Here is a 55,789-nt window from a genome sequence, read left to right on the forward strand (position 1 = left end):
GCGAGCGCGCCAGCTGTTGAGGGCGCGCGCTCGCCCACCCCAACCATGGCCTCAGAGCCAGCCATGCACTAACATTGAACCCGGATCACCCAATCGGGTCAGGCCAATCCTTCCACGCGCATGGCGAGAACAACCAAATCAAGCCAAGCGCCTGCGAGCGCTCAAATTCCCGGATCACCAGACCAGGGCTTGCGCTCTACTCTCAGAAAAATGCACGCCGTCTAGCGAAAACTCATCGCATCTATCCCCCGTCTAGGCGCTGCTGTCGGCGCCTGGCTTCGCGGCCCCCTTCGCCGCTTACTTTGGGATACGCGCCAGCCCCAACCTCCCCTCAAAAAAACTTCAAGAAAGTCGGTGGGCGGAAAGTGGGGGCGCGGAACCGCGCTTAGACCTCGCGGCCCGACAATCTCTTGCTCATGTGCACGATGATCCCGACGCCCACGTCTTCCTCGCGGTCGATGCCATAGCCGAGCCGCTGATAGAGCCGGATGTTCGGCGTGAAGCGCTGGTTGGTGTAGAGGCGTATCCGCGCGTGACCAGCGGCCCGTGCGATGTCCTCGGCCCAGGCCATCAGACGCCGACCGACTCCCTGCCCCTGAGCGGTCGGAGCGACCGCAACATTCTCGATGAGGGTCTGGCCGTCCTCGCGGACAGTCTGGATCAGACCGAGCAGCACGCCGTCGAGATAAATCAGGTCGAAGCGGTCGCGGAGGATCGCCGCCTCATAGTCGGCGGTCATTGGCCTGGGTTCGCGGCCGATCAGCGGAACCCACCTGGCGTAGGCCGCGCGCGTGAGATCGCGGATGGCGCCGATATCCGCGATGTTCGCGATCCTGATGTCCGTGATCGGCATGCCCCGTCCTACGCCGAGATATGGCCTGCAACCAACCCTGTCGGCGCGGAAGGAGCGGGCGTCGGGGCAGGACGCCCGCTCCGACGCGCCCGGGGGAGGCGCGCTACGATCGGCCTAGAACGGCCGAACGTCCGTGATCGTCTGGCCGCTAAGCTGGAAGCGAACCTTGGCGCCGGGCTTCATCTTCCCAAGCACGGCCTTGTCGGCGACCTTGAACGGCATGGTCATGGCCGGCCAGTTCAGCGCCTTGATGGGGTCGTGGGCGATGGTCACCGAGCCAGCCTTGGCGTCGATCTTCTTCACGACGCCGACGCCTTCGACCGAACCCGCCGCCGGAGCCGCGGCGTGGCCGGCGTGCTCGTCATGATCGGGATGAGCGGCGGCCGCCGAAGCAGTGGACGCGGCGAGGGCTGCAAGCGCAAGGGCGATGGACTTCATGTAAATCTCCTAGCTTCAGGAATGGGGTTCAGAACCAGGCGCGGACGCCGACGACGAAGCTCGTCGCCTGGCGGTCCTCGCCCGCAGCCCGCGCGATGTCGGCCGTCCGACCGAACTTCCGTTCGTGCACGACGCCGACATAGGGTCCGAATTCGCGGCGGAACTCGTAGCGAAGGCGCAGGCCGAGCTCGGCGCTGGTCAGGCCCGAGCCGACGCCAAGCTCGCGCACGTCCTGGGCCGACAGTTCGATTTCCGCCCGCGGCTCCAGGATCAGCTTCTGGGTCAGGCGCAGGTCGTAGGCGCCTTCGAAGCGGGCCGACAGGTCGCCCTTGTTCGAAAGGAAGGCTGCGCCCTCCAGCTCGAACCAGTAGGGCGCGACGCCCTCGAAGCCGATGGTCGCGTAGGTGCGCGAGGGGCCCGGCTCGAAGTCGTGCCGAACGCCGGCCTGCAGGTCGAAATAGGGGCCGATGGCGCGCGAATAGAGCGCCTGAACCTCCGCCGAATGGAGGTCGCCGCCCCGCTCGCCCTCCCCTTCGCTTTTCATGACGAAGCGGTTGAGGTCGCCGCCGTACCACGCCTCGCCGGACCAGGCATAGGCGTCGTCGTCAGGCCGGATCTCAGCAGTACTCAACATCACCTTCCAGGCAGGCGATCCGCCGTGCTCCTTGGCCAGCTGGTCGCGCGCCGCCTGCATCGCCTCTCGGCTGTAGAAGCGCTCGGCGGCGCGATCCGTCGGAATCGGCGGCGGTGGAGCGTCGCCGACTGGACCGCCCGCAGGCGCGGCCTGCATGGCATGCCCGGCGTGTGGATCGGCCGCCGGAGGCGCGGGCATGACATGGCCGGCATGAGGATCGGCGGCGGCTGGAGTGGCCGGCGGCATGGCATGTCCCGCATGGGGATCGGCGGCGGGTGCAGCGGGCATGGCATGGCCGGCGTGCGGGTCAGGCGCTGGCTGCGCATGCTGGCTGTGGTCGATCTGGGCGTAAGCCGGCGCGGCCAGGAACAGCGGCGCCACCGCGCCGATCAGGAGACGGCGGCTCATGCGGCGTCTCCTTCCAGCGGACGGACGGTGACGACGTTAAACATGCCGGCGTGCATGTGGTACAGCAGGTGGCAGTGGAACGCCCAGTCGCCGCGCTCGTCGGCGGTCAGGTCGAAAGCCACCTTCCCGCCCGGCAGGACGTTGACCGTGTGCTTGCGCGGATGATGACCAGGATTGCCCGTCACCACCTCATAGAAATGGCCGTGCAGGTGGATCGGGTGGGCCATCATGGAGTCGTTGACCAGCACCACGCGCACCCGCTCGTTGAAGCGGAAGGGAATCGGAGCCTTGATGTGGCTGTAGCTGACCCCGTCGAACGCCCACATGAAGCGTTCCATGTTGCCGGTCAGGTGGATTTCCAGCTCGCGTGACGGCGGCCGCGGATCCGGATTGGGATCGAGCGAGACAAGGTCGCGATAGGTCAGCACCCTGTGACCGACATTTTCCAGCCCCTGCCCCGGATCGCCCGTGCGGTCGACCGGCATCGGCGAGATCATCTGCACGCCGGGGCCGAGCGCCACGCTCGGCGCATTGCGCCCATCCCGCATGGACATGCCGGAATGGTCCATCTCCATGCCGCCCATGCCGGCCATGGCCGAATGATCCATGCCCATGTCGCGCATATTCAGCAGCGGCCGCTCGCGCAGCGGCGGAACCTCGGCGGTCATGCCCAGGCGCGGCGCCAAGGTGGCGCGCCCCATGCCTGAGCGGTCGGCGGCCTCGGCCACCAGGGTGTAGGCCCGGTCGTCCGTCGGCTGGACGATGACGTCGTAAGTCTCGGCCGGCGCGATCTGGAACTCGTCGATCTCGACCGGCCGCACGTTCTGGCCGTCGGCCTGCACGACGCTGAGCTTCAGGCCCGGGATACGGACATTGAAGATGGTCATTGCGCCGGCGTTGACGAAGCGCAGTCGTACCCGCTCGCCGGGCGTGAACAGGCCCGTCCAGTTGTCCTTCGGCCCATGGCCGTTGACGAGGAAAGTGTAGGTCGAGCCGGTGACGTCAAGCACGTCGGTCGGGTCCATCAGCATGGCCGACCATTCCTTGCGATCCTTGAAGGACTGATCCTTGCCGGCCATCAGGCCCGCGACGGTCTGTTTCTGGTGGTTGAAGTAGCCGGCGTGAGCCTTCAGCTTCCGGAAGATCTCGTGCGGATGCATGAAGCTGTAGTCGGACAGTACGACTACGTGCTCGCGGTCGTACTGGACCGGATCCTCACCGGCCGGGTCGATCACGATGGGGCCGTAGTGGCCCATCTGCTCCTGCAGCCCCGAATGGCTGTGGTACCAGTAGGTGCCGTTCTGCCGGACCTTGAACTCGTAGGTGAAGGTCTCGCCCGGCTTGATGCCGGGGAAGCTGACGCCGGGCACGCCGTCCATCTGGAACGGCAGCAACAGCCCGTGCCAGTGGATCGAGGTGTCCTCGTCCAGGTTGTTGGTGACCGCGATGCGGACGTTCTGGCCCTCCTTCAGGCGGACCAGCGGGGCAGGCACGGTGCCGTTGACGGTCACGGCATGGCCGGCGCGGCCATCCACCTTGAACGGCGTGTGGCCAATGGTCAGGGCGATGGTCTCGCCCGACACGGTCGGCAGGGTCGAGAGCCCCGGCGTGCCGGTACGGGCCCAGGCCGGCCAAAGCCCGGCCAGCGCGCTGGCGCCGCCGAAGGCGCCTGCGCCGGCGAGCAGCTGGCGGCGGTCGAGCTTCGTCATTGCGGCGTGTCCTGAATCTTTGAGGTCTGGCCCCGAGAAACGCCGCGGCCGCGGGTGCGTACTGTGTCGATCATGGGAGAGTTCTGGAGGTTCCCATCGTTGGAGGGTCAACAGGCAAGATCACCTCCTCTACGCGCGAGAGGCGAACTTCCCTCATCTCAGCTTGCGGCTTCAGGGGCGCCGAGCAGTTCCGCCAGGCGTTTTCGCGCCCGATAGACCCGGGTTTCCACGGTCTTCGCCGAGACCCCGAGCGCTTCGCCCGCCGCCTGGTGCGACAAGTCCTCGAAGGCCGTCAGGATCAACGGCTCCTTCAGCTTCGGCGGCAGGGCGGCGATGGCGCGGTCTAGGGCCGTACGGCGCTGCTCGGCGATAAGGGCCGCCTCGGCTCCTGGCGCCGGATCCGGCGCGAAGGCGATCAGATCCTCGCTGCCCGGACGCGCGCCAAAGACCAGGCGGCGCACCGTCTCGCGGCGGCCGCGGTCACGGCATTTGTTGAGAGCGATCGTACGGATCCAACCGCCGAATGGCCGGGAAACGTCATAGCGCGCCAGGTTGCGCCATGCGGCGACGAAACTCTCCTGCACCGCCTCATAGGCGCTGTCCGTGTCGCCCACATAGCGGCGAACGAAGCGGTATAGCCCTTCCTTGTGGCGGCGCATCAGCAGGGTGAAGGCGTGATCCTCCCCCGCCCGCGCCCGCCGGACCAGCTCGCCGTCCGAAACCTCGTCGGGAGGGATCACTTGGCGTCTTCGGTAAGGGCCTCCGACACGCGTCTGTCGAAGATCGCGGCCTGTTCTGGGGTCAGGATCGACCGCATGTGGACGATGTGAATCACGGTCTCTTTCTGGAGCTCGCCCATCACGTCGTGGAAGTGCTCGATCGCCGTCCGCACCTCGGGGGAGTACTTGTGCTGAGCGTCGATGGCGGCGGCGAGCTCGGCGTTGGCCAGGCGAAGCTCGGCCTCGCGGGCGCTGCGGGTGATCGAAAATTCGCGCTCCAGCGTCTGGAGCTTGCCCTTCTGCTCGGCGGTCAGGTTCAGGCGTTCGTGGACGAACTCGTGGAGCGAAGGCTCGCGCTGGGCTTGCAGCACGTAGGTCGCCCCGCCCCACGCTCCCAGCCCGGCGGCGATCGCAGCGAGCAGGACGGTCAGGATCGCGCCGCGAAGGCCGCTCATCGACGCGCGTCCAGCAGGGTTGAGGGCGCCAACTGGCTGTTGAGGGCGAAGACCTCGGTTTCGCGCGGGGCCGCAACCTGCGAGACCGCCGTCGCGCCGCCGATCGCCACACCCGCCATCAGGGCCAGCACGACCATCGCCGCCCGCATCGGCACGAAGCCGAAGGCCGGGCTGCGCTCCATGCGCGCGCCGCCGATCCGGCGCCAGACGGCCGGTTCGAGCTGGCTCAGGTCATGGTCGACAGGCGCAGCCCTCAGGTCCTGCAGCGCGTCATCCAAAGGTCGGGTCATCGATCACTCCGGGTTTCCCCGCCCCCTATACGCAGCATGGCGACCCATCCCTCAGATTCTTCTCGCCTTCCGAGTATGAGCGCGCGCCGCGCGCGCATCCACCCCCTCGCCACGGCGGCTCCATCAGCGGTTCACGGACGGGTTCCACCCTACGGCTCGCCATGTCCGACAGCGTGCTCGCAAGCCCGTCTCCGATCGATAATGCCGAGGCTCTGCTGCTCGGTCGCAGGCGAAGGTCGGGGGTTCCGGCCCTGGGCGCGGTCGTGCTCAGCTCGGGCGGGATCGTCTGGTCCGGCGTGAACGGCGTGAGGCGGCGCACCCAAGAAGTCCCGGCGACCCTGTCCGACGTCTGGCACATCGGCTCGAACGCCAAGGCCATGACGGCAGCCGTCTATGCGCGTCTGGTTCAGGCCGATCTCGCCGCCTGGAGCACGCCGCTGCCGACGCTGTTCCCCGACATCGAAGTCCACCGGACCTGGGCAAGGGTCACCGCCGCGGACCTGCTCCACCACCGCTCGGGGCTGCGCGACCGCGGCCTGGCGGACGCGCGCTGGATCAGGGCCGCCCGGCTCTCGCCCGCATCCGCCGCCGAGCAGCGGATGATCCTCGCCCTCAGCGCGCTGACCGTTCCACCCAAGGGTCAGGTCGGCCGCTTCTCCTACGCCAACGCCAACTACGTCCTGATCGGAGCAGCGGTGGAACGGCTGCTGGCCCAGACCTGGGAGTCGGCCATCGCCGCCTGGCTGTTCAAGCCGCTCGGCATGAGTTCGGCCGGCTTCGGCGCGCCGCGGGGCGATCAACCATGGGGTCATGTCGGCAGCTTGATGGGATTGCAGGTCGGAAAACCTGTCGATCCCGCGCGCCCCGACGCCGACAATCCGGCCTTCATGGGCCCCGCCGGCGCCGTCCACATGAGCCTGCTGGATCATGCCCGGTTCGTCCGCCTGTTCCTGACCGACGGCGCCGGTTTCCTCACCCGCCCCAGCATCACCGCCCTGACCACACCGCCGACCGGAGAGCCCAATGACTACGCCTTCGGCTGGGGTGTGATGTCCAACCGCGCCTGGGCCCGCGGGCCGGTCCTGGCGCACGAGGGCTCGAACACCCTGTGGCACGCCGTGGCCATCGTCGCGCCATCGCGCGACCTGGCCGTGCTGACCGTCTGCAACGCCGGCGGACCGGGCGGCCGCGCCGCGCAAGGGCTGGCGCTCGATCTCGTCAGGCGCTACGCACCGGAGCCTTGAAGAACCCTGGCGGCAGACTTCGCACAATCTCCATAGACGCCCGGTTCTGATCGACCATGGACAACGCGCTTATCCTGATCATCGAAGACGAGCCCGAGATCGCCGAGATCCTGGATGCCTATCTGGGGCGCGACGGCTTTCGAACGGTTCGCGCGGCCGACGGCCTGACCGGCCTGCAGCATCACCGGATGCTGCGCCCGGACCTCGTGGTGCTGGACGTCAAGCTGCCCAAGGCCGACGGATTCGAGGTGCTGGCCGAGATCCGTCGCCGCGGCGACACGCCGGTGATCATGGCGACCGCCCTGGCCGAGGACCTGGACAAGCTTTCGGCCCTGCGGATCGGCGCCGACGACTATGTGGTCAAGCCGTTCAACCCGCTCGAGCTGGTCGCTCGCGCCCGCGCCGTCCTGCGGCGAAGTCAGGGCCGCGCCGACGCCCAGCTCCTGCGCCTCGGCCCGCTGGAGATCGACCCCCAGGCTTATGCCGCCAGCGTGGTCTTTGAGCACGAGACCAAGCCGCTGGACCTCACCCTGACGGAATTCCGCCTGCTCGAGCACATGGCCCGGGCGCCGCGCAAGGTGTTCAGCCGCGCGGAGCTGCTGGACGCCTGCCTGCCTGACGGCGACGCCCTGGAGCGAACGGTCGACAGCCACGTCTCCAACCTGCGACGCAAGCTCGAAGCCGCCGGAGCGCCCGATCTTCTGGAAGGCGTGCGGGGCGTCGGCTACCGGCTTTCCGGCCTGTCATGACCGGCCTGGGCCGTCTGCCGCGCCGTCCCTGGCGGCTGAGCGCCCAGCTCATTGCGGCGATGACGGTCGTCGTTTCTCTGTCGGTCCTCATCATGATCGGCGGGATGACCCTATTCTACCTGCTGTTCGAGAAGATCTTCCGGTTGCAGCTGCCGCCCGACGCGCTCGCCGCCTATCACGCCATCGACGAGAACCGGCTGCCGCGGCAGACCGACCTGCAATCGCTGCTCGACGCCTCCAAGGTGCTGGAGGCCCAGCTCGGCCTGATGGAGCTGGGCGCGCTCGCCGTCTGCGGGGCCGTGGCCCTGACCGCAGGCGTGGCCGCCGCCCTCTGGTTCGCCCGGCGCATCAGCGAGCCGTTGCACCGTGTGGCCGCCACCGCCCGGCGGGTGGCCGGCGGCGACCTCAGCGCCCGCGTCGTGAGCTTCGACCAGAGCGGCGGCGCCGGCGAGACGCACCAGCTCATCGCCGACTTCAACCTGATGGCCGAGGAGATGCAGCGGGCCGAGCGCGACATGCGCGAAAGCGTGGCCGCCATCGCCCACGAACTGCGCACGCCGCTGACGGTCCTGCGCGGCCGCCTGCAAGGCATGTCGGACGGCGTCTTCCGACCGGACAGCAAGGGCCTTGCGGGCCTGATCCTCCAGGTCGATTCCCTGGCCCAGATCGTCGACGACCTGCGCACCCTCAGCCTGGCCATGTCGGGTCGCCTGCTGCTGCAGCCGCACAATCTCGACCTGGCGGTGGAGATCGATGCGGCGGTGGACGCCCTGGCGCCGGAAATGGCGGCCGCCGGCCTGACCATCGAACGCGACCTGCGCCCGGCCCAGGTGACCGCCGACCCGGCCCGCCTGCGCCAGGTGCTGCTGGTGATGCTGGAGAACGCCAAGCGCTATGCGATCAGCGGCGGCGTGGCCCTGGTCGAGACCCGCCGCGAGAAGGGCGCGGTCTTCCTGCGCGTCCTCGACCGAGGCCCCGGGCTGCGCCCCGGGGATGAGGAGCGCGTGTTCGAACGCTTCTGGCGGGCCGACGAGTCGCGGTCGCGGGACGCCGGCGGCACTGGCCTGGGTCTGGCCGTCGTCAAGGCGATCGCCGAGGCGCACGGCGGCGCGGCGCGGGCCTGGGCGCGGCCTGGCGGGGGCGCCTGCTTCGAGATCCGTCTCCCCGCCTGACTGGCCGCGCAAGACGCGCGGACCGCTCCATGCAACCTTCATGCGCACCCCACCGGCGCCCCATGCCCTAGGCCCAATTGGGCCTCATGATCCCCCTCGCCCGCAAATCTATCGTCTATGAGTGGCGCCGCTTCGCGCCGGCGATCTTCGCCGTCGCTTTCTCCGGCGTGCTGCTGCTCGCCCAAACCGCCCTGGCGGTCGGCATTTTCGCGACCGTCGCCGTCTACATAGAGAAGTCCGACGCCCAGCTCTGGGTCGGATTTCCCGGCACCCAGAGCATCGACCAGGGCCGTTACATCTCGGCGCGGACCGAGACCATGATCCGTATGCATCCGCAGGTCGAGCGCACCGAGCCGTTCTCCTGGGCCGGCGGCGTCTGGCGCTCCCGCCCCGGGCAGGGCGACATCGCCGTGGTCCTGGCCGGGATCGACCCGCGGTCGGGCTCGCTCACCTTCGCCGACGCCGTACCCCAGGTCCTGCGCGAGCGGCTGGCGGCTCCCGACACGGTGCTGGTCGATATCGCCGACCGCAGCAAGCTGGGCGTCGACATCGGCTCCACCGCCGAGATCAACGGCAGGCGCGTGCGGGTAGTCGGCTTCACCGAGGGCCTGCGCGGCATCGGCGCCGTTAACGTCATCTCCTCGCTCAGCACCGCGCGGCGACTGGACCCGGCCCTGCGCGAGACGGACGATGTGGCCTATTTTCTGGTCAAGCTGCGCCCCGGAGCCGATCCCGAGGCCGTCCGCAAGGACCTCTCCCCCAAGGGGCCGCTGGCGCGCTACGAAGCCTGGACGGCCAAGGACTTCGCCGAACGCAGCACGAACTTCTGGCTGTTCGAATCCGGCATGGGCACGGCCTTCGGCGTGTCGTCGCTGATCGCCCTGGCCGTGGCCATCGTCATCACCAGTCAGACCCTGATGGCCGCCGTCTCCGCCTCGATCCGCGAATACGCGACGCTGCGCGCTCTCGGCGCTCCAGGCAGGCTGCTGCGTGGCATCGTGCTCCAACAAGCGTTCTGGGTCGGGCTGGCCGGCGTCGCCCTGGCCGCTGTCGTCGCCGGTCTCATCCTCTGGGCCGCTCAGCTGGCCTATGTCCCCATCGCGCTGTCGCCGATGATCGTGATCGCCTGCATAGCCCTCGTCCTGGCCGTGGCGCTGGCCTCCGGCCTGCTGGCCCTGAGCCAGCTCAGCAAGGCCGATCCGGCCGCCCTGCTGCGGTGATCCCATGAACCAGATCTCCTTCCCTCACGCCCGGGTCCTCGGTGCGCGGGGCGTGAACAAGTCCTACACCGTCGGAAAGGTCCGCACGCAGGTGCTGTTCGACGTCGATGTCGGCGTGGAAGCCGGTCAGCTGACCCTGATCAACGGTCCCTCCGGCTGTGGCAAGAGCACCTTGCTGGCCGTGCTCTCAGGCCTGACCGCGCCCGACGCCGGCGAGGTCGAGGCGCTGGGCGAGCAGATCTGGCGGCTGAAGCCGGCCCAGCGCGACGCCTTCCGTCTGGCCAACACCGGCTTCGTCTTCCAGGGCTTCAACCTGTTCAGCGCCCTGACCGCGATCGAGCAGGTCGCCTTCACGCTGGAGTGCATGGAGATCGGCGCGCGCGAGGCCATGTCCAGGGCCCGCGAAGTGCTGGAATCGGTGGGGCTAGGCCCGCGGATGCATCTGCGGCCCATGGAGCTATCGGGGGGCGAAAAGCAGCGCGTCGCCATCGCCCGCGCGCTGGCCAAGCGCCCCCGCCTGCTGTTCGCCGATGAACCGACCAGCGCGCTCGACTCCCACAACGGTCTGGCCGTGGTCACGCTGCTGCGGGAGATCGCCCACCAGCAAGGCGCAGCGGTGCTCTGCGTCACCCACGATCCACGCCTCCTCACCTTCGCCGACCGCATCCTCCGCATGGAGGACGGCCGCATCATCGCCGACGAGCGCCCGGTCGCGCCCGAAAGCCCCTCAAAGCTCTCTCTCGAAGTCGCACAGCATGATCACTAGCACCCGCTCGGCCGCCGCTTGCGTGGCCGCACTGCTCGCCTCTCTCGCCGCCTGCAGTCAGCCCGAGCCCAAGCCGTCGGCAGCAGCCAGCGCCGCGCAGCCGATCGCCATCGCCAAGGGCAAGATCGACGTCGAGGGGGGCGTCATCCGTCTGGCCGCCCAGCGGGAGGGCCTGATTCAGGATGTCTTCGCCGAGGAAGGCGACCGCGTGCGCAAAGGCCAGGTGCTGGCCCAGATCGACACCCGCCAGGCCAATCTGGCCGTCGCCCAGGCCAGAGCCGATCTGTCCGAGGCCCGCGCCCGACTGATGACAGCCACCGCCCGCTCGTCGGCGGCAGACCGCGAGGCCCGCCGCCTCGGCGGTCTTGGGCAGATCGACGCGGTGGCGGGCCAGGATGCCGACAAGGCGGCCGACGAAGCTCAGGTCCAGCGCGGCGAACTGGCCGCCGCGCGCGCCGGGGTCGAGGTCGCTGAACAGAAGCTGCGCACCCAGGAGTTCGAGATCGAGGCGCGCCAGGTTCGCGCACCGCTGGATGGGCGCATCGTCCGACGCTCGGCGAAGCCCGGCGACGGCGCCTCGACCCTGAACGTGACCGAGCTCTTCCTCCTGGCGCCGGACACCGCACGGATCGTGCGCGCCGAGCTGGATGAACAGTTCGTCGGCGATGTGAAGCCGGGCCAGCGCGCCGACATCCTCTTGGAATACGACGAGAAGCAAGTTTTCCGCGGCCGGGTGCTGCGGCTGGGCGAAGTCTTCGGTTCGCGCAAGCTTGCCAACGACGATCCCAACGAGCGTCAGGACACCCGCGTGGTCGAGATGGTCGTCGCCGTCGAGGGCGATCAGACCCTGCGCATCGGCCAGCGCGTTCTTGTGCGGGTGATGCCGTGAGACCCGTCCTGATCGCCTGCGCCCTCGCCCTCGGCGGCTGCGCCAGCTTTCCCGACGCCGGGGCGCCGATCCGCGCCAGCCAACTGACGCCGGCTGGCGCGTCGTCCTGGACCTACGACCTGGGAGACCCCGCCTTCGCGGCCTATCTCGTCCGCGCCGATATCGACTCCCTGGACGTGAAGGGCGCCCTCGCGCGGGCGCGCGCCGCCGACGCAGGGCTGCGCGGGGCTCAAGCCGAGCGATGGCCGGAGCTTACGCTCGGCGTCGACGGCAGCCGGCGCATGCCCGCAGAAGGTCGCTCGAGCGGTCAAGCCGACCTCGACCTCGGGGCGCGCTGGACCGCAGATCTTTGGGGAGCGGTCCGCGGCGGCGCCGACGCCGCCGACGCCGACGCCAAAGCGGCCCGGCTCGACGTTCAGGCCGCCCGCGCGATCCTGGCCGCCGAGGCGGCCAGGACCTGGCTCATCCTCTCGGCGCACGACGACCGGCTCGCACGCCTCGACAATCGCTGGCGCATCGAGGCCGAAGGTCTGCGCCTGGCCGAGCGGCGGCTCGCCGCCGGCCGTGCTGGACGTGAGGAAAAGCTCGAACGCCAAGCCAATCTCGCCCGCATTGAGGACGACCGGCGCGCAGCCGAGGGCGAGCGCATGGTCGCCATGCAGCGCCTGGTCGCCCTGGCCGGCACGTCCTCGGCGCCGGTTGGGGCCGCAGCGGCCCTCGCCGGCCTGAAGCCGCTCGCGCTTTTCGAGGTTCAACCCGCGTCGCTGGAGGCGCGCCCGGACGTCGCGGCCGCGGCCGCACGATTGGCCGCAGCCGACGCGCGGCGGCTCACCGCCATCAAGGAAGCACGTCCGCGCTTGGTGCTGACGGCCGGTTTCAAGTCGGACGGCGCCGAGATCTCCGACCTCTTCAGCCGCAGTCGGCTCGTTTTCACGCCGGGCCTTCGCGCAGAAGGCGCGCTGCTCGATGGCGGCCGGGCTCGCGCCCGCGCGGACAAGGCCGCCGCCGAAGCGGCTCAGGCCGAGGTCGGCTACCTCAAGGCGATTGTCGCGGCCGAGTCCGAGCTGGCCGCAGCCTTCGCCCAGCTACAGGCCGCCGAAAGGCGCCAAGCCCCATCGAAGGCAGGTCTCGATTACGCACGCGAACGCCTCGCCATCGCCCGTCTGAGGTTGCAGGCCGGAACCCTGGCCCGGCTCGACGCCATCGATGCGGAAAGGTCGGTGTTCGAAGCAGAGGACGCGCAGGCCGCCGCGCGCCGAAGCTTGATCGAAGCCTCGATAGCCACCCATGCCGCCATCGTCGGGGCTAGCGCCCTGCAAGCGCCTTGACGCCTGCTTCACCGCTGCGCCCGCCCTGGCGACAGCCTCCACAGACGCGGCGCATCTGATCGTGGCGAGGCCGGGTTGCGGCCACGCTTCCGAGGAGATTTGAGTATGAAATTCTGGATCAGCCCCCTCGTCGCGGCGATCGCGCTCGGCGCCACGGCGGCTCGCGCGGAGCCCTTCCAGGGCCTGCAGGTCGGCGTCGGCCTGGGCGCAGGCAAGGTGCAGTCCGAAGACGCCATTCCCGGCTTCACCCGCAAGAGCGACGGCGACGCCAAGGGCTTCAACTATCGCATCTTCGCCGGTTACGACTTCAAAGTGGCCGAGCGCATCGTGCTGGGCGCCGAAGCTGGCGTCGGCGGCGGCGACAAGAAGTTCAACAGTCGTGTTGACACTGCTCGCGTGAAGATCGATCCGGGCCGCAGCTACGATGTCACCGCCCGTCTGGGCTTCCTGGCCACCGACAACCTGCTGCTCTACGGCCGCGCCGGCTGGGCCCGCCAGGAGTTCGAACGCGAGATCAGCTTCACGAACAACACCACGACCATAAAGTCGGACAAGACCAATAACGGCAAGCTCTTCGGCGTCGGCGCCGAATACGCCCTGAACGACAATCTCGCGGTGCGCGCGGAATATGACCGCACCGACTTCAATGGCGACCGCAAGCGCGACCGTCTGCTGGTGAGTGCGGCCTACCGCTTCTAACCGACTGCGCGGCCCCGCATCCCCCAACCCTGCGCGGTCGCGCGAGGGGCGGCTTCCTAGCCCCGGGAGCCGCCCCTCTGCATTTGGTGCAACACCTCGTCCGACATCCGAAGGTGGAACAGCGGGGCTTTGGGCGCCATGCTCGTCCCGCCGCCTGTCTCGGCGGCCAGATTCGGAGGCGAGATGGCCGCTTCGCGGTCCTGGATCGGCCGGCTTGCCGTCGCGGCCTTTGTCGCCGCGCCGCTCGCTGCGAACGCCCAGGACATCTCCGGCTCGCCCCTGGACTTTGCGGAAGCCCAGGCCCGCCTCCTGCAACGCTCGCAAAGCCTGGCCGCCGCCAAGGCCGGCCTCCAGGCGAGCCAGGATCACGCCGACGCCGTGCGGCTGCTGGGAACGCCGTCGGTGTTCCTCGACGCGCAGCTTCTGCGATATCGCAAGACCATCGACGTCTCGCTGGACCCGGCCAAGATGCTCGTTCAATCCTCGGTCGACGGGTTCCTCGCTTCCCTGCCCAACCTGTTGCCGGGCGCGCCAAGCGGGGTCGTCGACCAGATCGGCGCCACGCTTGGTCAGGGCGTCTCGGGCGCCCTGACCGGCCTGCCCGGCTCGGCCCGCCTGCAGACCGACGACACCCTGTTCCGGCCCACAGTGGCGGCGGTCGCCCCGCTCTATGCCGGCGGGGCGATCACGGCGGCCAAGGACGCCGCCAAGGCCAGCGTGCGCCAAGCTCAAGCCGAGCTCTCCATCTCTGCGGACGTCGCCATGGTCCGGTTGGTCCAGGCATATTACGGCCAGCAGCTCGCCGCCCAGGTGCTGAAGGTCAGCAAGGAAAACCGCGACGGTTTCGAGCGCCACTATCAGGACGCATTGAAGTTCGAGCACGAAGGCTTTCTGAGCAAGGCCCAGCGCCTGCAGGTGCAGGTGGCCCGCGACGCGGCCCTGCGCCAGTACGAGCGCGCGGCCTCCGATTACGAAACCGCCCAGACCATACTGTCCCAACTGCTGAGCGAGACCGGCCCCGTCGCGCCGACCTCGCCGCTGTTCGTCGGGTCGACGCCGCTGGAGCCGGCGCAGACCTTCGTCGACGCAGCCCTGGCCGAACAGCCGGAGTTGCGCAAGCTGGACGCGTTGCGCGATCAAGCCGCGCAGGGCGTGAAAGTCGCCCAGGCGGCTCTCAAGCCGAAGGTGTTCGGCTTCGCAGAGTACAATCTGAACCGCGACGAGGCGCTGCTGATCGAGCCCGACTGGATCGTCGGCGTCGGGGTCCACTACGCCTTGCTGGCCGGCCTCGACCGCGGCAAGGCGGTCAGCGCCGCGCGCCAGCGCGAGCTCCAGGCCGTCCACGCCGCGAAGGCTGCGCGCGACGCTCTGCAGACAACCACCCTGCGCGCGCATCGTCAGGTCGAAACGGCCCGGCGACAGTACGCCCTGCTGGCCGTCAACATTGAGGCGGCCCGGGAGAACCTGCGCCTCCAGGAACTGGCGTTCCGCGAAGGCCAGGCTAATCCGGCCGAGGTGATCGACGCACGCGTGGCGCTCAGCGTCGCCGAGACCCAGCGCGCCGCTGCGGCCTACGAATATGACCTCGCTCTCGCCGAACTGCTGACCGCCAGCGGCCGTATGCAGAGCTACGGCGACTACGCCGCCCGCGCCGAGAAGGTGTCGCCATGACCAAGCCAGCCCGCCGTCCGCCCGTCCTCTGGCTGGCCGGGGCCGCCGTGATCGCGGTGATCGCCGTGGGACTATGGCTGGCCTATCGCCCGGCCCCCGACCAGATCCAGGGGATGGTGGACACCGACGAGATCACCATCGCCACCAAGGCGCCGCTGTCGCGAGTCGACAAGCTGCTGGTCTCCGCCGGCCAGGAGGTAAAGGCGGGGCAGGAACTGGCGATCCTGTCGAGCCCGGAGATCGAGGCCCGTAACGCCCAGGCGGCCGGCGTCCTGACCAGCGCCCAGGCCCTGCAGGCGCGCACCGACAAGGGCCTGCGCAGCGAGGACGTGGCCAGTCTGCGGGCGGCCTGGCAGGCCGCTCAGGCGACGGCCCTGCTGGCCCAGAAGACCTATGCCCGCACGGACAACCTCTATCGCGAGGGCGTAATCTCCGCGCAGCGCCGCGACGAGGCCCTGGCCGCCCGCGACGCGACGGCCAAGCAGGTCGAACTGACCCGCTCCCAGTACGAAAAGGCGCTGAACGGCGCGACGGCCGAGGAAAAGGCCACTGCCGACGCCCAGGTGCAGATCGCCCGGGCCGGTGTCGCCGAAGCCCAGTCGCTGCGCGCCGAGACCCGTCTGGTCGCGCCCCGCTCAGGCGAGATTTCCAAGCGCCTGGTCAACGGCGGCGAGATCGTGCCCCTCGCCTTCCCGGTCTTCACCCTGGTCGACCTCTCGAACCTGTGGGTGACGATCAACGTGCGCGAGGATCAGTTCAACAAGCTCAAGACCGGCCAGATGCTCTCAGGCGCCGTGCCGGCCCTGAACCTGAAGGCCGCCAGCTTCAAGGTCGAGCACATCAGCCCACAGGGTGATTTCGCGACCTGGCGCGCCACGCGACAAAGCCGTGGCTACGACATCCGCTCGTTCGAGGTGAAGCTTAAGCCGGCCCAGAAACTGGACGGCCTGCGGCCCGGCATGAGCGTACTGTTCGACTGGCCTCAGTAGCCATGGGCGAGGCGCTCGCCGCGGTCATCCGGCGCGAACTGGCCTGGCTGCGGGGCAGTCCCTGGGACCTGACCCTGGTCAGCCTGGCGCCTCTCGCGGTCCTGGCGATGATCAGCTGGATGTTCGTCGCCAGCGTCGCCGAGCGGTTGCCGGTCGCCTATGTCGACCAGGACCATTCCGCCGCGAGCCGCCAGTTGCTGCGCAACCTCGAAGCCTCACCACGGATCGCGGTGACCGAGCGGCCGGTCGATCTGGCCGACGCCTGGCCGCTGATCCGTTCGGGCAAGGTGTGGGCGATCATCTATGCCCCGCCCAACACTGAGCGCGAGATCCTGGCCGGGCGCAAGGCGACCGTCTTCGTCTACCAGAACGCCGCCTTCTATTCGCTGGGCGCCATGTCCGCCCTGGGTGCGTCGGAGGCGATCGCCGCGCTGGCGGCCGACATGGCGCCACGTCTGGCCCAAGGACGCGGCCTGCCCCTGCCGCACCTGGCCGCGCCGCATGTGCAGTCGACCGTGCTCTACAACCCCCAGCTCAGCTACGAGTGGTTTCTGGAGGCGCTGCTGCAGCCGGGCGTGCTGCATCTGATGATGAGCTGCGTCATCGTCATGGCCATTGGGCGCGAACTGGCCGAGGGAACCGCGCGGGACTGGCTGGGAGAGCGGCCGCTGATCGCGCTGGCCGGCAAGCTCGCGCCCTATGTCGTGATCTTCACCGGCTGGAACCTGCTCGGCGTCGGCTGGCTGTGCGGTGTGCGAGGCTGGGGGGTGCACGGCAGCCTTAGCGCGTTGATCGCTGGCCAACTCCTGCTCTACGCCAGCTACGCCGCCCTGGCCGCGCTGGTCGTCCTCGGCGTGAAGAACATCGCAACGGCGCTGTCAGCCGTGGCGATCTACGGCGGCCCGGCGATCACCTTCTCCAACGCGACCCTGCCGACCATCGACGCGCCGCTGTTCACCCAGATCTGGAGCCGCGCCCTGCCATTCACGGCCTATGTCGAACTGCAGATGCAGCAGATGTTCATGGGCGCGCCGGCCGCCGCCTCCGCAGGTCCGCTGCTGGCCCTGCTCACATTCACCCTGATCCCGTTCGCCCTGGCGGCTCTGCTGGCGCGGCGCCTGCTCCACCGGTCCGCCCCGGAGGCCGCGCCATGAGCTTCGGCCAGGCCTTCGTCGCCACCTGGCGGGCGATCCTCTCGCACCGCGCCGCGTTCTCGATCCTGATCCTGGCGGTCGTGGCCTATGGCTTCTACTACCCGCTAGCCTACCAGCATCAGACCGCAGGCCAGATGCCGCTGGCCATCGTCGACCTGGACCACAGCGCGCTCAGCCGGGCCCTCGCGGAGGACGTGGCGGCCACTCACGGCGTGCGGCTGGCCGCCGTCACATCCAACTTCGCAGAGGCCGTGGAGCGTCTCGAGCGCCGCGAGATCGACGCCATCGTCCTGGTCCCTGCCGGCCTTGAGCGCGGCGTCCTGACCGGCACGGCCTCCGGGGGCCTGGCCATCTATGTCAACGGCGCCTACCTGGTCCGGGCCAGCGGAGTGGGCGCGACGCTGAAGTCGGTGCTCGGGGGCGCCGTCGAGGAGGCCCTCGCGCCCCGGGCCAAGGCTCTGGGCCTCCAGACCCTCACCCCGGTCGAGGTCGTCACCCGGCCGATGTTCAACACCCGTGAGGGCTATGGAAGCTACGCCGTCACAGGCGTCGCCATCCTGATCGTGCATCAGACCCTGCTGTTCGGGATCGTCATGCTGGCCGCCGACCGCCGCGGGCAGTTGCTGGGCAAGGTCTCCACTCCGGTCTTTTTCGGCGTGGTCTGCGCCTTCGGCGTACTGGGCCTGGCCAGTACGCTCTTCTACACCGGCTTCGTGTTCTGGTTTCAGGACTATCCGCGCGGCGGCGACTTCCTGGGCATGCTGGTCGCCACGGCGCTCTACGTTCCCGCCGCCATTCTGCTCGCCCTGCTGGTCGGCAGCTTCTTCGACAAGCCGGAACGTTCGACCCAGGCGCTGGTCTGGATGTCGGCGCCGCTGTTCTTCCTCAGCGGCCTGTCCTGGCCGCACAGCGCCATGCCGCTTCCGCTCGCCGCTCTCGCCTGGACGATCCCCTCGACACCGGGGATCCAGGCCATGATCAAGCTGAACCAGATGGGCGCGCGGCTGGACGAGGTGACGCCCGAGCTCGGCGCCCTGGCCGCCCAGGCCCTGGTCTACGGCGGCTTCGCCTATTGGCGCTGGACCCGCCCTGGTAATCATTCGCCAACCTAGACCCGCTAGGGTCGCAGCAGGCAGAATGCTCGCGGCGTGCGCGCCGCTCCCTTTGAACGAGGCCTCGTTATGTCGCTCAACAGCGTCAATACGAATGTCAGCGCGATGATCGCGCTGCAGAGCCTCAACGCGATCAACAAGGAATACGCCCAGGTCCAGAACCGGATCTCGACGGGGCTGAAGATCGCCAGCGCCAAGGACAATCCCGCCATCTGGGCCATCGCCCAGAACATGCGCGCCGAATCCAAGTCGCTCGATGCGGTCATGAGTTCGCTGCAGCGCGGCCAGTCCATCGTCGACACCGCCGTCTCAGCCGGCACGGCGATCTCCGACATCCTGACCCAGATGAAGGAAAAGGCGCTGGCCGCCACAGAGGCCGGCCTCAGCACCGCCAGCAAGCAGGCGCTCAGCGACGAGTACGTGGCGCTGCGCAAGCAGATCGACACCATCGCCTCGACCGCCACCTTCGACGGGGTGAACCTGATCTCGTCCGGCTCGGCCGGCAAGATCCGCGCCCTGGCCAACACCAAGGCGACGGCGACCATCGACATCGACCACGCCGACCTGTCGACGACCGGCAGCGTCATTTCCCCGATCCTGGCGAACCTGACCGGCGGGGTGGCCAGCGCCGACATCGACAAGATCGATGCGGCGATCCAGGGCGTGTCCTCGGCCCTGTCCAAGTTCGGGGTCGGGTCCAAGTCCCTCGACCGGCACCTGGAGATGACCTCCAAGCTGCAGGACACCTTCGACGCCGGAGTCGGCAATCTGGTGGACGCCGACATGGCCAAGGAAAGCGCGCGACTCCAGGCCCTTCAGGTCAAGCAGCAGCTCGCCATCATGGCGCTGCGGATCGCCAACCAGGGCCCGTCGCTGCTGCTCAGCCTGTTCCGCCAGTAGCGCGGCGCGCGCGGACGCCTATATCCGTCGGCATGTTTGATCTCTCGGTCCTCGATCTGTCGCCGATCGTCGAAGGCGGCGACGCCGCCCAATCGCTACGCAACACGCGCGATCTCGCCCGGCACGCCGAGCGATTGGGCTACAAGCGCTACTGGCTGGCCGAGCACCACAACATGCCCGGCGTGGCCAGCGCCGCGACCGCGGTCGTCATCGGCCACGTGGCCCAGGCGACCTCTACCATCCGGGTCGGCGCCGGCGGGATCATGCTGCCCAATCACGCGCCATTGGTCATCGCCGAGCAGTTCGGCACCCTGGCGGCTCTGCATCCCGGACGGATCGACCTGGGCCTCGGCCGAGCCCCCGGATCGGACCAGATCACCGCCCGCGCCCTGCGTCGCACGCTGGCCGGCGACATCGACGATTTCCCGCGCGACGTGATCGAGCTGATGAACTACTTCGAGCCGGTCAAGCCGGGCCAGGTGATCCAGGCGGTGCCGGGCGCGGGCCTGGACGTCGAGTTCTGGATGCTAGGCTCGAGCACCTACGGCGCCCAGCTCGCCGCAGCCCTGGGCCTGCCCTACGCCTTCGCCTCGCACTTTGCGCCGTCGCAGCTGGAAATGGCGCTGTCTGTCTACCGCAACCAGTTCAAGCCCTCGGCGCACCTGGCCAAGCCTCACGTCATGCTGGGCGTCAACGTGACCGCCGCCGACACCGACGCCGAGGCGCAGCGGCTCTTCACCTCGGTGAAGCAGGCCTTCATCAATCTGGGGCTTGGCCGTCCGGGCAAGCTGCCGCCGCCGATCGACGATCCGGCCGGCGAACTCGACGCCATGGGCGGGGCGCACCTGCGCGGAGCGCTGAGCTGTTCGATCGTCGGAAATCCCGAGCGGGTCCGCCAGGGATTGGAAGACTTCGCCCGTCGCCACGGTGCGGACGAACTGATGGTCACGGCGCAGGTCCACGACCACGCCGCCCGCGTCCGCTCGTTCGAAATCGCCGCCCAGGCGCGCGACGAGATCGCGCGCCGGACGGCCGTTCCGTCTTAGGAATTGTCCTCGGTCGGAGCTTCCGGACCATTCTTCTTGATGGACTCGATGGCGTTCTGGGCGCTCGACTTCGACGCGTAGCCCTCGGTCGAGAAGATCACTTCGTTATTGTACTTGAAGCGAACCCGGAACTCGCCGGCCTTGTCCTTGTAGATCTCGAATTTGTGCGCCACTGGTCATCTCCGTTCGACCGTTGAACTCTTCCCCGACGCCGCAGACTTGAACGACCTCCGCCCCAGGTCAAGCTCCAACGCAACGCTCGGCTGCGGACCGCCCCTCGCCGCGATGCCTTACTAAGGCCACGCTTGGAGCGAGACTTTGCGACCGTCCCTGCGGTCCCTATCTGAGTAGTGGATCGCATCGCCCGTACGTCTTGGAGCCTCACCATGCGCGCCCTGCTCTTCACCGTCTTCGCCGCCGTCGGCATGGCTGGAAGCGCCCTCGCCCAGCCCTCGGTCGACACCTCCAACGTCCATGTCGTCCTGAGTCCCGAGCTGCAGAAGAAGGCGACCGAGGAATACGGTCTGAAGGACGTCCAACGCCTGGCTGACGACCTGCGCAAGGACGCCGCCCGCGAACTCGACCGCAGCGGCGTTCTGGCCGGCGGGCGGCTGGAGCTGACCCTGGTCGATGTGAAGCCGAACCGGCCCACGTTCAAGCAGCTCGGCGACAAGCCCGGCCTGTCGATCGAGAGCTTCGGGGTGGGCGGCGCTTCCATCGAAGGTCGCGCGGTCTCTATGGACGGAACCGTCACGCCCGTGCGTTATCAGTGGTACGAAACCGACATCCGCCAGTCCCGCTATTCCAGCACCTGGTCTGATGCCCAGTATGCCATCGATCGCTTTGCCTCCGGGCTGACGCGCGGAAACGTCTACGCCCGGCGATAGCTCTGATATGGCTTGCGTCCCCAGGCCTCGGGGGTCCACAACGCGCCCGCCGGCCGGGCGCGTCGTAGATCCGGGGGCCATAGGGGACGAGTGAAATGACCGCGCAGGCGGACCGGCGATCCAACTGGACCTTGGCGGCCCTGGCAGCCCCCTGTCTTCCGCTGGCGGGCCTCGGCCTGCCCCTGGTCGTCTACCTTCCCGAATACTACGCCAGCGAGCTCGGGCTCAGCCTCGCGGCCGTCGGCACGGCCTTCATGGCCGTCCGCTTCCTCGACATGGCTTTCGACCCCTATATCGGGGGAGTCATGGACCGGACGCGCTCGCGGTTCGGACGCTTCAAGCTGTGGTTCGCCATCGGGGCGCCGATCCTGATGCTGGCCTCATACATGCTGTTCATGGCCAAGCCGGGGGTCGACACCCTCTACCTCTGGATCTGGCTGCTGGTGGTCTATGCCGGCGTCTCGATCGCCAGCCTGTCCCAACTGGCGTGGGCGGCGGTCCTCTCGCCACAATATGACCAGCGATCGCGAATCTACGCCTGGTGGCAGGCCGGCAACGTCGTCGGCATGATCCTCGTCCTCACCCTGCCCGCCCTGCTGCCGGCCCTGTTCCCGGCGCTGAAGGCCCAGGCGCATGTCATAGGCGTCCAGGCCATGGGCTGGTTCATCGTCATCCTGATGCCGCTCACCGTCGGCCTGGCGCTCTGGAAAGTGCCCGAGCCGGAAGTGAAATCCGAGAACAAGCATTCCGGCATCCGCGAATACCTGGCGCTGTTCAAGCGACCGACGGTGGTGCGCATCCTGTTCGCCGACCTGCTGATCGGCACTGGTCCGGCCATCACCGGCGCGCTGTTCTTCTTTTTCTTCGAGCGTGTGAAGGGCTTCGACAAAAGCCAGGCCAGCCTGCTGCTGCTGGTCTACTTCATCGGCGGCCTGGTCGGCGCGCCGCTATGGACCTGGCTGTCGCACAAGATTTCCAAGCACAAGGCTCTGGCCGTCTCTGGCTTCGTCTATGCCGGCATGACCATGTGCTCGCTGGCTATTCCGCAGGGCTCCATGCCGGTCGCCGCCCTGCTGATGTTCCTGATCGGGGTGCCCTACGCCGCCGGCGCCTTCCTGCTCCGCGCTATGATGGCCGACATCGGCGACGAGGAGCGGCTGGCCAGCGGCGTCGACCGCACCGGTCTGCTCTATGCGATCCTCGCCGGCACGGTGAAGATCGGTTCGGCCGCCGCCGTCGGCGTGACCTTCCCACTGCTGCAGGTCCTGGGCTTCGACCCGACCGGAAAGGGCGTGGACGCCGGCCTCGGGAGCCTCTCGATCCTGTTCGCTGCAGTCCCGGCGGCCATGGCCATCCTGGCCAGCCTGCTGGTCTGGCGCTTCCCGCTGACCCCCGAGCGTCACGCCGAGATTCGCGCCGCCCTGGCGGCTCGGGATATAGAAGCCTCCGCAGTCCCGAAGGCCGCCGAATAGGATCTAGATGCCGCTCCCCGCCCCGCCGAACGACGAACGGCCCATCGACCGCCTGATCGGCATCATGGCGCGGCTGCGCGATCCGCAGGGCGGATGCGCCTGGGACCTGGAGCAGACCTTCGCGACCATCGCGCCCTACACGGTCGAGGAGGCCTACGAGGTCGCCGACGCCATCGAGCGGGGCGACCTCGCCGACCTTCGCGAGGAACTGGGCGATCTCCTGCTGCAGGTCGTGTTTCACAGCCGCATGGCGCAGGAAGAAGGCGCCTTCGCCTTCGACGACGTCGCCAACGCCATCTCCGAGAAGATGATCCGCCGCCACCCGCACGTGTTCGGCGAGGACGAGCAGCGGACCAGCGCCGAACAGACTCGCGCCTGGGAGGTCATCAAGGCCCAGGAGCGCGCGAAGAAGGGCCGCAACGCCAGCCTGCTGGACGACGTCCCGGTCGGCCTGCCCGCCCTCACCCGGGCCGTGAAGCTCACCGCCCGCGCCGCGCGGGTCGGCTTCGACTGGCCGGACGTCTCCTTCGTATTCGACAAGCTTCGCGAGGAGACCGCCGAGTTGGAGGCCGAGGTCGAAGCAGGCGCCGCCATCGAGCGCGTGCGCGACGAGCTCGGCGACATCCTGTTCGTCTGCGCCAACCTCGCCCGCAAGCTGGACCTGGAACCGGAAGACGCCCTCCGCTCCACCAACGCCAAGTTCGCGCGCCGCTTCCGCTTTATCGAGGCGGAATTGGCCAAACGGGGCAAGACCGCCGACCAGTCCGATCTCTCCGAGATGGACGCGCTTTGGGACGCCGCTAAGGCCGAGGAGAAGGCCTGACGGATGTCTAGTGGGTCAGCTCGACCTGCGGGAACAGTTGCTCGAACTGGCCCAGCGCCTGCGGACTGAGACGCACGGCGATGCGCGAGCCGCCATCGTCGTCGTCGATGCGGTCCATGACGCGGCCATGTCGATAGAGCCAGGCCGCTGCCGCGCCCTGTGCCGCCGTCAGGTGAACGGAGACCGGCGGGGCGTCGTCGACCAGGCGCGCGATCGCCGCCAGCAGGGCGTCGGTCCCGCCGCCGGTCGTCGCCGAGACCAGAACCGCCTGGGGGTGATGACGGCGCGCATCGCCCGCCGCCTCCTCGCGCAGATCAGGCTCGAGCAGGTCGGCCTTGTTCCATACCTCGATGACGTTGCGTTCCTCGACGTCGATCCCCAGGCGGTCGAGCACCGCACGGACGTCCTCAGCTTCCGCGTCGGTTTCCTCGCTGGCGATGTCACGCACATGCAGGATCACGTCGGCCTCCTTCACCTCCTCCAGGGTGGCGCGGAAGGACTCGACCAGTTCGTGCGGCAGGTCGGAGATGAAGCCCACGGTGTCCGACAGGATCGCCGGTCGGCCGTCGGGCAGATTCAACATCCGCAACGTCGGGTCGAGGGTGGCGAACAGCATGTCGGCCGCCACCACATCCGACTTGGTCAGCCGGTTGAACAGCGTCGACTTGCCGGCGTTGGTGTAGCCGACCAGGGCCACGGCCGGGAACGGATGGCGTTGGCGTGCGCCACGTTGAAGGTTCCGCGTGCGGCGCACCTCGACCAGCTCGCGCTTAAGCTTGCCGATCTTCTCGGCCAGCAGCCGACGGTCCGTCTCGATCTGGGTTTCGCCGGGGCCGCCCATGACCCCGAAACCGCCGCGCTGGCGTTCCAGGTGGGTCCAGGTGCGCACCAGGCGCGAACGCTCGTAGGAAAGCCGCGCCAGCTCGACCTGCAGGATGCCTTCGCGGGTCCGCGCGCGGCGCGCGAAGATTTCAAGGATCAGGCCGGTGCGGTCGATGACCTTCACCTTCCAGGCCTTTTCCAGGTTCCGCTGCTGCACCGGCGTCAGGGCGTCGTCGACCACGGCGACGTCGGCGCCCAGCTGCTCGCAGAGCACGCCGATCTCGTCGACCTTGCCGCTGCCGAACAGGGTGGCCGGCGTGCGCTTGCGCAGAGGCGCGATGATCGCATCCCGGATCTCGAGATCGAGCGCCAAGGCGAGGCCGACCGCTTCCTCCAGGCGCGCATTTGCGCTGCGCGAGGAGCCGCGGCCGTCTCTTTGCGGATGGATGACAAGCGCCCCCTGCGGAGGCGCTTCACGATCGATGGACTTGGAGGTCAATCGCCCTCGTCTTCCGCCGGCTCATAGAGCTGAACGGGCTGGGCCGGCATGATGGTGGAAATGGCGTGCTTGTAGACCAGCTGCGACTGGCCGTCGCGACGCAGGAGCACGCAGAAATTGTCGAACCAGCTCACGACGCCCTGCAGCTTCACGCCGTTCACCAGGAAAATCGTCAGCGGCGTCTTCGACTTGCGCACGCTGTTCAGGAACGTGTCCTGGAGGTTCTGTTTCTTGTCGTTGCCGGACATGGCTTTTCGCTCTTTTCTCTGTTTCGGAGGGCAAGACGCCCCCCACACACATGCCGCAGGCTAGCCCGTCGATTGTGACCGGCGCAATCGCGCCGCGCACAATCAGACGGCTGTCGCCCGCGCCCGCTCGATATAGAGGCGACGGAGCTTCATCGCCACCGGTCCGACCTCGCCATTTCCAACCGGCTTGCCGTCGACCGCGATCACAGGCAGCACCAGACTGCCTGCGCCGGTGATGAAGGCCTCCTTCGCCGCCAGCGCCTCTTCAGGGGTGAACGAGCGCTCATCCACCTTCATGCCTTCGTTCGCCAGTACGTCCAGCAGCGTGCGGCGGGTCACGCCGCGCAGGATGTTCGCGTTGGTGTCGCGGGTGCGCAGCACCCCGTCGGCGTCGATGATCCAGGCGTTGGACGAAGCGCCTTCGGTGACGAAGCCCAGATCGTCGACGAACCAGGCCTCGCTCGCGCCCTTCTCCTTGGCCGCCTGCTTGGCCAGGGCGTTGGGCAACAGGCCGACGGTCTTGATGTCGCAGCGGCCCCAGCGGTTCTCGGGCGTTGTGATGACCTTGACGCCCTTGGCGGCCTTGGCCTCGGTCGCCGCGCGGTCCAGGGACGAGACGGTGATGACCACGCTGGGCGCCGTCGGCGCGTCGGGAAAGGCGTGACCGCGCGGCGCCACGCCGCGGCCGACCTGGAGATAGAGCAGCCCCTCGCTCACGCGATTGCGGCGGACAGCCTCGCGCAGGACGATGGTCAGGGCCGCCCGGCTCATCGGCATGGGAATGCGCAGTTCGGCGAGGCTACGCTCCAGGCGGGCGAAGTGCCCCTCGGCGTCGGCCAGCTTGCCGCCGAACAGCGCCCAGACCTCGTAGACGGCGTCGGCCAGCTGATAACCACGGTCCTCGATGTGCACCACGGCGTCGCCATGACGCACGAACTGGCCATTTACATAGGCGATGCGTCCCACCTTACGCTTCCTCTTCTTCCATGGGCCGCGCCCCCGACAGACCCAGCGACTTGAGCTTCCTGTGCAGGGCCGACCGCTCCATGCCGATGAAAGCGGCGGTGCGCGAGATATTGCCCGAGAACCGCAGCATCTGGGCGTTGAGGTACTCGCGTTCGAAAACCTCACGCGCCTCGCGCAGCGGCAGGGCGATGATCTTCTCCGCGCCCAGGGTCGAGGCATGGTCCGTCACCGCCTGGTCGGCGGGCAGCATGTCGGCCGTGATAGGTTCGCCCGGATCGCCGGCCGCCAGGATCAGCATCCGCTCGACGTTGTTGCGTAGCTGACTGAGATTGCCCGGCCAGGCCCTTACCTGAAGCGTCGCCAGCGCGTCGTCCGCCAGCCGCCGCTTGGGCATGCCTGTGGCCTCGCAGATGCGGTTGATGAAGTAGTCGATCAGCTCAGGGATATCCTCGCGCCGCTCCGACAGACCCGGGACCGAGACCGGCACGACGTTCAGGCGGTGAAACAGGTCCTCGCGGAAGCGCCCGGCGTTGATCTCCTCGCGCAGGTCGCGGCTGGTCGAGGACACCACGCGCACGTCGACCTGCACGTCCTGCTCCCCGCTGACTCGCCGGAACCGCTGCTCGACCAGGACGCGCAGGATGCGGCTCTGGGTCTCGCGTGGCATGTCGGCCACCTCGTCGAGATAGAGCGTGCCGCCGTGAGCGCGCTCGAATACGCCGATCTTGGCGGGACGGCCGCCTTCCAGTTCCTCGCCGAACAGTTCGGTGTCGACCCGCTCGGGAGTCATGCCGGCGGCGCTGATCACCACGAATTCGCCCCGGGCGCGCGGGCTGGCGGCATGAATCATGCGCGCCACCGTCTCCTTGCCCGAGCCCGGCGGGCCGGCGATCAGCACGCGGCTGTTGGCTGAGGCCAGCTTGGCGATGAGCCCCCGCAGCTGCTGAGTGACCACCGACTTGCCGATCAACCCGTCCGGTTGGATGGTCTGGGCCCGCAGCCGGCGGTTCTCGCGTTTCAGGTTGCTGGTCTCCAGCGCCCGCTCGACGCAGAGCAGCAGCCGGTCAGACTTGAAGGGCTTTTCGAGAAACTCATAGGCGCCGCGCTTGATCGCGCTGACCGCCGTCTCGATGTTGCCGTGGCCCGAGATCATGATCACCGGCAGGTCGGCGTCGAGCGTCTTGACCAGGTCGAGCAGTTCCAGCCCGTCCATGCCGCCGCCCTGCATCCAGATGTCGAGGATCAGCAACGCCGGCTTGCGCGACTTGATGGCTGCAAGCGCGCTCTCGGAGTCGTTGGCCGTGCGCACGGCGTAGCCCTCGTCCGACAGGATGCCGGCCACGAGTTCGCGGATGTCCGCCTCGTCGTCGACCACCAGAACGTCAGCCGCCATCATATCACTCCTGCGTCTTGAGCCGCTTCAGGCGCACGCGCGGACTTGGCCCGCGCAGTCGGCGGCAGTTTCAGGACGGCCTGAGCGCCCTGCCCGCCTGGCGCGTCGCCGAGCACCAGCTCACCGCCATGATCTTCCAGAATGCGCTTGACGATGGCCAGGCCCAGGCCCGTCCCCTTCTCGCGCGTCGTCACGTAGGGTTCGGTCAGCCTGTCGCGATCCTTGGCCGGCAGGCCGACGCCGTTGTCTTCCACGATCACCTGCACGCCCTGCTCGTCGGAGACCAGGCGCGTGGTGATCCGCCCTTTCGGCTCGGGCGCAGCCGCCGTCCGGGCGGCCACCGCCTCGCCGGCGTTCTTCAGAATATTGGTCAGGGCCTGGGACAACATGCGGCCGTCGGCCAGCAGGGTCACCTCGGGGGTGGGCTCCAGCAGTTCCACGTCGATATCGGGACTGGCGACGCGCTGAGCAAACACCGCCGCGCGCACAAGTTCCGCGCCGTCCTGCTCGGCGAATTTCGGCGCCGGCATCCGGGCGAAGGACGAGAACTCATCGACCATCCGGCCGATGCCGTCGACCTGACGAACGATGGTGTCGGTGCAGCGGTCGAAGGTCTCCAGGTCCTCCTCGGCCACGTTCTTGCGGAACTTGCGGCGCAGGCGTTCCGCGGAGAGCTGAATCGGGGTCAGCGGGTTCTTGATCTCATGGGCGATGCGTCGAGCGACGTCGCGCCAGGCCGCGTTGCGCTGGGCCGAGACCAGACGGGTGATGTCGTCGAAGGTCAGCACCAGACCGCCTTCCGAGCGGCTGGCTCGAACCCGCAGGCGATGGGTCTCGCGGGCTCGGGCCAGGTCGACCTCCTCCTCGGCCTCGCCGACCGCGTCGGCGCGTTCGGCGATGGCGACAAATTCCGGTGCCACCTTGACCAGACCCTCGCCGATGCCGCCGACCGGGAGTTCGAGCAAGGCGCGAGCCTGCCGGTTGACCGCCGAGACCTTGCCCTCGGCGTCCAGGCCGATGACGCCCGCCGAGACTTCCGCCAGCACGGTCTCGATGAACTGGCGTCTCTCTTCCGCCTCGTCGCCGGCCTTGATCAGCGCCGCCTGTTGGGCCTGAAGATCATGCGTCATGCTATTGAACGCACGCGACAAAACGGCGATCTCCTCAGGATCGTTGGATGCGTCGACCCGCGCATCGAGGTCGCCGCCGGCCACGCGGCCCGCGGCCTGCACCAGGCGGCCGACCGGCGCAGAAATGGCGCTCGCCGCGCCCATGCCCAACCAGACCGCTCCGACCAGCACGAGCAGCGCCGTCTCGATGTAGGAAAGGGCGAAAACCCTTTGGATTCGTGCGCGACTTTCCGCCGCTTCGCGATAAGCGGTGACCGCCCGGTCGGCGTCGTGCAACTGGCTTACGATCCCGGCCTGCACCGGCCGTGTCACATAGAGATAGGCGTCGGGATAGGACGACAGCTTGTACAGCGCGCGGGTCAGGTTGGTGGAGACGTAAATCACGCCCTCGTCGGCCGCGGCGAAACCTGCGGGCGGCGGCGCGAGGAACGGCGGCGCATCGACGGCCTCGGCCCGCGCCAGGATCCGCCCCTCGCGGTCGATCAGATAGACTGCCGGGAACGCGTGGTACGAGGCCTGGTACGCCAGAAAGTGGCTGAAGGTCACCGGACTGGCCTGCAGCGCAGGCGCGGCGCGGTTCAGATCCTCGCCCATGGACGAAACGTGCTTGTCGACGAAGCTGGTCTGGTCCTCGACGTACGAGCGCATCACGGTGGCCGAGTTCTCGACCACGGTCTGGACCCGTTCGGAGAACCAGTTCTCCACGCCCCGGTTGACCAGCACCGTATAGAACAGCGCCACCACCATGGCCGGCGCCATGGCGGCCAGGGCGAACAGGGTCACGAACCGCACGTGCAGCCGCGCCGCCGGATCGGTCGAGCGCGCCCGCAACAGGCTCGTCACCCGCAGGCCGACCTGGGTCGCCAGCGCCAGAATCAGGACGAGGTTGAGCCCCAGGATGACAAGAATGTTCTTCGAGGCGGGCGCAAGAGGGCCAGTCTCCGGCGGCGAAGCCGCCAGCAGAATGGCGACGGCGGTCAGGAAGCCGGCGAGCGCGTAACCGCCGCCGAGCGCGTAGCGCGACTGCAACGCCCGCCATAGCCGCGCGGCGGGCGACGCTCGAACGCCGCCATCGTGCCTCAGGAACGCCATTACAGGAGAAACCTAAACGCCTGTGCCCCAAATTCAACACTGATGTTGCCTCGAAGCTGCACCTTATTGGAGGGTGACAAGCCTTGGGCGCTGGGCTATCGGGTAAAGCGATGATCCTCGCCGCCTACACCTTTTGGTATTTTGGCTATTCCGATGCCGCTGGCGGAGGAAGGGGATCGCGCGACAGGACGACGTCCTAGCCTGCAAGACCCACCCAGCCGCCAGCTCCTGGCGGCTTTTCTTTTGCGCCGCCGGAGCCAGAATCCCGGAGCGCAAAGTGACTTCCTCTTCCACCGACGACCTACGCATCCTCGACATCAAGCCGCTGGCGACGCCCGCGGAGGTGATGGCCGACCTTCCCGCCGGCGAGCGTGTACGGTCCACCGTCTCCGGCGCCCGCCGCCGCATCCACGACATCCTGCACGGCCGGGACGACCGCCTGCTGGTGGTGATCGGCCCCTGCTCGATCCACGACCCGGTCGCAGCCCTGGACTACGCCAACCGCCTGGCCCAGCAGCGGCGGCGGCTGGCCGACCGCTTGGAGATCGTCATGCGGGTCTATTTCGAGAAGCCGCGCACGACGGTCGGCTGGAAGGGCCTGATCAACGACCCGCACCTCGACGGCACATTCCGCATCGACGAGGGCCTGCCGCTGGCCCGCAATCTGCTGCTGCAAGTCAACGATCTGGACCTGCCGGCCGCCGTCGAGTTCCTGGATGTCACCACCCCGCAGTACCTGGGCGATCTGGTCAGCTGGGGCGCGATCGGCGCGCGCACCACTGAAAGCCAGATCCATCGCGAGATGGCCTCGGGCCTCTCCTGCCCCATCGGGTTCAAGAACGGCACCGATGGCAATCTGCGCATCACGGTGGATGCCGTAAAGGCCGCGAGCCAGCCGCACCATTTCCTGGCCATCGGCAAGGACGGCCGCGCGTCCATCGCCGCCACCCGCGGCAACGAGGACAGCCACGTCGTCCTGCGCGGCGGCAAGGCGCCCAACTACGATGCGATGGGCGTCGCCGCCGCCTGCGCCGAACTCACGGCCGGGGGTCTGCGCCAGAGCCTGGTCATCGACGTCAGCCACGCCAACAGCAGCAAGAGGCCGGAGAACCAGCCCGCGGTCGCCCGCGACGTCGCCGGTCAGATCGCGGGCGGCGATGTCCGCATCGCCGGCGTGATGATCGAAAGCCATCTGGTCGCCGGGCGCCAGGACCTGATGGAGGGTCGATCCCTCGCCTACGGCCAGAGCATCACCGACGGCTGTATCGACTGGCAGACGTCCGTCGATGTGCTCGAGGACCTGGCCGTGGCCGTCGAGGCGCGCCGCCGCGCGGCGGCGCGGAAGGCCGAAAGCGAGACCACAAACGCTTGATGGGGCTTGGCGGCGGCGGGCGGTTCGGATCAGTTATCGCCCGTCACCCAGCCAAGGATTCCTCATGTCGCTCGCCCAATCCCTCGGCTTCTCGCCCGAACGCCTCGCCAAGCTCGACCGGTTCATCACCGAGAAGTACCTCAAGCCCGGGCGGATGCCCTGCGCCCAGGTGCTGATCGCTCGCCATGGCGAGATCGTGCACGAATTCGTCGGCGGGCGGCGCGACATCGCGCGCGACCTGCCCTGCGAAAGCGACACCCTCTTCCGCATCTATTCGATGACCAAGCCGATCACGAGCATCGCCTTCATGATGCTGGTTGAGGAAGGTCTGGTGGCGCTGGACGATCCGGTGCACCGCTTCATCCCCGAGTGGAAGGATCTGGGCGTGTTCGTCGCCGGCGTCGCGGGCGCCTTCCAGACCAAGCCGGTCGCCCGGCCGATGCAGATGGTCGACCTGCTGCGCCACACCTCGGGCCTCACCTACGGCTTCCAGAACCGCACCAATGTCGATGCAGCCTATCGCAAGCTGGGCGTCGGCGAGATCGGCAGCACGATTTCGCTGGACGACATGATCGCGGCCCTGGCGACCCTGCCTCTGGAGTTCTCGCCTGGCGAGGCCTGGAACTATTCGGTTTCCACAGACGTGCTCGGCTATCTGGTCGGCAAGATCTCGGGTGTGCCGTTCGAGCGGTTCGTCAAGGAACGCATCTTCACCCCTCTCGGCATGGTCGACACCGACTTCCAGGTGGCGGCGGGCCAGGAGGGCCGCTTCGCGGCTTGCTACAGCGCCACCCCCAAGGGCGGCATGGACCTTCAGGACGATCCCCAGACGAGCGACTATCTCGCCCCACCCGGCCTCGTGTCCGGCGGCGGTGGCCTGGTCTCGACCGCCTCCGACTACATGAAGTTCTGCCAGATGCTGCTGAACCGCGGCGAGTATCAGGGCCACCAGCTTATCGCGCCTAAGACCCTCGACCTGATGACCGCCAACCACCTTCCCGACGGCAAGGACCTGACCCAGCTCTCGCGTTCGCTGTTCTCGGAGTCAACCAATGCCGGGGTTGGCTTCGGACTGGGCTTTGCGGTGGTGCAGGATGCCCCCCGCACCCTCGTGCCCTGCAGCGACGGGGAATTCTACTGGGGCGGAGCGGCCAGCACCGCCTTCTGGATCGACCCGGCCGAAGACCTGTCGGTGGTCTTCATGACCCAGCTCCTGCCCTCGTCGGCCTATCCCATCCGTCGCGAGCTGCGCACCCTGGTCTACTCCGCCCTGGTCGAGCCCGCCGCCTAGCGCCGGGCGCCGCGGGCCATCTCGACCCCCAGGTCGTGGATCTTCTTGCGCAGCGTGTTGCGGTTGAGGCCCAGGATCTCGGCGGCGCGCACCTGATTGCCACGCGTCGCCGCCAGGGTCAGCTGGATCAGCGGTCGCTCGACCTCTTCCAGCACTCGGTCGTAGAGGCCCACGGGGGGGATGCCGTCCGGCTGCTCAGCGAAATAGCCGCCGAGGTGCCGCTCGACCAGCGTCGCCAGGGTGACCGGCCCCTCGTGGCCCGGAATGACCGGCTGCTGGTCGGCCAGTTCGCGCTCGACGATGCGGGCGGAGATCAGCTCCTCGGCATAGAGAGCGCAGATACGGCGGATGAGGTTCTCAAGCTCGCGTACATTGCCTGGCCAGGCGTGCAGCTTCAGCCGTTCCAGCGCCGCCGCATCGATGGTCTTTGCCGGCAGGCCCTCGCGGTTGGCCCGCAGCAGGAAGGCCCGCGCCAGATCCGGGATATCGTCGGTTCGGTCGCGCAACGGCGGCAGGCGCAGGGGCGCGACGTTGAGGCGGAAGAACAGGTCTTCGCGGAAAAGCCCCTGCTGGATCAGGGCCCGCAGGTCGCGGTTGGTGGCTGCGATAATCCGCACGTTCGGCGGCCGGCCCGTCTTCGGGTTCACCGACTGCTCCGAGCCATCGATGACGCGCAGCAGGCGGGTCTGGGCGTCGAGCGGCATGTCGCCGATCTCGTCGAGGAACAGGGTCCCGCCATCGGCCTCGACCAGCTTGCCGTAATCGCCATCCTCGCGGCCGAACAGCTCGGCCTCGACCCGCTCACGCGGCACTGCGGCAAGGTTGATGACGACGAACTTGCCATCCTTGCGCCGCCCCATGTCGTGGAGAGCGCGCGAGACCAGCTCCTTGCCGGTCCCGCTCTCGCCGAGGATCAGCACCGTCAGATCCGCGCCGACGAGGCGGGCGATCGTGCGATAGACGTCCTGCATGGGGCCGGAGCGACCGATCAACGGCAAGCGTTCGTCGCGCACGGCCCGCGCCTGGGCCTTGGACGCCTCGGCGTCGGCGGGACGCGACAGGGCCCGGCGGGCCGCAGAGGTCATGTCGTCCAGGTCGAACGGCTTGGAGACATAGTCGAACGCCCCGACTTCCGCGGCATTGACCGCGGTCAGCAGCGTATTTTGGGCGCTCATCACGATGACCGGCAGGCGCGGGCGCTCCTTGCGGATGCGCGGCAGCACGTCGAACACGTTCTCGTCGGGCATGACCACGTCGGTGACGACGAGATCGCCCTCCCCATCCGAAACCCACTTCAGCAGAGTGGTCGCGTTGCCGGTGGCGCGGACCTGATAGCCGAGCCGCGTGAACGCCTGGCTGAGCACCAGCCTGATCGAGGCGTCGTCGTCGGCGATCAGGATCTTTTTGCTGGCGTTGGTCATCGCATTCATGCCGGCACGGCCTCCTCAGACGCGATAGGCAGCAGGACACGGAACACCGTCCGCCCCGGCTCGGACTCGAAGTCGATCAGGCCGCCATGTCCGGCGACCAGCTTGGCCACCAGCGCCAGGCCGAGGCCCGCGCCGTGGGTCTTGGTGCTGACGAACGGCTGGAAGAGGCTCTCGCGTAGATGCGCAGGCACACCCGGCCCGTTGTCCTGGACGCGGATCTCCAACGGCGCGCTGCGCAGGGTTTGCCCCTTGGCCGAGCGCACCTTCACCCCATGGCGATAGCCAGTGTGGACCGTGATCGCCCCGCGTCCGTCGCCGCGTGCATGCGCCGCCTCGGCCGCGTTCTTCACAAGGTTGAGGAAGATCTGGATCAGCTGGTCCTCGTCGCCAAAGGCGGGCGGCAGCGAGGGGTCGTAATCGTCCGCGAGTTGGAGGCCGTCAGCGACGCCGTTGGCCGCCAGCGCCTTCACGCGGTCCAGCACTTGGTGGATGTTGATCGGCGAGCAATCGGGCAGTGCGTCGTCCGAGAACGCCTCCATCCGGTCGACCAAACGACGGATGCGGTCGGTTTCGTCGACGATCAGCTGGGCCAGCGGCGCATCCTCGGCCTTGGCGCCGGTCTTCAACAGCTGCGCTGCGCCGCGAATGCCCGCCAGCGGATTTTTGATCTCGTGGGCCAGCATGTGGCCCAGCCCGACGATGGTCCGCAGTCCCGCCTGCTCGGCCCCGGTGCGGTCCGCCGCTCCCAGCGCCCCGCCCTTTACGTGCAGGGTCAGCACCACCGAGCCGTCGGCCAGCGGCGTCGCCGCGCCGTCGGCCTCGAACGACGGATGGCCGAAGAGGCTGATTTCGACACCGCGCTCTCGGACCCGCACACCTTCCTCGGTGGCGCGTTCCAGCAACGACACCAGAGCGGAGCCCGGCGGCAGCGCCGCTCCGAACCGCCCGCGGGCCAGCAGGCCCAGCCCCTGGCCGAACAGCGCCTCGGCCGCCTCGTTGACCGCAACGAGTGAACCGTCGGGGCCAATGACCAGCGCCGGTTCGGGCGAGGCGTCGAACGCGCTCGCCTTCAGGAGGTCGAGGCTCGGTCCGCCCTGCGTCGCGCGGTTCTGGTTGTTCATGCCGCCAACCTCGAGTCCGGATCGCGCCACAGGGCGCCGAGGGCCGCTTCAACCGCGGCCGGCTCCTCCAGCCGGCAGAGGGTCGAGCGCGCGACGCGCCGCGCCTCCGCCGAGGCCGGCCAGGGAGCGTTCTCGATGTAGGACGCCAGGTGTTTGCGGAATATCTTCAGGCCGAGCCGATCCCCGTAGAAGTTCAGGCTGTCGCGAAAGTGCGTCAGCGCGATCTCCAAACGGGTCTCGACGTCCGGCTCGACGAACACCCCGCCGGCCAGCTCCGTCTCGATCTGCGTCGCCACCCATGGCCGTCCGTAGACGCCGCGGCCGACCATGACCGCGTCGGCCCCCGAAGCGGCCAGGGCGCGTCGGGCGCTGTCGCCGCAGGTGATGTCCCCGTTGACGATCACCGGGATCGACACCGCTTCGGTCACCGGCCGGACGGCGCACCAGTCGGCCACGTCCTTGTAGAACTGGCATCGCGTGCGGCCATGGACCGTGACGGCCTTCGCGCCCCGCGCCTCGGCCCTTGCGGCGATATCCGGCGCGTTCTTCGAGGCGTCGTCCCAGCCGAGCCGCATCTTCACCGTCACTGGCACGTCGACGGCGTCCACGGCGGCCGCGATCAAGCTTTCGGCCAAGTCCGGCTCACGCATCAGAGCCGAACCGGAGAGCACGCCCGTCACCTCCTTGGCCGGGCAGCCGAAGTTCAGGTCGATAATCTGGGCGCCAGCCTGGGCGGCCAATCTGGCGCCCTGCGCGATGTGAGCCGGGTCGCGGCCCACCAGCTGCACCACCATCAGCGGCAACCCCTCGCCCACGGCTGCACGCCGCACGACGTCGGGACGCCCCTTGGAGAACTCCGCGCAGGCGACCATTTCAGTCGCGACATAGGCCGCGCCAAGCGCGCTCGCGGCCTTTCGAAACGGAAGATCGGAGACACCGGTCATTGGCGCGATCCATGCGCGCCCCGCGACCTCAACACCCCCGACGACGAGCGAGTTGCTCATTTTGTAATCACCCTCACCGCCTCGGTTTTAGGCAAATTGTGCGGCGCCGTAAAGCCTCGACATTCGCCGCCCGCCCCCTAAACAAGCGGCATGGGATTTTCAGCCGTCATCGTCGCCGCAGGCGCCAGCACCCGGGCGGGGCCCGGAATCGCCAAGCCTTGGCGGATCTTGGCTGGACGGCCGGTCATCGCCTGGTCGATCGAGGCGCTCGCCAGGGCCGGAGCGGACGCCATCGTTGTGGTGACCACAGCCGATCGTCTGGAAGACGCCGCCGCAGCCCTGGTTGGATTTCCGGCGCCGAAGGTGGTGATCGGCGGCGCCAGCCGCGCACAATCGGTCCAAGTCGGGCTCGCGGCGTTGGAATCCGGCGACGAGACGCCGGTGCTGATCCACGACGCGGCGCGCCCCTTCGTGCCGGCGCCCTGCGTCGAGGCGCTGCTGGCGGCGCTCGATGATCATGACGGTGCAATCCCGGGGCTCCCCGTGGCCGACACCCTCAAGCGTGCTTCGCCGATTATTGAGGAGACGGTTCCGCGCGACGGCCTCTGGCGGGTGCAGACCCCGCAGGCGTTCCGCCTCGGCCAGTTGCGCGCGGCCTACGCCGCCTTGCCCGAGGACGCTGAACCCACGGACGACGCGGCGGTCATCGAAGCCGCCGGCGGTCGCGTGGTCGTGACGCCGGGCGATCCGATGCTGATGAAACTGACCTATCCGGAGGACTTCGCCATGGCCGAGCGCTTCGCGGGCGGCGCCCGCATCACCCGCATCGGCCAGGGCGTAGACGCCCATCGCTGGGGCCCGGGCGATGCGGTCTGGCTATGCGGCGTGCGGATCGACCACGATCAGACCCTGATCGGCCACTCCGACGCGGACGCCGGACTGCACGCCCTGACCGACGCCATCCTCGGCGCGATCGGCGAAGGCGATATCGGCGAGCACTTCCCGCCGTCCGACCCGCAATGGAAGGGTGCGGCGTCCGACAGGTTTCTGCTGCACGCGGTCGAAATCCTGACGAATAGGGGCGGCCGCATCATCAACGCCGACGTCACCCTGGTCTGCGAACGGCCTAAAATCCGCCCGCATCGCGACGCCATGCGCCAGCGTCTGGCCGAACTGCTGGACGTGCCGCTGGATCGCGTCAGCGTAAAAGCCACCACGACCGAGGGCATGGGCTTCACCGGCCGCCAGGAAGGCCTGCTGGCCCAGGCCATTGTCGCCGTGGAGACGCCGGCCTAAGGCAGCCAGGTCCAGCGGGTCTTCAACTCCGCATAGAGCGCGCCCACGATGTTCGTGTAGTCGTCCGTCCAGGGCCGCGCCGCCAGCGGATCGGTCTGTGACCATCGCTTGTCGGCCTCGTAGGGCTTCAGCGCCTCAAGGCTGCGGGTGACGATCATCGCGTCCTCCGGCGACTCCCAGAGCGGCGGCGATTTCTTGTTCACATGGTGGCGCTGGATCAGAGCATAGCCGCCGGCAGCTTCCGCCACGGCCATGGCCGGACCGCGCAGGTCGAGATTGCGGTTGGAAAGGTGGACGATCAGCACCCCGCCCGGTTTCAACTTCGACAAGTAGAGCCGCATCGCTTCTACCGTAAGAAGGTGAGCCGGGACCGAGTCCGACGAGAACGCGTCAATCAGCAGAATATCAAATGAAGCCGCCTGCTGCTTGGCGAGCGTCAGCCGAGCGTCGCCGAGCACGTAGTCGATTTTGCCGCCGGCGCACGCGGTCGTGTAGCTGAAGTGCTTCGGATCGCTGGAAATGCGGATCACCAGCGGATCGATCTCGAAGAAGGTCAGCTGATCGCCCGGTCGCGTATAGGCGGCCACCGATCCGGTTCCGAGACCGACCGCGCCGATCCGATGAGGCGAGGTCTGATCCCAGGCACGCGAGAAGACCTGGCCGATCGGCGTCTCGGGCGCGTAGTAGACCAGCGGCCGGCAATCGTAGTCCGGATGCTGCGCCTGGGCGCCGTGGAGGGTGGTGCCATGCGACAGCATCCGCACCTGGCCCTTCATGCCCGGCACGGGCATTTCAGACTGGCGGACCACGCCGAAGAAGCTGCGCCAGCTCTGTCGCACGTCGACGCGGTCGCCGACCGCCTCCGCGCTGATCGAGACGAATACGATCAAGCCGAAGAACAGCCACGTTCGCCCGCGGCTCGCCAAGGCGCACGCTGCGGCCAGCATGAGCAGGCCGTTGGAGATCAACCCGACCTTGGCGCTGGTGGCCGCGACGGCGACGATGGGCGCGGTCACGGCTGCGGCCGCACCAAGGGCGAACACCATCCACCGCCACGGCGCGACGGCGCCGAAGCCCGGCCGCGCCAGGCAGGCCAGCGCCAGGACCAGCGGATACTCCCAGACGTTGCTGAAGATCACCGGGGCCAAAAAGGCGTTGAACGATCCGCCGACCACGCCCCCGAAGGACATCCACAGATAGAACTCCGTCAGGCGCGCCGGCGCAGGCCGCCTGGCCACAAGCGCCTGATGGCACATCAGCGCCGTGGCGAAGAACGCCATCAAATGGATGGCGATCTGGGTCAGCAGGTCCGCCGATTTGAAGGGCAGAACTGCGGCGCAAGCGGCGGCAGCGATAGCCTGCAGAAGCAGCGTTGTCTTCTGCGAGACCACCGGTCGATCGGAAAAGGCGATGATGAAGGTCAGCAGATAGAGCGCCAGGGGCACGACCCACAGGAACGGCGCCGAGGCGACGTCGGTCGCCAGATGGGTCGTGACGCCAAGCATCAGACTGGATGGCGCAGCCGCCAATGCGACCCAAGTGAACCGTTGAGCCCAGGTCGGAGCGGGCCCGAGGTTCGGCGCTGCGATGTCCACCGCTGCAACCCGCGACCTGGAGACGACGAGCGCCAGGACCGCCATCAGCATGACGAAAGCGACGTAGCCGCCGCTCCATCCGCCAGTCTGGGCCTTCAAGGTTGTCAGAGGCTCGACCAATGCCGGATAGGCCAGGAGCGCCAGCAGGCTGCCCAGATTGGACGCGGCGTAGAGCGCGTAGGGCTCGGCGCCGGTTTGCGCGTGCACCGTCCGCGCATGCCAGGCTTGCACCAGCGGAGCCGTCGCCGACAGGATCGCAAACGGCGCGCCGATCGACAGCGCCAGCACGCCGAGCAGCCAGACGATCGGATGATCGGATGACGGCTCGCCCACGGCCCCGCTTACACGGAGGGGTAGCGCTAGCGCGGCGATCAGAAGCGCAGCGACGTGCAGTCCAGCCTGCACGCGCACCGAACCAATCCTCTGAAGCAGGTGGGCGTAGCCGTAGCCGGCGAGCAACGCGACCTGGAAGAACGCCATGGAGGTGTTCCAGACCGAGGGGCTGCCGCCGAGAAGCGGCAAGACCAGCTTGGCGACCATGGGCTGAACCATGAACACCAGCCCTGCGCTGACGAAGGTCGTCAGCGCGAAAAGGGCTGGCGAAATGGACGCGACGGGCCGCTCGGCCCCTTCGAGAATGGCCATGGCTTCGATTCGGCTAATATGGACGCCCGAAACGAATGGTGTGGCGTGTCCGCGCCAAGGCCCACCAACCAGGAGTTGCCACATGTTTTCCCTGGAGATCGAAACTCTGGCGCGGCTGCTGATCGACGAAGCGCGGGAACGTTCGCTTCGCATCGTCACGGCCGAGAGCTGCACCGGCGGCCTGGTGGCCGGGGCGATCTGCTCGATTCCCGGGGCCTCGGACGTCTTCGAGCGTGGCTTCGTGGTCTACACCAACCGCGCCAAGCAGGAGTTGCTGGGCGTTCCAGGCGACCTGATCGCCGATTTGGGCGCGGTTTCGGAGCCGGTGGCGCGGATGATGGCGGAAGGCGCCCTGGAAGCCTCGAACGCTCACGTCGCCGTCGCGATCACCGGCGTGGCGGGTCCCGGCGGCGGCACGCCGATGAAGCCGGTCGGCACTGTGCACATCGCCACCGCCCGCTCCAATCAGGCGCTGATGCATCGCGCCGAGTTGTTCGATGGGGTGACGCGGGCTGAAATCCAGGCGCAGGCGGTTCAGGCCGCCCTGCAGGCCCTGCGCGACCGGATGACCTAGACGGGGTACAGAGCGCGGGCTCGGGCCTCGAAACAGGCGATCAGCCGTTCCACGGCGTGGTGGAAGTTGGCGCTCAACATCCCCGAGAGCAGCTTCGACTTGAATTCAAAGTCGATGTCGAACTCGATCCTCGTCCCACCTTCGGCCTCGACGAAGCGCCAGCGGTTGGCCAGATGGCGGAACGGTCCCGACAGCAGCGCAACGTCGATTTGTCGCGCGGCGGCGTCGCGGCGCACCCGGGTCGAGAACTTCTCCTTGAGGAACGAGAAGCCGACGCCGGCCTGGGCGTCCACCAGTGTCGCACCTTCCCCGTCCATCCGCGCGTTCCAGGTCCGCATGGACTGGATCCAGGGCACGAATTCCGGATAGGCGTCGACGTCGCCGACCAGCTTGAACAGTTGGTCGGGCGTGTAAGGCAGCAGTTTCTCGACGTGATAGCGCGGCAAATCGCTAGGCCGCAGCTTCCTTGGCCAACCGGGCGGCCTTCAGGCGGGCGAAATCCTCGCCGGCATGGTGCGAGGAGCGCGTCAGCGGGCTCGCCGACACCATCAGGAAGCCCTTGGCCCGGGCGATTTCTTCATAGGCCTTGAACTCGTCGGGCGTGACGAACCGGTCGATGGCCGCATGCTTGCGGGTCGGCTGGAGGTACTGGCCGATGGTGAGGAAGTCGACGCCGGCCGAGCGCATGTCGTCCATGACCTGCATGACCTCTTCCTTCGCCTCCCCGAGGCCGACCATCAGACCGGACTTGGTGAACTGGTTCGGGTCGCGCTCCTTCACCCGCTCCAGCAGACGCAGCGAGTGGTAGTAACGCGCGCCCGGCCGGATCGACAGATAGAGCCGGGGCACGGTCTCCAGATTGTGGTTGAAGACGTCGGGCTTGGCGTCGATGACGATCTCGGCCGCGCCCGCCGGCTTGCGCAGAAAGTCCGGCGTCAGAATCTCGATGGTCGTGCCCGGCGCAGCGGCGCGGATCGCATGGACCACGGCGGCGAAATGCGCCCCGCCGCCGTCCGACAGGTCGTCGCGGTCGACCGAGGTGATGACCACGTGCTTGAGGCCCATCTTGGCCACGGCGTCGGCGACCCGCGCCGGCTCGGTGGGGTCGAGGGCGTTCGGCTTGCCGGTGGTCACGTTGCAGAAGGCGCAGGCCCGCGTACAGATTTCGCCCATGATCATCATGGTCGCGTGGCTCTGGGTCCAGCACTCGCCGATGTTCGGGCAGGCTGCCTCCTCGCACACCGTGGTCAGGCCGTGCTCCTTCACGATGGCGCGGGTGGCGTTGTAGCCAGACGAGCCTGGCGCACGCACGCGCAGCCATTCCGGCTTGCGCAGCACGGGCGTATCAGGACGCGCCTGCTTTTCGGGGTGCCGGGGCCGTTGGCCCCCGATGGTGTCGATGACGGTCGCCATACGGCCTAGATCGGCTTTCTGCGGCCTCGGATCAAGGCGCGATTGAGCGGCTCCCCGCCGCATGCTCAAACTCGACCATGGTTCGCGCGTCGCTGATCGCCGCATTGATGCTTTCGCTCGCGGCGTGCGGTCCCCAGGACGCGCGCGCGCCTTTCGCCGAGAGCCGCCTGCCGCCGTCGCTCTCGGCTCGCTTCTATCCGCCTGAGGGCTGGGCCTGGGGCTATGTCGGCGTGGGCGACGGGCCAGTACAGCGTTATGGCGTCGCCAGCACCCATCGCGTCCCGACCGCCATCGTGGTGATCGTTCCAGGTTACGGCGAGACGGCCGAAACCTGGTTCGAGACCGCCTCGGACCTGATCAGCCAGGGCTGCACGGTCTGGATTCTCGATCGCGCCGGCCAGGGCGGCTCGGGGCGTTATGTTTCGCCCCGCGATCTGGGCTTCGTGCCTAGTTTCGATCGCGAAGTGGGCGCTCTGCGCGAATTGGTCCGTGTGGTGATCAAGCCGTCGCCCGATGCACGCCTGGTGCTGCTCAGCCATGCAGACGGAGTGGTGGTGGCGCTGGCGGCCCTGCGATCGGGCCTGCAAGCCGACGCCTTCGTGGCTAGCTCGCCCGCCCTGGCGCCGCCGCCGACGACGCGTCTCCTGGGCGCCGTCCGCAAGCCTGACGCCAAGCCGGCCGGCTGGCGGGCCTGGGACCGCGACACGCCGGACGACTATGCCGCCAGGCGAACTCACGACCTCTGGCGCGGCGCCGTCACCAAGGCCTGGATGACCGCTAACCCCGACTTGCGGCTGGCCGCCCCCAGCCTGGGGTGGGGTAAGGCCTACGAGGTCGCCAGCCGAACGCTCGAAACCGGCGCCGCCCAGTTGCGCGCGCCCGTCCTGATGATCGCGCCGGAGGGCCGGGCGGCGGCGCTGTGCCGTCAGGCTCCCGAGTGTCGTATCGAAGTCCTCCCGGGTGCGCGCCCCGCCCTGCACCTGGAGGCGGACCGCTGGCGGGCGCCTTGGCTCAAGTCTGTGCTGGACGTCGTGAAAGCCGCGCGCTCGCCGATGTAGGGCCTCGAGAATTCCACAGGAAATTCCAGGAACTAGCGGCGATTTGAAGAAGCCGCTCGCAGGTCGCGGTCACGGCCTGTAACATATCTTTTCAATGATGGACGCGGGCGATAGGCTCGCGCTCCAAGAAGACGGCGAGACGTTTCGGGGAGGTTTTCGCCTTTGTCGCGTTCTTTCGACCCGCGTTCGTGCGAGCGCTCACTTTTCGACGCGCTCATCGACGCGCGCGCCAGATACGGCGCCAAGAAGCCGATCCTGGAAGACCAGGAACGCAATCCGCTCAGCTACACCGACCTGATCCGCGCCGCCTTCGCGCTCGGCCGCAAGATCGCGGCCATGACCAAGCCGGGCGAGCGCGTCGGCGTCATGCTGCCGGCCAGTTCGGCCGCGGTGGTGACCTTCTTCGCCCTGCACGCCTTCGGCCGCACCCCGACCATGCTGAACTTCACGGCCGGCATCCGGAACCTGAAGGCGGCCTGTGAACTGGCCGGCGTGAAGCGGGTGCTGACCTCGCACCGCTTCGTCGAACAGGGAAAGCTGCATGACCTGATCGACGCGCTGGAGCCCCTGGCCGCCATCACCTATCTCGAAGAGGTTCGCGAGAAAGTCGGGCTGTCGGACAAGCTGTTCGCCGCTGCGGCCGCCGCTCTGCCCAAACAGTTCCGGGCCGAGACCAAGCCCTCGGATCCGGGCGTGATCCTCTTCACCTCGGGCAGCTTCGGCGCGCCGCGTGGCGTGATCCTCAGCCAGTCGAACCTGATCGCCAATGTCGAGCAGATCGCCGCGCATATCCCGCTCGATCCGAACTGGGTGATGTTCAACCCGCTGCCGACTTTCCACTGCTTCGGCCTGACCGACGGCGTCCTGCTGCCGCTGCTGACCGGCATGAAGGCGTTCGAATACCCCTCGCCCCTGCACACCAAGCAGATTCCGCCGCTGGTGAAGGACAGCAAGGCCTCGCTGCTGCTGGCCACAGACACCTTCGTCAACCAGTACGCCCGCGCCGCCGAGCCGGACGAACTGGCCGGCCTGCAGTTCATCGTCTGCGGCGCCGAGAAGGTGCGCGAGGAAACCCACAACCTGATCCGCGAGCGGTTTGGCGACGTGCCGGTGCTGGAAGGTTACGGCGCCACGGAAGCTTCTCCGGTCATCGCCGTGAACAAGCCGACCGACAATCGTCGCGGCACTGTCGGCGGGCTGCTGCCAGGCATGGAGACGCGCCTGGAGCCGGTCGAAGGCATTCCCGGCGGCGGGCGCCTCTATGTCCGCGGGCCCAATGTGATGAGCGGCTACCTCACCGAAGCCGGCCTGGAGCCGCCGCCCGGCGGTTGGCACGACACCGGCGACGTCGTGGACATCACGGACGACAACTGGATTAAGATCCTCGGCCGCGTGAAGCGCTTCGCCAAGGTCGGCGGCGAGATGGTCTCGCTGACTGCGGCGGAAGACATCGCCACGGCAGTGTGGCCCGACAGCCGCCACGCCGTCATCGCCATGCCCGACCCGAAGAAGGGCGAGCGCCTGATCCTGGTCACCGACCGCCGCGACGCCGACACCGGCCCGCTGCTCAGCCACGCCCAGACGATCGGCGCCCCGGAACTTGCGGTGCCGAAGAAGATCATCCGGGTGCCCGAGGTGCCGGTCCTGGGCACTGGCAAGACCGACTACGTGGCGATCACGCGCATGGCCGAGGCCGAAGTCCGCCGCGCCGCCTGATCCCGCTCGCGTTCCAGGCGCCGATCCTGCGCGCCTGTTGGGAGGGAACGTGATGCAAAGCCTCGACGCCTGGGCGCCGCGGACGCTCAGCCTGCTGCGGATCATCGCCGCCCTGCTCTTCATGGAGCACGGCCTGATGAAGCTGCTGCATTTCCCAGCGCCGCAGCCGGGCGCGCCGGATCCGCTGCCGATGATGCTGTTGGCGGCGGCCTGGATCGAGGTGATCGGCGGCGGACTGTTGACGCTGGGTCTGTTCACCCGCGCCGCCGCGTTCATCTGCTCGGGCCAGATGGCGGTAGCCTATTTCACCGCCCATTCGCCTCAGGGTTTCTGGCCGGCGCTGAACGGTGGCGAGCCGGCCATTCTCTACTGCTTCGTGTTCTTCTACCTGATCTTCGCGGGCGGCGGAGCCTGGAGCCTGGATGCGATGCGTGGGCGCAGACGACGATAGATCCGAGTTCCCCTTCAGCGGATATCTCAGCCGAAGGGGCGCCGAGGGGGACCTTGACGGCTACTGATCCAGCGCAGTCCCTCTCCTCTATCGCCTGACGGAGTTCCCTCCCCGAAGGGGAGGATCTTGGCTTCAGATGTGCAGCACTTGTCCGAACGCGTCGAGGGCGGCTTCGTGCATCGCCTCGCTCATGGTCGGATGCGGGAAGACGGTCGCGAAGACCTCCGCCTCGGTCGCCTCGAGCGTGATGGCCAGCGTGAAGCCCTGGATCATCTCGGTGACTTCCGCGCCGATCATGTGCGCGCCGATCAGGGCGCCGGTCTTGCCGTCGAAGATCGTCTTCACGAAGCCTTCGGTCTCCCCGGCCGCGATCGCCTTGCCGTTCACCTTGAAGGGAAAGCGGCCGACCTTGGCCTCGATCCCCTGATCCTTGGCCTGGGCCTCGGTCAAGCCGACCGAGGCGATCTGCGGCGTCGAATAGGTGCAGCCGGGGATAGGCGAGTTGAGATTCGACGGCTTCAGGCCCGCGATGTGCTCGATGCAGTGCACCCCCTCGTGGCTCGCCTTGTGGGCAAGCCAGGGCGGGCCGGCGACGTCGCCGATGGCGTAGAGGCCGGGGACGCCGGTCGCGCCGTGCTTATCGGTGACCACGTGGGTTTTCTCGACCTTCACGCCCAGGGCTTCGAGGCCCAGGTCCTCGACATTGCCGACGATGCCGACCGCGACGATGGCGACGTCGGCGGTCAGGGTCTCTGACTTGCCGCCAGCCTCCAGTTCGATGGAGACGCTGGTCTTCGACTTGGTAAGCTTCTTGACGCTGGCGCCGACGCGGAACTCGAGGCCCCGCTTCTCAAACGCCTTGTGCGCGGCCTTCGAGACTTCCTCGTCCTCGACCGGCAGGATGCGAGGCAGCGCCTCGATCACCGTCACCTCCGAGCCCAGGGCCCGATAGAAGCTGGCGAACTCGATGCCGATGGCGCCCGAACCGATGACGATCAGCGACTTCGGCGCGGCCTTCGGAACCAGCGCCTCGCGATAGGTCCAGACCCGTTCGCCGTCCGGCTCAAGTCCGATTGCGGGGATCGTGCGCGCACGGGCGCCGGTGGCCAGGATCACGTGCTTGGCCTGCACCGTGCGCGAGCCGCCGGCCTTCAGGGCGACGACGACCTTGGGCGCGCCCTCCCCTTTCTCCAGTTTCGCCGTCCCCTCGATCACCTCGATCTTGTGCTTCTTCATGAGGTAGGTGACGCCGGAGTTGAGTTGCGCGGCGACCTTGCGCGAGCGCTGCACGACCCCATCGAAGTCGAAGCTGGCCTTCTCGACCTTCACTCCGTAATCGGCCAGGTGGCTGAGGTTCTCATAGGCCTCGCCCGATTTCAGCAGCGCCTTGGTCGGGATGCAGCCCCAGTTGAGGCAGATGCCGCCGAGCGTCTCGCGCTCGACGATGGCGGTCTTGAAGCCAAGTTGGCTGGCGCGGATGGCCGTGACATAGCCGCCCGGGCCCGAGCCGATGACGATGACGTCGAAATCCATGACTTACCGCTTCCTCAGACGATCATCGTGATGGGGTCTTCGATCAGGGCCTTGAAGGCCGCGAGCCAGCGTGCGCCGACGGCCCCGTCGACCACGCGGTGATCGCAGGTCAACGTCACGGTCATGACCGTAGCGACGGCCAACTGGCCGTTCTTGACCACCGGGCGCTGCTCGCCCGCGCCCACCGACAGGATGCAGCCCTGCGGCTCGTTGATGATCGAGGCGAAGGACTTGATGCCGAACATGCCGAGGTTCGAGACCGAGAAGGTGCCGCCCTGGAATTCGTCGGGCTTCAGCTTGCGGGTCCGCGCGCGCTCGGCCAGATCCTTGGCCTCGGTGGCGATCTGCGCCAGCCCCTTCTGCTCGGCCTTGCGGATGATCGGGGTGATCAGGCCGCCGTCGATCGCCACCGCCATGGCGATGTCCGCGTGGTGGTGCATGGCGATGCCTTCGGGCGAATAGGAGGCGTTGGCCTCCGGCACCTGCGTCAGGGCCACGGCGGCGGCCTTGATGACCAGGTCGTTGACGCTGACCTTCACCCCCCGCTTCTCCAGCATGGCGTTGATCTTGGCGCGGCTGGCCAGCAGGCCGTCGATCTCAAGGTCGATGGTCAGCGGGAAGTGGGGCACGTCGCGGAAGCTGTCGGTCATGCGGCGGGCGACGGTCTTGCGCATGCCGTCCAGCGGGATGAGGTCGTAGCTGCCGTCAGGGATGCCCATTTGAGCCAGGGTCTGGGCTTGGCGCGGGGCGGAGGCGGCGGGGGCGGGGGCGGCCGCAGGTGCGGCGGCGGGAGCCTTGGCCTGGGGCGTAGCGCCCTCGACGTCGCGCTTGATGATGCGGCCGTGCGGACCCGAGCCCTGCACTTGGCCGAGATCTAGGCCCTTCTGTTCCGCGATGCGGCGGGCCAGCGGCGAGGCGAAAATCCGCTCCCCCGCGGCCTTGGCCGGCGCAGCCGGCGCAGGCTTGGGCGCTTCGGTCGGCGCAGCGGCCGCGGGCTTCGGAGCCTCGGCTTTCGGCGCTTCAGCCGTCTTGGCCGGCTCGGCCTTGGCGGGAGCAGCCGCGGGCGCGCCCTCACCGGCCAGACGCGCGATCGGCGTATTGACCTTCACGCCTTCCGAGCCCTCGGGAATGAGGATCTCCTCGACCACTCCTTCGTCGACGGCCTCGACCTCCATGGTCGCCTTGTCGGTCTCGATTTCGGCGATCACGTCGCCGGACGAGACGGTGTCGCCTTTCTTCACGTGCCACTTGGCGAGCGTGCCCTCCTCCATGGTGGGCGAGAGCGCGGGCATCAGAACATCAATGGACATCTTTGAGCTTCTCAGGCGCTGGGCAAGGCTTCGACGAGGATGGTGGGCGTCCAGCGCGCCTTCCGCCGGGCCAGCCTCTCCTCGTCGGTTTCTTCGTCGTATATGGCGGGTTCGGCGGTCCGGTCCGCAAACCCGGGGAGTTCGACGCCCGCCACGTTGAGTGTGGCGAACGCCGCAGTTTCAGTCTGGAGCAGCGAGGCGACATAGACCCCGCACTCGTCGCAGATCAGGGCCTCCACGGCGCGCCGACCGAAGCGGTAGCGGTTGATCGATCCCGGGGCGGCCTCGATGTGCAGCCTGCAGGTCGGATCGCTCGTCGTCCGCGCGCCGTGCCGCCGGCAAAAGCCGCATTGGCAAGAGCGGAGCGGAAGCTCGGCGACCGGCTTGCCGGTCTCGAACTCCACCCTGATCGCGCCGCAGTGGCAATGGCCGGCCAGCGTGGTCATAAGCGTCGCAGGCCCGCCATCAGCGATAGGCGACCGCCTTGGCCGCCTTCACGATGTCTTCCACCGAGGGCAGCGACAGCGCCTCCAGATTGGCCGCATAGGGCATCGGCACGTCCTTCTGGTGCACCCGCGCAGGCGGGGCGTCCAGATAGTCGAAGGCGTGCTCGAGCACCCGCGCCACGACCTCGGCGCCGACGCCCATCGGGCCCCAGCCTTCCTCGGCGGTCACCAGGCGGTTGGTCTTCTTGACGCTCTCGACGATCGTCTCGTGATCCAGCGGACGCAGGGTGCGCAGGTCAATGACCTCCGCGTCGATCCCCTCGGCGGCCAGTTCCTCGGCCGCCTTGAGCGCCAGCCCGACCATCCGCGAGTGGGCGGTGATGGTCACATCCTTGCCCTCGCGGCGGATCTTGGCCTTGCCGATCGGCACGATCCAGTCGACGTCCTCGGGAACGTCGAACTCCTGGCCGTACATCATCTCGTGCTCGAGGAAGACGACCGGGTTCGGATCGCGGATCGCAGCCTTCAGCAGGCCCTTGGCGTCGGCCGCGTCGTACGGCGCAATGACCTTCAGGCCCGGGACCTGGGCGTACCAGGCCGAATAGTCCTGGCTGTGCTGGGCCGCCACGCGCGCCGCGGCCCCGTTCGGACCGCGGAACACGACCGAGCACTTGATCTGGCCACCCGACATGTAGAGCGTCTTGGCCGCCGAGTTGATGATGTGGTCGATCGCCTGCATGGCGAAGTTCCAGGTCATGAACTCGACGATCGGCTTCAGGCCCGCCATGGCCGCCCCGACGCCGAGGCCGGCGAAGCCGTACTCGGTGATCGGCGTGTCGATCACGCGCTTGTCGCCGAATTCCTGCAGCAGATCGCGCGAGACCTTGTAGGCGCCTTGGTACTGGGCGACTTCCTCGCCCATCAGGAACACCTTGTCGTCCTTGCGCATCTCCTCGGCCATGGCGTCGCGCAGGGCGTCGCGGATGGTCGTCTTGACGAGCTTGGCGCCTTCCGGGAGCTCCGGATCGCGCAGCTCGACCTTCGGGACGACCGGCGCGGCCGCCTCGCCCTCAGGTTGGACGGGAGCAGCTTCCGGCTGCGCCTTCTCGGGCTCGCCCGACGATTGAGCCGGAGCCTTGGCGGCGGAGGCGTCGCCGCCCGAAAGCCGCGCGATCGGCGTGTTTACCTTCACCGCCTCGGTGCCCTCGGGCACCAGGATAACTTCGATGGTTCCCTCGTCGACGGCCTCGACCTCCATGGTCGCCTTGTCGGTCTCGATCTCGGCGATCACATCGCCGGAACGGACGGTGTCGCCCTGCTTCACGTGCCATTTGGCGAGAGTGCCCTCCTCCATCGTCGGAGACAGGGCCGGCATAAGGACGTCGGTCACTCGGCGGCCTCCAGATAGACGTCCGTATAGAGCTCCGACGGCTCGGGCTCGGGCGAGGTGCGCGCGAATTCCGCCGCGTCTGCGACGATGGCCTTCACTTCGGCGTCGATGGCCTTGAGAGCGGCCTCGTCGGCCCAGCCTTTCGAGGCCAGCAGTTCCTGCACATGGTCGATCGGATCGCGGGTCTTGCGGACCTCGTCGACCTCATCACGTGTGCGGTACTTGGCCGGATCGCTCATCGAGTGACCGCGGTAGCGATAGGTCTTCATCTCGAGGATGTAGGGCCCCTTGCCCGAACGAGCGTGTTCGGCGGCCTTCTGGGCGGCGGCCTTCACGGCCAGCACGTCCATGCCGTCGACTTCCTCGCCGGGGATCCGGAACGAGGAGCCTCGCTTGTAAAGGTGGGTTTCGGACGAGGAGCGCTCAATCGAGGTGCCCATGGCGTACTGGTTGTTCTCGATCACGTAGACGACCGGTAGGTCCCAAAGCTGAGCCATGTTGAAGCTCTCGTAGACCTGGCCCTGGTTGGCCGCCCCGTCGCCGAAGTAGGTGAAGGACACCTTCTTGTTGTCGCGGTAGCGGTTGGCGAGCGCCAGACCAGTGCCGAGCGCCACCTGGCCGCCGACGATGCCGTGACCGCCGTAGAAGTCGGCTTCGGTCGAGAACATATGCATCGACCCGCCCTTACCCTTGGACGAACCGCCAGCACGGCCGGTGAGCTCGGCCATGACTTCCTTGGGATCCATGCCGCAGGCCAGCATGTGACCGTGGTCGCGGTAGCCCGTGATCACCTGATCGCCCGGCTCCTTGATCGCCTGGACGCCGACAGCGATGGCCTCCTGGCCGATGTAAAGGTGACAGAAGCCCCCGATGAGGCCCATGCCATAGAGTTGTCCCGCCCGCTCCTCGAAGCGGCGGATCAGCAGCATATCGCGATAGTACTGGAGGAGTTCGTCGCGGGTTACGGAACCCTCTGAAGAACCACTGACACCCGTATCACCACTCTTTCGCTTAGCTGTGGAGCCAGTTTGCCCACGCGCCATTCGTCTCTCCCGCAGGATTGCAGTTTCGCGGTTAAGCTCCGCGTTTCAGTTAAGATGTGAACGAATCCGCTCTACGGCTTCACGCGGATCACATAATCGTTCGGATGTCCGAAGCCTAGCAGGGAACGGGCGCGCTCTTCCAGTAGGTCGGCCGAAAGACTCGAATCACGCAGCAGCTTCGCCCGGGCTTCCAAATCCTGCCGCTGGGTACGCAACTGGGCCAACTCCTGGGACTTGGCCGCAAGCGCAGCATCGCGTTGGGTGGAGGAAAGCAGCCCGCGTTCGCCAGTGAAGGCGTGGAAGCCGAAATAGACGATCAGGAACGCAAGCGCTGCTGTCGGCAGATATGGGCGAAGGCGTGCGAACACAGGCGAATCTGGGACTCCTGAACACCGCTATCTCACGCAAACGTGCTTAATTTCCGGTTACAAACCGGAGGCCGGAGCGGGACGCGACGGCCATGGCCGCGCCCCGCTCCGGGCCACGTCGGTCAGAGGCGCTTGAGCGCCTTGGCGCCGAGGTAGATCGCCTGGTCGCCCAGCTCTTCCTCGATGCGGAGAAGTTGATTGTATTTCGCGGTGCGGTCCGACCGAGCCAACGAACCGGTCTTGATCTGCCCGCAGTTCATCGCCACGGCTAGGTCGGCGATGGTCGAGTCCTCGGTTTCGCCCGAGCGGTGGCTCATCACCGAGGTGTAGCCGGCGCGGTGCGCCATCTCGACGGCGTCCATGGTCTCGGACAGCGTGCCGATCTGGTTGACCTTGACCAGGATCGAATTGGCCAGGCCCTTGTCGATGCCCATCGACAGGCGAGCGGGATTGGTCACGAACAGGTCGTCCCCGACCAGCTGCACCTTGCCGCCAAGGGCCTCGGTCAGCAGCTTCCAGCCCTCCAGGTCGTCCTCGGCGGCGCCGTCCTCGATGGTCACGATCGGGAAGTTTCCGACTAGGCCTTCCAGGTACTTCACCATACCGGCCGGATCGAGCGACTTGCCTTCGCCTTCCAGCTCATACTTGCCGTTCTTGAAGAACTCGGTCGAGGCGACGTCGAGGCCGAGCTGGAAGTCGGAGCCAGCCTTGTAGCCGGCCGCCTCGCCCGCCTTGACGATGAAGGCCAAAGCTTCCTCGGCCGAGCCGATGTTCGGGGCGAAGCCACCCTCGTCGCCGACGTTGGTGTTGTGACCGGCGTCCTTGAGGGCCTTCTTCAGGCCATGGAAGATCTCGGCTCCCATGCGCAGGCCCTCGGCGAAGGTCGGGGCGCCGGTGGGCAGGATCATGAATTCCTGGATGTCGATGGGATTGTCGGCGTGGGCGCCGCCGTTGATGATGTTCATCATCGGGACCGGCAGCACGCGGGCCGAAACGCCGCCCACGTACTTGTAGAGCGGCAGGCCGGCGCTGATCGCCGCGGCCTTGGCGGTCGCCAGGCTGACGCCAAGGATGGCGTTGGCGCCCAGGCGAGCCTTGTTGGGGGTGCCGTCCAGGTCGATCAGGCGCTGATCGAGGCGGCGCTGGTCCTCGGCGTCGAAACCCGAGAGCGCATCGTAGATCTCGCCGTTGACGGCCTCGACGGCCGCCAGCACGCCCTTGCCGCCGTAGCGCGACTTGTCGCCATCGCGCTTCTCAACCGCCTCGTGCGCGCCGGTGGAGGCGCCGGACGGGACCGCCGCGCGGCCCAGCGAGCCGTCCTCGAGGACGACGTCGACCTCGACCGTCGGGTTGCCGCGGCTGTCGAGGATTTCGCGGGCTGTGATGTCGACGATCTCGGTCATGGGAGCTCCAGGCTAGGCGGGAAAGGCGCGCGACCCTTTAGCCACCTTCGCCGCCGGGGGCAAACCCAGGGCCGAAACCAAAGCAAAAACCCCCGCCCGGCGGACCGGGCGGGGGTTTTCGAAGCTTGCGGGCGCATTCGCGCCCGAAATCGCCCTGGAGGCCTAGTCAGCCTTCGGGGTGATGACCTGGCGGCCCTTGTACATGCCGGTCTTCAGGTCGATGTGGTGCGGGCGCTTCAGTTCGCCGGTTTCCTTGTCTTCGACATAGGAGTTGGCGCCCAGCGCATGGTGCGAACGTCGCATGTTGCGCCGCGAGGGGGATACTTTTCGCTTCGGAACGGCCATCGGAGAATCTCGCAGGCGTAGAAAATGGAGAAGGCGGCCGAACGGGCGGCCGCCGACGTGAGCGCGGGTGTATGCATGATACGCCCCGGAAGATCAAGCGCCTGAAAGAAATCTCAGCCAATCAAGCGTTTCGGGGCCACCTGCGCCCAGGCCATCCGCATCAACTCGGCGAATCGCGGCTCCTCGATGCGCTCGAACCAGACGAAGGTCGAGCCCTTGCTCCCCCAGTAACCCGGGACCGGCTCGACAACGCCCGGCAGGCCCTCGGCCAGGTTGCGCTGGTCCTCGGGATCTAGCTTTAGCATGGCCCGCGGATGGTCCTGGTGGATCGTGCAGAAGATCTTCTTGCCGACCCGGAACGACGGCATGCCGAAGTGGTCGGCCTCGTAGGCCTCCGTCTGGGCCAGGGCGATACGGCGGACCTCGTCGCGGGTGAGCATGAGGGAACGATATCGCTCCCTCACCTGCGTGGGGAGGGAGAAAGCCCTAGACCAGCCGGCTCCGCTCCTTGGCCGCACCGATGAAGCCGGTGAACAGCGGGTGCGGGTCGAAGGGCCGGCTCTTCAGTTCCGGGTGGAACTGCACGCCGACGAACCACGGGTGGTCCGCACGCTCGCAGATCTCGGGCAGCACACCGTCGGGTGAAAGGCCGGAGAACGCCAGGCCGGTGTTCTCGATCGCCTCGCGATAGCCGATGTTCACTTCGTAGCGATGGCGGTGACGCTCGTGGATCACCGGGCCGCCGTAGATCGCGGCCACCTTGGATCCCGGCGTCAGGATCGCTTCGTACGAGCCCAGGCGCATGGTGCCGCCCAGGTCGTCGCCTTCCCTACGGGTCTCGCGCTCGTTGCCGCGCACCCATTCGGTCATCAGGCCGACGATCGGCTCGCTGGTCGGGCCGAACTCGGTCGACGAGGCGTGCTTGAGGCCGGCGAGGTTCCGGGCGGCCTCGATCATCGCCATCTGCATGCCGAAGCAGATGCCGAAATAAGGGATCTCGTGCTCGCGAGCGAACTGGACGGCGCGGATCATGCCCTCCGAGCCCCGCTCGCCGAAGGCGCCGGGCACCAGCACCCCGTGGACGCCGGTCAGGCGCTCGGAGATCAGCCCCTCCTCCCGCTCGAAGGTCTCGCCTTCGATCCAGTCGAAACGGACGCGGACGTTGTTGGCGACGCCGCCGTGCACCAGGGCTTCGACCAGCGACTTATAGGCGTCGGTCAAGACGGTGTACTTGCCGACGATGGCGATATTCACCTCGCCGTCGGGGTTGGTCAGGGTGTTGGAGATCGACTGCCAGCGCGACAGGTCAGGCGCAGGCGCGCTCTCGAGCATGCCGAACACCGACAGCACTTCGCGGTCCAGGCCCTGGGCGTGGTAGTCGAGAGGCACGTGATAGATGTTCGGCGAGTCCATCGCCTGGATCACGGCGCTTTCCCGAACATTGCAGAACTGGCCGATCTTGCGGCGTTCGCCCGCCGGGATCGGCTGCTCACAGCGGCACAGCAGGATGTCGGGCTGGATACCGATCGAGCGCAGTTCCTTCACCGAGTGCTGTGTCGGTTTGGTCTTCATCTCCCCGGCCGTCTTGATGAACGGCAACAGGGTCAGATGGATGTAGCAGGCGTGGCCGCGGGGCAGCTCCTGGCCCAACTGACGGATCGCCTCGAAGAACGGCAGGCCCTCGATGTCGCCCACTGTGCCGCCGATCTCGACGAGCACGAAGTCCACGCCCTCTCCCGGATCGCTGAGCACGAAGTTACGGATCTCGTCGGTGACGTGCGGGATCACCTGGACCGTCGCGCCGAGATAGTCGCCCCGGCGCTCTTTCTCGATGATGGTCTTGTAGATCTGGCCGGTGGTGATGTTGTCGGCCTTGGTGGCGTTCACGCCGGTGAAGCGCTCGTAGTGCCCCAGGTCGAGGTCGGTCTCGGCGCCGTCGTCGGTCACGAAGACCTCGCCGTGCTGATAGGGGCTCATCGTCCCCGGATCGACATTCAGATAGGGGTCGAGCTTACGCAGGCGGACCTTGTAGCCGCGAGCCTGCAGGAGCGCGCCAAGGGCGGCGGACGCGAGACCTTTTCCAAGAGAGGAAACCACGCCGCCGGTGATGAAAATGTACCGGGCCATGGGCGTTCAGAGTACCAGCGATTCGCAGCGAATGCGCTGCGGCGATTCGCCAAAGCTTGTGGATTGCGAGCGCCGTTCCGCGAACGCGGACGCACGCAAACGCCGAACGAGCCGCCGAAGCGGCTTTTGATCAGGTTTCACGATGACTCTGGAACGTTAGGGGTTGGACGGCGCGGCCGGGGCCGGCTGCTGTTGGACCGGCGCTTCGCCGAACGGGTTGCGGACCTGCGGCGTCGGGGCGGTCAGCGGCGCAGGCGCGTCGCTGGGCGACGTGGGCGCGGCGGGCTGTTGCTGCTGGGGAGGCTGGTTCAGGCTGTTCGGGTCGATGCCTTGGACCTTGATGCGATCCACGACCGAGGCGGCGCCGCGCTCGCGGCCGGCCAGCATGGTCAGGGCCAGGCTCAGGACGAAGAAGATCGTGCCCAGGATCCAGGTCGTGCGGGTCAGCAGGTCGCCGGCGCCGCGAGCGGTCATGAAGCCAGTGTTGCCCCCGCCCATGCCCAGCGCACCGCCTTCCGAGCGTTGCAGCAGCACCACGGCGATCAGCGCGATGCAGACGATGACGTGAACAGTGAGCAGAATGCCGAGCAGCATGACGTATCCGTTGTCTTCGACGGGTCCCCCGCGCCGAAATGAAGCGCGCGCTCTACCACCCGGCGGCGCGTAAGGCCATAGCTAGGGCGTCGCATCTTGCGGGCAAGTCCATGATTCTCGAAACCGAACGTCTGAGCCTGCGGCCGCTGGAGGTCGGTGACGCCGATCTGCTGTTCCCGGTGCTCAGCGACGTCGAGGTCATGGCCCATTGGGACATCCCCGAGGTGGACGACCCAGATCTGGTCAAGGCGATCGTCGAGGGCCAGGTCGCCGACGCCCGAGCCGGCAAGGCCGCGCACTGGGCGATCCGAAGGCTGGACGACGACGAATTCCTGGGCGCATGCGACCTCTCGGACATCGACCGCTGGCACAAGCGCGCCGAGGTGGGCTTCATCCTCGGCCGCGACGCCTGGGGCCACGGCTACGCCCTGGAGGCCATGCGCGCGGTCATCGGCTATGCCGCCGCCATGGGCGTGCGGCGGCTGGCGGCGCGCACCCACCTGGGCAATCGCCGCTCCGACGCCCTGTTGGAAAAGCTTGGGTTCGA

At 67.8% G+C, this 55,789-nt stretch carries 55 protein-coding genes (1 of these 55 cut by a window edge); 25 read left to right on the forward strand and 30 right to left on the reverse strand.

All coding sequences use genetic code 11. The annotated features are described in order from the left end of the window. Positions 1-385: 385 nt before the first annotated feature. From ACE3T2_RS16375 to ACE3T2_RS16405, 7 genes are all read right to left on the reverse strand, one after another. Entirely contained in the window at positions 386-853 is a 468-nt protein-coding gene (locus tag ACE3T2_RS16375) for a GNAT family N-acetyltransferase (RefSeq protein WP_374659252.1), read from the reverse strand. Between the two features lie 114 nt (positions 854-967). Next, complete coding sequence (locus ACE3T2_RS16380) at positions 968-1,291, reverse strand: copper-binding protein (protein ID WP_374659254.1); 324 nt, start codon at positions 1,289-1,291, stop codon at positions 968-970. 28 nt (positions 1,292-1,319) lie between these two features. Next, a complete protein-coding gene (locus ACE3T2_RS16385) occupies positions 1,320-2,333 on the reverse strand; it encodes a copper resistance protein B (protein WP_374659256.1) in 1,014 nt (337 codons plus the stop codon). Then, positions 2,330-4,042 carry a copper resistance system multicopper oxidase gene (locus ACE3T2_RS16390; protein WP_374659258.1) on the reverse strand — a complete coding sequence of 571 codons (1,713 nt, stop codon included), beginning with the start codon at positions 4,040-4,042 and terminating at the stop codon, positions 2,330-2,332. Before ACE3T2_RS16390 ends, ACE3T2_RS16385 begins: the two co-directional genes overlap by 4 nt. Positions 4,043-4,200: 158 nt before the next feature. After that, positions 4,201-4,782: an RNA polymerase sigma factor gene (locus ACE3T2_RS16395; protein WP_374659260.1), complete on the reverse strand. Its 582-nt coding sequence runs from the start codon at positions 4,780-4,782 to the stop codon at positions 4,201-4,203. Further along, positions 4,779-5,216, reverse strand: coding sequence for a periplasmic heavy metal sensor (locus ACE3T2_RS16400; protein WP_374659262.1), 438 nt, complete (start codon positions 5,214-5,216; stop codon positions 4,779-4,781). Before ACE3T2_RS16400 ends, ACE3T2_RS16395 begins: the two co-directional genes overlap by 4 nt. Then, positions 5,213-5,506, reverse strand: coding sequence for a hypothetical protein (locus tag ACE3T2_RS16405; RefSeq protein WP_374659264.1), 294 nt, complete (start codon positions 5,504-5,506; stop codon positions 5,213-5,215). The genes ACE3T2_RS16400 and ACE3T2_RS16405 overlap by 4 nt, the downstream gene beginning before the upstream one ends. A 161-nt stretch (positions 5,507-5,667) precedes the next feature. Here ACE3T2_RS16405 and ACE3T2_RS16410 point away from each other — a divergent pair, with 161 nt between their 5' ends. From ACE3T2_RS16410 to ACE3T2_RS16475, 14 genes are all read left to right on the forward strand, one after another. Next, the gene (locus tag ACE3T2_RS16410) at positions 5,668-6,750 is read left to right on the forward strand and encodes a serine hydrolase domain-containing protein (RefSeq protein ID WP_374659266.1); all 1,083 of its coding nucleotides are present in this window, start codon (positions 5,668-5,670) and stop codon (positions 6,748-6,750) included. A gap of 56 nt (positions 6,751-6,806) precedes the next feature. Then, on the forward strand, positions 6,807-7,499 hold the full coding sequence (locus tag ACE3T2_RS16415) for a response regulator (protein WP_374659268.1): 693 nt from the start codon (positions 6,807-6,809) through the stop codon (positions 7,497-7,499). Beyond that, positions 7,496-8,671 carry a sensor histidine kinase gene (locus ACE3T2_RS16420; RefSeq protein WP_374659270.1) on the forward strand — a complete coding sequence of 392 codons (1,176 nt, stop codon included), beginning with the start codon at positions 7,496-7,498 and terminating at the stop codon, positions 8,669-8,671. Before ACE3T2_RS16415 ends, ACE3T2_RS16420 begins: the two co-directional genes overlap by 4 nt. An 86-nt stretch (positions 8,672-8,757) precedes the next feature. Beyond that, positions 8,758-9,891 (forward strand): ABC transporter permease, encoded by a 1,134-nt coding sequence (locus ACE3T2_RS16425; RefSeq protein WP_374659272.1) that lies wholly within the window; start codon positions 8,758-8,760, stop codon positions 9,889-9,891. A 4-nt stretch (positions 9,892-9,895) separates the two neighbouring features. Continuing rightward, positions 9,896-10,657, forward strand: a complete 762-nt coding sequence (locus ACE3T2_RS16430) for an ABC transporter ATP-binding protein (RefSeq protein ID WP_374659274.1) — start codon at positions 9,896-9,898, stop codon at positions 10,655-10,657. Beyond that, entirely contained in the window at positions 10,647-11,546 is a 900-nt protein-coding gene (locus ACE3T2_RS16435; RefSeq protein ID WP_374659276.1) for an efflux RND transporter periplasmic adaptor subunit, read from the forward strand. The genes ACE3T2_RS16430 and ACE3T2_RS16435 overlap by 11 nt, the downstream gene beginning before the upstream one ends. Continuing rightward, the gene (locus ACE3T2_RS16440; protein WP_374659278.1) at positions 11,543-12,874 is read left to right on the forward strand and encodes a TolC family protein; all 1,332 of its coding nucleotides are present in this window, start codon (positions 11,543-11,545) and stop codon (positions 12,872-12,874) included. The genes ACE3T2_RS16435 and ACE3T2_RS16440 overlap by 4 nt, the downstream gene beginning before the upstream one ends. Positions 12,875-12,979: 105 nt before the next feature. Next, complete coding sequence (locus tag ACE3T2_RS16445; RefSeq protein WP_374659280.1) at positions 12,980-13,573, forward strand: outer membrane protein; 594 nt, start codon at positions 12,980-12,982, stop codon at positions 13,571-13,573. A gap of 183 nt (positions 13,574-13,756) precedes the next feature. Continuing rightward, positions 13,757-15,244, forward strand: a complete 1,488-nt coding sequence (locus ACE3T2_RS16450) for a TolC family protein (protein ID WP_374659282.1) — start codon at positions 13,757-13,759, stop codon at positions 15,242-15,244. Further along, positions 15,241-16,233: an HlyD family secretion protein gene (locus ACE3T2_RS16455; RefSeq protein WP_374659284.1), complete on the forward strand. Its 993-nt coding sequence runs from the start codon at positions 15,241-15,243 to the stop codon at positions 16,231-16,233. Before ACE3T2_RS16450 ends, ACE3T2_RS16455 begins: the two co-directional genes overlap by 4 nt. A 2-nt stretch (positions 16,234-16,235) precedes the next feature. After that, positions 16,236-17,387, forward strand: a complete 1,152-nt coding sequence (locus ACE3T2_RS16460) for an ABC transporter permease (RefSeq protein ID WP_374659286.1) — start codon at positions 16,236-16,238, stop codon at positions 17,385-17,387. Continuing rightward, a complete protein-coding gene (locus ACE3T2_RS16465) occupies positions 17,384-18,499 on the forward strand; it encodes an ABC transporter permease (RefSeq protein ID WP_374659288.1) in 1,116 nt (371 codons plus the stop codon). The genes ACE3T2_RS16460 and ACE3T2_RS16465 overlap by 4 nt, the downstream gene beginning before the upstream one ends. 69 nt (positions 18,500-18,568) lie before the next feature. After that, positions 18,569-19,399, forward strand: a complete 831-nt coding sequence (locus ACE3T2_RS16470) for a flagellin (protein WP_374659290.1) — start codon at positions 18,569-18,571, stop codon at positions 19,397-19,399. 32 nt (positions 19,400-19,431) lie between these two features. After that, a complete protein-coding gene (locus ACE3T2_RS16475) occupies positions 19,432-20,445 on the forward strand; it encodes an LLM class flavin-dependent oxidoreductase (RefSeq protein ID WP_374659292.1) in 1,014 nt (337 codons plus the stop codon). Here the strand turns inward: ACE3T2_RS16475 and ACE3T2_RS16480 are convergent. Continuing rightward, positions 20,442-20,618, reverse strand: coding sequence for a YegP family protein (locus tag ACE3T2_RS16480; RefSeq protein WP_374659294.1), 177 nt, complete (start codon positions 20,616-20,618; stop codon positions 20,442-20,444). The genes ACE3T2_RS16475 and ACE3T2_RS16480 overlap by 4 nt on opposite strands. 213 nt (positions 20,619-20,831) lie before the next feature. On the opposite strand from ACE3T2_RS16480, the gene ACE3T2_RS16485 reads away from it, so the two are divergent. From ACE3T2_RS16485 to mazG, 3 genes are all read left to right on the forward strand, one after another. Continuing rightward, complete coding sequence (locus ACE3T2_RS16485; protein WP_374659296.1) at positions 20,832-21,332, forward strand: hypothetical protein; 501 nt, start codon at positions 20,832-20,834, stop codon at positions 21,330-21,332. A 95-nt stretch (positions 21,333-21,427) separates the two neighbouring features. Further along, a complete protein-coding gene (locus tag ACE3T2_RS16490; protein WP_374659298.1) occupies positions 21,428-22,804 on the forward strand; it encodes an MFS transporter in 1,377 nt (458 codons plus the stop codon). 7 nt (positions 22,805-22,811) lie between these two features. After that, on the forward strand, positions 22,812-23,627 hold the full coding sequence (mazG, locus tag ACE3T2_RS16495; RefSeq protein ID WP_374659300.1) for a nucleoside triphosphate pyrophosphohydrolase: 816 nt from the start codon (positions 22,812-22,814) through the stop codon (positions 23,625-23,627). A gap of 7 nt (positions 23,628-23,634) precedes the next feature. Here mazG and hflX read toward each other — a convergent pair whose 3' ends face one another. The 5 genes from hflX to ACE3T2_RS16520 all read right to left on the reverse strand — a co-directional run bounded on the left by hflX (position 23,635) and on the right by ACE3T2_RS16520 (position 29,777). Beyond that, positions 23,635-24,948, reverse strand: coding sequence for a GTPase HflX (hflX, locus tag ACE3T2_RS16500; RefSeq protein WP_374659302.1), 1,314 nt, complete (start codon positions 24,946-24,948; stop codon positions 23,635-23,637). Beyond that, on the reverse strand, positions 24,945-25,196 hold the full coding sequence (hfq, locus tag ACE3T2_RS16505; protein ID WP_374534735.1) for an RNA chaperone Hfq: 252 nt from the start codon (positions 25,194-25,196) through the stop codon (positions 24,945-24,947). The genes hflX and hfq overlap by 4 nt, the downstream gene beginning before the upstream one ends. A gap of 102 nt (positions 25,197-25,298) precedes the next feature. After that, positions 25,299-26,162, reverse strand: coding sequence for a D-amino-acid transaminase (locus tag ACE3T2_RS16510; protein WP_374659304.1), 864 nt, complete (start codon positions 26,160-26,162; stop codon positions 25,299-25,301). A 1-nt stretch (position 26,163) separates the two neighbouring features. Beyond that, entirely contained in the window at positions 26,164-27,555 is a 1,392-nt protein-coding gene (locus ACE3T2_RS16515; RefSeq protein ID WP_374659306.1) for a sigma-54-dependent transcriptional regulator, read from the reverse strand. Further along, entirely contained in the window at positions 27,555-29,777 is a 2,223-nt protein-coding gene (locus ACE3T2_RS16520) for an ATP-binding protein (protein ID WP_374659307.1), read from the reverse strand. The genes ACE3T2_RS16515 and ACE3T2_RS16520 overlap by 1 nt, the downstream gene beginning before the upstream one ends. 277 nt (positions 29,778-30,054) lie before the next feature. Between ACE3T2_RS16520 and ACE3T2_RS16525 the strand changes: the two genes are divergently transcribed. Next, a complete protein-coding gene (locus tag ACE3T2_RS16525) occupies positions 30,055-31,149 on the forward strand; it encodes a 3-deoxy-7-phosphoheptulonate synthase (RefSeq protein ID WP_374659308.1) in 1,095 nt (364 codons plus the stop codon). A gap of 64 nt (positions 31,150-31,213) precedes the next feature. After that, a complete protein-coding gene (locus ACE3T2_RS16530) occupies positions 31,214-32,440 on the forward strand; it encodes a serine hydrolase domain-containing protein (protein ID WP_374659309.1) in 1,227 nt (408 codons plus the stop codon). On the opposite strand, the gene ACE3T2_RS16535 is transcribed toward ACE3T2_RS16530, so the two are convergent. Genes ACE3T2_RS16535 through dusB form a run of 3 tightly spaced genes read right to left on the reverse strand, consistent with a single transcriptional unit; the run spans position 32,437 to position 35,995 of the window. Continuing rightward, complete coding sequence (locus ACE3T2_RS16535; protein WP_374659393.1) at positions 32,437-33,861, reverse strand: sigma 54-interacting transcriptional regulator; 1,425 nt, start codon at positions 33,859-33,861, stop codon at positions 32,437-32,439. The two genes, ACE3T2_RS16530 and ACE3T2_RS16535, sit on opposite strands and share 4 nt — an antisense overlap. A 5-nt stretch (positions 33,862-33,866) precedes the next feature. Further along, positions 33,867-34,991 (reverse strand): nitrogen regulation protein NR(II), encoded by a 1,125-nt coding sequence (locus ACE3T2_RS16540; protein WP_374659311.1) that lies wholly within the window; start codon positions 34,989-34,991, stop codon positions 33,867-33,869. After that, positions 34,988-35,995, reverse strand: coding sequence for a tRNA dihydrouridine synthase DusB (gene dusB, locus ACE3T2_RS16545; protein ID WP_374659313.1), 1,008 nt, complete (start codon positions 35,993-35,995; stop codon positions 34,988-34,990). The genes ACE3T2_RS16540 and dusB overlap by 4 nt, the downstream gene beginning before the upstream one ends. Positions 35,996-36,085: 90 nt before the next feature. Here dusB and ACE3T2_RS16550 point away from each other — a divergent pair, with 90 nt between their 5' ends. After that, complete coding sequence (locus ACE3T2_RS16550; RefSeq protein WP_374659315.1) at positions 36,086-37,231, forward strand: bifunctional 2-C-methyl-D-erythritol 4-phosphate cytidylyltransferase/2-C-methyl-D-erythritol 2,4-cyclodiphosphate synthase; 1,146 nt, start codon at positions 36,086-36,088, stop codon at positions 37,229-37,231. Here ACE3T2_RS16550 and ACE3T2_RS16555 read toward each other — a convergent pair. Further along, entirely contained in the window at positions 37,228-39,471 is a 2,244-nt protein-coding gene (locus tag ACE3T2_RS16555) for a spermidine synthase (RefSeq protein WP_374659317.1), read from the reverse strand. The genes ACE3T2_RS16550 and ACE3T2_RS16555 overlap by 4 nt on opposite strands. An 82-nt stretch (positions 39,472-39,553) precedes the next feature. On the opposite strand from ACE3T2_RS16555, the gene ACE3T2_RS16560 reads away from it, so the two are divergent. Next, positions 39,554-40,045 carry a CinA family protein gene (locus ACE3T2_RS16560; RefSeq protein ID WP_374659319.1) on the forward strand — a complete coding sequence of 164 codons (492 nt, stop codon included), beginning with the start codon at positions 39,554-39,556 and terminating at the stop codon, positions 40,043-40,045. Here the strand turns inward: ACE3T2_RS16560 and ACE3T2_RS16565 are convergent. Both ACE3T2_RS16565 and lipA read right to left on the reverse strand, forming a co-directional pair. Further along, complete coding sequence (locus tag ACE3T2_RS16565; RefSeq protein WP_374659321.1) at positions 40,042-40,491, reverse strand: type II toxin-antitoxin system RatA family toxin; 450 nt, start codon at positions 40,489-40,491, stop codon at positions 40,042-40,044. The genes ACE3T2_RS16560 and ACE3T2_RS16565 overlap by 4 nt on opposite strands. Before the next feature lie 4 nt (positions 40,492-40,495). After that, a complete protein-coding gene (gene lipA / locus ACE3T2_RS16570) occupies positions 40,496-41,458 on the reverse strand; it encodes a lipoyl synthase (protein WP_374659323.1) in 963 nt (320 codons plus the stop codon). A 77-nt stretch (positions 41,459-41,535) separates the two neighbouring features. Here lipA and ACE3T2_RS16575 point away from each other — a divergent pair, with 77 nt between their 5' ends. The 3 genes from ACE3T2_RS16575 (at position 41,536) to ACE3T2_RS16585 (ending at position 44,683) form a co-directional block, all read left to right on the forward strand. After that, positions 41,536-42,516 (forward strand): serine aminopeptidase domain-containing protein, encoded by a 981-nt coding sequence (locus tag ACE3T2_RS16575; protein WP_374659325.1) that lies wholly within the window; start codon positions 41,536-41,538, stop codon positions 42,514-42,516. 162 nt (positions 42,517-42,678) lie between these two features. Beyond that, positions 42,679-44,232, forward strand: a complete 1,554-nt coding sequence (locus ACE3T2_RS16580; RefSeq protein WP_374659327.1) for an AMP-binding protein — start codon at positions 42,679-42,681, stop codon at positions 44,230-44,232. A 52-nt stretch (positions 44,233-44,284) separates the two neighbouring features. Continuing rightward, the gene (locus ACE3T2_RS16585; RefSeq protein ID WP_374659329.1) at positions 44,285-44,683 is read left to right on the forward strand and encodes a DoxX family protein; all 399 of its coding nucleotides are present in this window, start codon (positions 44,285-44,287) and stop codon (positions 44,681-44,683) included. 132 nt (positions 44,684-44,815) lie between these two features. Here ACE3T2_RS16585 and lpdA read toward each other — a convergent pair whose 3' ends face one another. The 11 genes from lpdA to secG all read right to left on the reverse strand — a co-directional run bounded on the left by lpdA (position 44,816) and on the right by secG (position 55,242). After that, positions 44,816-46,216, reverse strand: a complete 1,401-nt coding sequence (gene lpdA / locus ACE3T2_RS16590) for a dihydrolipoyl dehydrogenase (RefSeq protein WP_374659331.1) — start codon at positions 46,214-46,216, stop codon at positions 44,816-44,818. Positions 46,217-46,230: 14 nt separating this feature from the next. Further along, entirely contained in the window at positions 46,231-47,526 is a 1,296-nt protein-coding gene (locus ACE3T2_RS16595) for a pyruvate dehydrogenase complex dihydrolipoamide acetyltransferase (protein WP_374659333.1), read from the reverse strand. 11 nt (positions 47,527-47,537) lie between these two features. Further along, complete coding sequence (locus ACE3T2_RS16600; protein WP_374659335.1) at positions 47,538-47,972, reverse strand: GFA family protein; 435 nt, start codon at positions 47,970-47,972, stop codon at positions 47,538-47,540. Positions 47,973-47,991: 19 nt separating this feature from the next. After that, positions 47,992-49,362: a pyruvate dehydrogenase complex E1 component subunit beta gene (locus tag ACE3T2_RS16605; protein WP_374659337.1), complete on the reverse strand. Its 1,371-nt coding sequence runs from the start codon at positions 49,360-49,362 to the stop codon at positions 47,992-47,994. Beyond that, positions 49,359-50,405, reverse strand: a complete 1,047-nt coding sequence (pdhA, locus tag ACE3T2_RS16610; RefSeq protein WP_374659339.1) for a pyruvate dehydrogenase (acetyl-transferring) E1 component subunit alpha — start codon at positions 50,403-50,405, stop codon at positions 49,359-49,361. Before pdhA ends, ACE3T2_RS16605 begins: the two co-directional genes overlap by 4 nt. Before the next feature lie 71 nt (positions 50,406-50,476). Beyond that, the gene (locus ACE3T2_RS16615) at positions 50,477-50,773 is read right to left on the reverse strand and encodes a septum formation initiator family protein (RefSeq protein ID WP_374659341.1); all 297 of its coding nucleotides are present in this window, start codon (positions 50,771-50,773) and stop codon (positions 50,477-50,479) included. A 122-nt stretch (positions 50,774-50,895) separates the two neighbouring features. Continuing rightward, positions 50,896-52,176, reverse strand: coding sequence for a phosphopyruvate hydratase (gene eno / locus ACE3T2_RS16620; RefSeq protein WP_374659343.1), 1,281 nt, complete (start codon positions 52,174-52,176; stop codon positions 50,896-50,898). Between the two features lie 162 nt (positions 52,177-52,338). Then, positions 52,339-52,521, reverse strand: a complete 183-nt coding sequence (rpmF, locus tag ACE3T2_RS16625; RefSeq protein ID WP_374534463.1) for a 50S ribosomal protein L32 — start codon at positions 52,519-52,521, stop codon at positions 52,339-52,341. A 113-nt stretch (positions 52,522-52,634) separates the two neighbouring features. Then, on the reverse strand, positions 52,635-52,961 hold the full coding sequence (locus ACE3T2_RS16630) for an MmcQ/YjbR family DNA-binding protein (RefSeq protein WP_374659345.1): 327 nt from the start codon (positions 52,959-52,961) through the stop codon (positions 52,635-52,637). A 46-nt stretch (positions 52,962-53,007) separates the two neighbouring features. Then, the gene (locus tag ACE3T2_RS16635; RefSeq protein ID WP_374659347.1) at positions 53,008-54,648 is read right to left on the reverse strand and encodes a CTP synthase; all 1,641 of its coding nucleotides are present in this window, start codon (positions 54,646-54,648) and stop codon (positions 53,008-53,010) included. Between the two features lie 156 nt (positions 54,649-54,804). Further along, entirely contained in the window at positions 54,805-55,242 is a 438-nt protein-coding gene (secG, locus tag ACE3T2_RS16640; RefSeq protein ID WP_374659349.1) for a preprotein translocase subunit SecG, read from the reverse strand. Between the two features lie 110 nt (positions 55,243-55,352). Between secG and ACE3T2_RS16645 the strand changes: the two genes are divergently transcribed. After that, positions 55,353-55,789, forward strand: the 5' portion of a protein-coding gene (locus ACE3T2_RS16645; RefSeq protein ID WP_374659351.1) for a GNAT family N-acetyltransferase. 79 nt of this gene lie beyond the right edge of the window; the window shows 437 of its 516 coding nt (coding positions 1-437); its start codon is at positions 55,353-55,355; its stop codon lies off the right edge, out of view.

Source organism: Phenylobacterium sp. (assembly GCF_041919955.1).
Lineage (GTDB): Bacteria > Pseudomonadota > Alphaproteobacteria > Caulobacterales > Caulobacteraceae > Phenylobacterium.

Coding starts and splice junctions, on each gene's coding strand:
- ACE3T2_RS16375 (WP_374659252.1), bottom strand. CDS start 853: ATGCCGATCACGGACATCAGGATCGCGAACATCGCGGATATCGGCGCC.
- eno (WP_374659343.1), bottom strand. CDS start 52,176: ATGACCGAGATCGTCGACATCACAGCCCGCGAAATCCTCGACAGCCGC.
- ACE3T2_RS16575 (WP_374659325.1), top strand. CDS start 41,536: ATGGTTCGCGCGTCGCTGATCGCCGCATTGATGCTTTCGCTCGCGGCG.
- ACE3T2_RS16420 (WP_374659270.1), top strand. CDS start 7,496: ATGACCGGCCTGGGCCGTCTGCCGCGCCGTCCCTGGCGGCTGAGCGCC.
- ACE3T2_RS16450 (WP_374659282.1), top strand. CDS start 13,757: ATGGCCGCTTCGCGGTCCTGGATCGGCCGGCTTGCCGTCGCGGCCTTT.
- ACE3T2_RS16390 (WP_374659258.1), bottom strand. CDS start 4,042: ATGACGAAGCTCGACCGCCGCCAGCTGCTCGCCGGCGCAGGCGCCTTC.
- ACE3T2_RS16515 (WP_374659306.1), bottom strand. CDS start 27,555: ATGGCGGCTGACGTTCTGGTGGTCGACGACGAGGCGGACATCCGCGAA.
- ACE3T2_RS16385 (WP_374659256.1), bottom strand. CDS start 2,333: ATGAGCCGCCGTCTCCTGATCGGCGCGGTGGCGCCGCTGTTCCTGGCC.
- ACE3T2_RS16460 (WP_374659286.1), top strand. CDS start 16,236: ATGGGCGAGGCGCTCGCCGCGGTCATCCGGCGCGAACTGGCCTGGCTG.
- ACE3T2_RS16430 (WP_374659274.1), top strand. CDS start 9,896: ATGAACCAGATCTCCTTCCCTCACGCCCGGGTCCTCGGTGCGCGGGGC.
- ACE3T2_RS16475 (WP_374659292.1), top strand. CDS start 19,432: ATGTTTGATCTCTCGGTCCTCGATCTGTCGCCGATCGTCGAAGGCGGC.
- ACE3T2_RS16560 (WP_374659319.1), top strand. CDS start 39,554: ATGTTTTCCCTGGAGATCGAAACTCTGGCGCGGCTGCTGATCGACGAA.
- ACE3T2_RS16410 (WP_374659266.1), top strand. CDS start 5,668: ATGTCCGACAGCGTGCTCGCAAGCCCGTCTCCGATCGATAATGCCGAG.
- ACE3T2_RS16520 (WP_374659307.1), bottom strand. CDS start 29,777: ATGGCGTTCCTGAGGCACGATGGCGGCGTTCGAGCGTCGCCCGCCGCG.
- lipA (WP_374659323.1), bottom strand. CDS start 41,458: ATGGCGACCGTCATCGACACCATCGGGGGCCAACGGCCCCGGCACCCC.
- ACE3T2_RS16600 (WP_374659335.1), bottom strand. CDS start 47,972: ATGACCACGCTGGCCGGCCATTGCCACTGCGGCGCGATCAGGGTGGAG.
- ACE3T2_RS16470 (WP_374659290.1), top strand. CDS start 18,569: ATGTCGCTCAACAGCGTCAATACGAATGTCAGCGCGATGATCGCGCTG.
- ACE3T2_RS16555 (WP_374659317.1), bottom strand. CDS start 39,471: ATGGCCATTCTCGAAGGGGCCGAGCGGCCCGTCGCGTCCATTTCGCCA.
- hfq (WP_374534735.1), bottom strand. CDS start 25,196: ATGTCCGGCAACGACAAGAAACAGAACCTCCAGGACACGTTCCTGAAC.
- ACE3T2_RS16380 (WP_374659254.1), bottom strand. CDS start 1,291: ATGAAGTCCATCGCCCTTGCGCTTGCAGCCCTCGCCGCGTCCACTGCT.
- ACE3T2_RS16455 (WP_374659284.1), top strand. CDS start 15,241: ATGACCAAGCCAGCCCGCCGTCCGCCCGTCCTCTGGCTGGCCGGGGCC.
- ACE3T2_RS16585 (WP_374659329.1), top strand. CDS start 44,285: ATGCAAAGCCTCGACGCCTGGGCGCCGCGGACGCTCAGCCTGCTGCGG.
- mazG (WP_374659300.1), top strand. CDS start 22,812: ATGCCGCTCCCCGCCCCGCCGAACGACGAACGGCCCATCGACCGCCTG.
- ACE3T2_RS16535 (WP_374659393.1), bottom strand. CDS start 33,861: ATGACCAACGCCAGCAAAAAGATCCTGATCGCCGACGACGACGCCTCG.
- ACE3T2_RS16485 (WP_374659296.1), top strand. CDS start 20,832: ATGCGCGCCCTGCTCTTCACCGTCTTCGCCGCCGTCGGCATGGCTGGA.
- ACE3T2_RS16445 (WP_374659280.1), top strand. CDS start 12,980: ATGAAATTCTGGATCAGCCCCCTCGTCGCGGCGATCGCGCTCGGCGCC.
- ACE3T2_RS16630 (WP_374659345.1), bottom strand. CDS start 52,961: ATGCTCACCCGCGACGAGGTCCGCCGTATCGCCCTGGCCCAGACGGAG.
- ACE3T2_RS16465 (WP_374659288.1), top strand. CDS start 17,384: ATGAGCTTCGGCCAGGCCTTCGTCGCCACCTGGCGGGCGATCCTCTCG.
- ACE3T2_RS16400 (WP_374659262.1), bottom strand. CDS start 5,216: ATGAGCGGCCTTCGCGGCGCGATCCTGACCGTCCTGCTCGCTGCGATC.
- lpdA (WP_374659331.1), bottom strand. CDS start 46,216: ATGGATTTCGACGTCATCGTCATCGGCTCGGGCCCGGGCGGCTATGTC.
- secG (WP_374659349.1), bottom strand. CDS start 55,242: ATGCTGCTCGGCATTCTGCTCACTGTTCACGTCATCGTCTGCATCGCG.
- ACE3T2_RS16405 (WP_374659264.1), bottom strand. CDS start 5,506: ATGACCCGACCTTTGGATGACGCGCTGCAGGACCTGAGGGCTGCGCCT.
- ACE3T2_RS16595 (WP_374659333.1), bottom strand. CDS start 47,526: ATGTCCATTGATGTTCTGATGCCCGCGCTCTCGCCCACCATGGAGGAG.
- ACE3T2_RS16530 (WP_374659309.1), top strand. CDS start 31,214: ATGTCGCTCGCCCAATCCCTCGGCTTCTCGCCCGAACGCCTCGCCAAG.
- pdhA (WP_374659339.1), bottom strand. CDS start 50,405: ATGGCGCGTGGGCAAACTGGCTCCACAGCTAAGCGAAAGAGTGGTGAT.
- rpmF (WP_374534463.1), bottom strand. CDS start 52,521: ATGGCCGTTCCGAAGCGAAAAGTATCCCCCTCGCGGCGCAACATGCGA.
- ACE3T2_RS16540 (WP_374659311.1), bottom strand. CDS start 34,991: ATGAACAACCAGAACCGCGCGACGCAGGGCGGACCGAGCCTCGACCTC.
- ACE3T2_RS16550 (WP_374659315.1), top strand. CDS start 36,086: ATGGGATTTTCAGCCGTCATCGTCGCCGCAGGCGCCAGCACCCGGGCG.
- ACE3T2_RS16435 (WP_374659276.1), top strand. CDS start 10,647: ATGATCACTAGCACCCGCTCGGCCGCCGCTTGCGTGGCCGCACTGCTC.
- ACE3T2_RS16415 (WP_374659268.1), top strand. CDS start 6,807: ATGGACAACGCGCTTATCCTGATCATCGAAGACGAGCCCGAGATCGCC.
- ACE3T2_RS16490 (WP_374659298.1), top strand. CDS start 21,428: ATGACCGCGCAGGCGGACCGGCGATCCAACTGGACCTTGGCGGCCCTG.
- dusB (WP_374659313.1), bottom strand. CDS start 35,995: ATGAGCAACTCGCTCGTCGTCGGGGGTGTTGAGGTCGCGGGGCGCGCA.
- ACE3T2_RS16425 (WP_374659272.1), top strand. CDS start 8,758: ATGATCCCCCTCGCCCGCAAATCTATCGTCTATGAGTGGCGCCGCTTC.
- ACE3T2_RS16635 (WP_374659347.1), bottom strand. CDS start 54,648: ATGGCCCGGTACATTTTCATCACCGGCGGCGTGGTTTCCTCTCTTGGA.